Source organism: Streptomyces sp. NPDC001594, from assembly GCF_042893675.1.
Classification (GTDB): domain Bacteria; phylum Actinomycetota; class Actinomycetes; order Streptomycetales; family Streptomycetaceae; genus Streptomyces.
Window position 1 is genome coordinate 111,732 of sequence record NZ_JBIAVB010000001.1, and the last position, 54,834, is coordinate 166,565.

At 70.4% G+C, this 54,834-nt stretch carries 57 protein-coding genes and 5 pseudogenes (2 of these 62 running past the window's edge); 26 read left to right on the forward strand and 36 right to left on the reverse strand.

Going from position 1 to position 54,834, the window contains the following annotated elements:
- Nucleotides 1-1,249, forward strand: partial view of a molybdopterin-dependent oxidoreductase gene (locus ACFY0O_RS00580; RefSeq protein ID WP_388940903.1) — the 3' portion only. The gene continues 1,490 nt to the left of window position 1, outside the view; the window shows 1,249 of its 2,739 coding nt (coding positions 1,491-2,739); its start codon lies off the left edge, out of view; it ends in the stop codon at nt 1,247-1,249.
- Between the two features lie 71 nt (nt 1,250-1,320).
- Here ACFY0O_RS00580 and ACFY0O_RS00585 read toward each other — a convergent pair whose 3' ends face one another.
- The gene (locus tag ACFY0O_RS00585) at nt 1,321-2,598 is read right to left on the reverse strand and encodes a hypothetical protein (protein ID WP_388940906.1); all 1,278 of its coding nucleotides are present in this window, start codon (nt 2,596-2,598) and stop codon (nt 1,321-1,323) included.
- 212 nt (nt 2,599-2,810) lie between these two features.
- Here ACFY0O_RS00585 and ACFY0O_RS00590 point away from each other — a divergent pair, with 212 nt between their 5' ends.
- A complete protein-coding gene (locus ACFY0O_RS00590) occupies nt 2,811-3,104 on the forward strand; it encodes a hypothetical protein (protein ID WP_388940908.1) in 294 nt (97 codons plus the stop codon).
- A 419-nt stretch (nt 3,105-3,523) separates the two neighbouring features.
- Here the strand turns inward: ACFY0O_RS00590 and ACFY0O_RS00595 are convergent, their stop codons facing one another.
- Complete coding sequence (locus ACFY0O_RS00595) at nt 3,524-3,685, reverse strand: hydrophobic protein (RefSeq protein WP_388940911.1); 162 nt, start codon at nt 3,683-3,685, stop codon at nt 3,524-3,526.
- 165 nt (nt 3,686-3,850) lie between these two features.
- On the opposite strand from ACFY0O_RS00595, the gene ACFY0O_RS00600 reads away from it, so the two are divergent.
- A complete protein-coding gene (locus ACFY0O_RS00600) occupies nt 3,851-4,633 on the forward strand; it encodes a 2-phosphosulfolactate phosphatase (protein ID WP_388940914.1) in 783 nt (260 codons plus the stop codon).
- A gap of 390 nt (nt 4,634-5,023) precedes the next feature.
- Nucleotides 5,024-5,154, forward strand: a pseudogene (locus ACFY0O_RS00605) (IS5/IS1182 family transposase); the annotation flags it as partial.
- A gap of 92 nt (nt 5,155-5,246) precedes the next feature.
- On the opposite strand, the gene ACFY0O_RS00610 reads toward ACFY0O_RS00605, so the two are convergent.
- The 8 genes and pseudogenes from ACFY0O_RS00610 to ACFY0O_RS00645 all read right to left on the reverse strand — a co-directional run.
- On the reverse strand, nt 5,247-5,651 hold the full coding sequence (locus tag ACFY0O_RS00610) for a hypothetical protein (protein ID WP_388940916.1): 405 nt from the start codon (nt 5,649-5,651) through the stop codon (nt 5,247-5,249).
- Nucleotides 5,652-5,889: 238 nt separating this feature from the next.
- Nucleotides 5,890-6,654, reverse strand: coding sequence for an SDR family NAD(P)-dependent oxidoreductase (locus ACFY0O_RS00615; RefSeq protein WP_388940917.1), 765 nt, complete (start codon nt 6,652-6,654; stop codon nt 5,890-5,892).
- Nucleotides 6,655-6,682: 28 nt separating this feature from the next.
- Nucleotides 6,683-8,050, reverse strand: coding sequence for an MFS transporter (locus tag ACFY0O_RS00620; RefSeq protein ID WP_388940918.1), 1,368 nt, complete (start codon nt 8,048-8,050; stop codon nt 6,683-6,685).
- A gap of 81 nt (nt 8,051-8,131) precedes the next feature.
- Nucleotides 8,132-8,716, reverse strand: coding sequence for a TetR/AcrR family transcriptional regulator (locus ACFY0O_RS00625; protein WP_388940921.1), 585 nt, complete (start codon nt 8,714-8,716; stop codon nt 8,132-8,134).
- Nucleotides 8,717-8,830: 114 nt separating this feature from the next.
- Nucleotides 8,831-9,469 (reverse strand): hypothetical protein, encoded by a 639-nt coding sequence (locus ACFY0O_RS00630; protein ID WP_388940924.1) that lies wholly within the window; start codon nt 9,467-9,469, stop codon nt 8,831-8,833.
- Between the two features lie 138 nt (nt 9,470-9,607).
- Complete coding sequence (locus tag ACFY0O_RS00635) at nt 9,608-10,051, reverse strand: hypothetical protein (RefSeq protein ID WP_388940926.1); 444 nt, start codon at nt 10,049-10,051, stop codon at nt 9,608-9,610.
- Between the two features lie 403 nt (nt 10,052-10,454).
- Nucleotides 10,455-10,613, reverse strand: coding sequence for a hypothetical protein (locus ACFY0O_RS00640; protein ID WP_388942278.1), 159 nt, complete (start codon nt 10,611-10,613; stop codon nt 10,455-10,457).
- 232 nt (nt 10,614-10,845) lie between these two features.
- A pseudogene (locus ACFY0O_RS00645) lies at nt 10,846-11,547 on the reverse strand (integrase core domain-containing protein); the annotation flags it as partial.
- A gap of 326 nt (nt 11,548-11,873) precedes the next feature.
- Here ACFY0O_RS00645 and ACFY0O_RS00650 point away from each other — a divergent pair.
- Together ACFY0O_RS00650 and ACFY0O_RS00655 are read left to right on the forward strand one after the other, a co-directional pair.
- Nucleotides 11,874-12,269 (forward strand): annotated as a pseudogene (locus ACFY0O_RS00650) (recombinase family protein); the annotation flags it as partial.
- Nucleotides 12,270-12,310: 41 nt separating this feature from the next.
- Entirely contained in the window at nt 12,311-12,457 is a 147-nt protein-coding gene (locus tag ACFY0O_RS00655) for a helix-turn-helix domain-containing protein (RefSeq protein ID WP_388940929.1), read from the forward strand.
- Nucleotides 12,458-12,573: 116 nt separating this feature from the next.
- Here ACFY0O_RS00655 and ACFY0O_RS00660 read toward each other — a convergent pair whose 3' ends face one another.
- Entirely contained in the window at nt 12,574-13,539 is a 966-nt protein-coding gene (locus ACFY0O_RS00660) for a hypothetical protein (RefSeq protein WP_388940931.1), read from the reverse strand.
- Between the two features lie 112 nt (nt 13,540-13,651).
- Between ACFY0O_RS00660 and ACFY0O_RS00665 the strand changes: the two genes are divergently transcribed.
- Nucleotides 13,652-13,954 (forward strand): hypothetical protein, encoded by a 303-nt coding sequence (locus ACFY0O_RS00665; protein WP_388942203.1) that lies wholly within the window; start codon nt 13,652-13,654, stop codon nt 13,952-13,954.
- 39 nt (nt 13,955-13,993) lie between these two features.
- Nucleotides 13,994-14,389 carry a hypothetical protein gene (locus tag ACFY0O_RS00670; protein ID WP_388940934.1) on the forward strand — a complete coding sequence of 132 codons (396 nt, stop codon included), beginning with the start codon at nt 13,994-13,996 and terminating at the stop codon, nt 14,387-14,389.
- Between the two features lie 68 nt (nt 14,390-14,457).
- Here the strand turns inward: ACFY0O_RS00670 and ACFY0O_RS00675 are convergent, their stop codons facing one another.
- Nucleotides 14,458-15,039 (reverse strand): DUF6368 family protein, encoded by a 582-nt coding sequence (locus ACFY0O_RS00675; RefSeq protein WP_388940937.1) that lies wholly within the window; start codon nt 15,037-15,039, stop codon nt 14,458-14,460.
- 115 nt (nt 15,040-15,154) lie between these two features.
- Complete coding sequence (locus ACFY0O_RS00680) at nt 15,155-15,487, reverse strand: hypothetical protein (protein ID WP_388940939.1); 333 nt, start codon at nt 15,485-15,487, stop codon at nt 15,155-15,157.
- A 497-nt stretch (nt 15,488-15,984) separates the two neighbouring features.
- Between ACFY0O_RS00680 and ACFY0O_RS00685 the strand changes: the two genes are divergently transcribed.
- On the forward strand, nt 15,985-16,152 hold the full coding sequence (locus tag ACFY0O_RS00685; protein WP_388940942.1) for a hypothetical protein: 168 nt from the start codon (nt 15,985-15,987) through the stop codon (nt 16,150-16,152).
- 641 nt (nt 16,153-16,793) lie between these two features.
- On the opposite strand, the gene ACFY0O_RS00690 is transcribed toward ACFY0O_RS00685, so the two are convergent.
- On the reverse strand, nt 16,794-16,943 hold the full coding sequence (locus ACFY0O_RS00690) for a hypothetical protein (RefSeq protein ID WP_388940945.1): 150 nt from the start codon (nt 16,941-16,943) through the stop codon (nt 16,794-16,796).
- A 263-nt stretch (nt 16,944-17,206) separates the two neighbouring features.
- Here ACFY0O_RS00690 and ACFY0O_RS00695 point away from each other — a divergent pair.
- A pseudogene (locus ACFY0O_RS00695) lies at nt 17,207-17,618 on the forward strand (helix-turn-helix transcriptional regulator); the annotation flags it as partial.
- A gap of 101 nt (nt 17,619-17,719) precedes the next feature.
- Here the strand turns inward: ACFY0O_RS00695 and ACFY0O_RS00700 are convergent.
- Nucleotides 17,720-18,646: an alpha/beta hydrolase gene (locus ACFY0O_RS00700; RefSeq protein WP_388940948.1), complete on the reverse strand. Its 927-nt coding sequence runs from the start codon at nt 18,644-18,646 to the stop codon at nt 17,720-17,722.
- Between the two features lie 107 nt (nt 18,647-18,753).
- Here ACFY0O_RS00700 and ACFY0O_RS00705 point away from each other — a divergent pair, with 107 nt between their 5' ends.
- The 3 genes and pseudogenes from ACFY0O_RS00705 to ACFY0O_RS00715 all read left to right on the forward strand — a co-directional run bounded on the left by ACFY0O_RS00705 (nt 18,754) and on the right by ACFY0O_RS00715 (nt 19,763).
- Nucleotides 18,754-19,200, forward strand: coding sequence for a MarR family winged helix-turn-helix transcriptional regulator (locus ACFY0O_RS00705; protein ID WP_388940951.1), 447 nt, complete (start codon nt 18,754-18,756; stop codon nt 19,198-19,200).
- 42 nt (nt 19,201-19,242) lie between these two features.
- Nucleotides 19,243-19,528, forward strand: a pseudogene (locus ACFY0O_RS00710) (transposase); the annotation flags it as partial.
- Nucleotides 19,529-19,652: 124 nt separating this feature from the next.
- Complete coding sequence (locus ACFY0O_RS00715) at nt 19,653-19,763, forward strand: hypothetical protein (protein ID WP_388942205.1); 111 nt, start codon at nt 19,653-19,655, stop codon at nt 19,761-19,763.
- Between the two features lie 117 nt (nt 19,764-19,880).
- Here the strand turns inward: ACFY0O_RS00715 and ACFY0O_RS00720 are convergent, their stop codons facing one another.
- Complete coding sequence (locus tag ACFY0O_RS00720) at nt 19,881-20,381, reverse strand: GNAT family N-acetyltransferase (RefSeq protein ID WP_388940953.1); 501 nt, start codon at nt 20,379-20,381, stop codon at nt 19,881-19,883.
- Nucleotides 20,382-20,844: 463 nt separating this feature from the next.
- On the opposite strand from ACFY0O_RS00720, the gene ACFY0O_RS00725 reads away from it, so the two are divergent.
- Nucleotides 20,845-21,081, forward strand: coding sequence for a hypothetical protein (locus ACFY0O_RS00725; protein ID WP_388940956.1), 237 nt, complete (start codon nt 20,845-20,847; stop codon nt 21,079-21,081).
- A gap of 720 nt (nt 21,082-21,801) precedes the next feature.
- On the opposite strand, the gene ACFY0O_RS00730 is transcribed toward ACFY0O_RS00725, so the two are convergent.
- Entirely contained in the window at nt 21,802-23,361 is a 1,560-nt protein-coding gene (locus tag ACFY0O_RS00730; protein WP_388940959.1) for a reprolysin-like metallopeptidase, read from the reverse strand.
- Nucleotides 23,362-24,114: 753 nt separating this feature from the next.
- On the opposite strand from ACFY0O_RS00730, the gene ACFY0O_RS00735 reads away from it, so the two are divergent.
- From ACFY0O_RS00735 to ACFY0O_RS00750, 4 genes are all read left to right on the forward strand, one after another.
- Nucleotides 24,115-24,315, forward strand: coding sequence for a hypothetical protein (locus tag ACFY0O_RS00735; RefSeq protein WP_388940962.1), 201 nt, complete (start codon nt 24,115-24,117; stop codon nt 24,313-24,315).
- A gap of 808 nt (nt 24,316-25,123) precedes the next feature.
- Complete coding sequence (locus tag ACFY0O_RS00740; protein WP_388940964.1) at nt 25,124-26,074, forward strand: aldo/keto reductase family oxidoreductase; 951 nt, start codon at nt 25,124-25,126, stop codon at nt 26,072-26,074.
- A gap of 92 nt (nt 26,075-26,166) precedes the next feature.
- Nucleotides 26,167-26,343 carry a hypothetical protein gene (locus ACFY0O_RS00745; protein ID WP_388940966.1) on the forward strand — a complete coding sequence of 59 codons (177 nt, stop codon included), beginning with the start codon at nt 26,167-26,169 and terminating at the stop codon, nt 26,341-26,343.
- Between the two features lie 322 nt (nt 26,344-26,665).
- On the forward strand, nt 26,666-27,106 hold the full coding sequence (locus ACFY0O_RS00750) for a hypothetical protein (protein ID WP_388940967.1): 441 nt from the start codon (nt 26,666-26,668) through the stop codon (nt 27,104-27,106).
- Here the strand turns inward: ACFY0O_RS00750 and ACFY0O_RS00755 are convergent.
- The 8 genes from ACFY0O_RS00755 to ACFY0O_RS00790 form a co-directional block, all read right to left on the reverse strand.
- Nucleotides 27,081-27,671 carry a hypothetical protein gene (locus ACFY0O_RS00755; RefSeq protein ID WP_388940970.1) on the reverse strand — a complete coding sequence of 197 codons (591 nt, stop codon included), beginning with the start codon at nt 27,669-27,671 and terminating at the stop codon, nt 27,081-27,083. The two genes, ACFY0O_RS00750 and ACFY0O_RS00755, sit on opposite strands and share 26 nt — an antisense overlap.
- Complete coding sequence (locus ACFY0O_RS00760) at nt 27,668-28,927, reverse strand: hypothetical protein (RefSeq protein ID WP_388940972.1); 1,260 nt, start codon at nt 28,925-28,927, stop codon at nt 27,668-27,670. The genes ACFY0O_RS00755 and ACFY0O_RS00760 overlap by 4 nt, the downstream gene beginning before the upstream one ends.
- Before the next feature lie 3 nt (nt 28,928-28,930).
- Nucleotides 28,931-29,671: an ATP-binding cassette domain-containing protein gene (locus tag ACFY0O_RS00765; RefSeq protein WP_388940974.1), complete on the reverse strand. Its 741-nt coding sequence runs from the start codon at nt 29,669-29,671 to the stop codon at nt 28,931-28,933.
- Nucleotides 29,672-29,793: 122 nt separating this feature from the next.
- Complete coding sequence (locus ACFY0O_RS00770) at nt 29,794-30,201, reverse strand: hypothetical protein (protein ID WP_388940977.1); 408 nt, start codon at nt 30,199-30,201, stop codon at nt 29,794-29,796.
- A 74-nt stretch (nt 30,202-30,275) separates the two neighbouring features.
- Complete coding sequence (locus ACFY0O_RS00775; protein ID WP_388940980.1) at nt 30,276-30,656, reverse strand: hypothetical protein; 381 nt, start codon at nt 30,654-30,656, stop codon at nt 30,276-30,278.
- An 894-nt stretch (nt 30,657-31,550) separates the two neighbouring features.
- Nucleotides 31,551-32,603 (reverse strand): hypothetical protein, encoded by a 1,053-nt coding sequence (locus tag ACFY0O_RS00780; RefSeq protein ID WP_388940982.1) that lies wholly within the window; start codon nt 32,601-32,603, stop codon nt 31,551-31,553.
- Nucleotides 32,600-32,842, reverse strand: a complete 243-nt coding sequence (locus ACFY0O_RS00785; RefSeq protein ID WP_388940985.1) for a hypothetical protein — start codon at nt 32,840-32,842, stop codon at nt 32,600-32,602. Before ACFY0O_RS00785 ends, ACFY0O_RS00780 begins: the two co-directional genes overlap by 4 nt.
- Nucleotides 32,839-33,183 carry a hypothetical protein gene (locus ACFY0O_RS00790; RefSeq protein WP_388940987.1) on the reverse strand — a complete coding sequence of 115 codons (345 nt, stop codon included), beginning with the start codon at nt 33,181-33,183 and terminating at the stop codon, nt 32,839-32,841. The genes ACFY0O_RS00785 and ACFY0O_RS00790 overlap by 4 nt, the downstream gene beginning before the upstream one ends.
- Before the next feature lie 204 nt (nt 33,184-33,387).
- Between ACFY0O_RS00790 and ACFY0O_RS00795 the strand changes: the two genes are divergently transcribed.
- The 5 genes from ACFY0O_RS00795 to ACFY0O_RS00815 all read left to right on the forward strand — a co-directional run bounded on the left by ACFY0O_RS00795 (nt 33,388) and on the right by ACFY0O_RS00815 (nt 40,294).
- Nucleotides 33,388-34,074 carry a cobalamin-dependent protein gene (locus ACFY0O_RS00795; RefSeq protein ID WP_388940989.1) on the forward strand — a complete coding sequence of 229 codons (687 nt, stop codon included), beginning with the start codon at nt 33,388-33,390 and terminating at the stop codon, nt 34,072-34,074.
- Nucleotides 34,071-34,877, forward strand: a complete 807-nt coding sequence (locus ACFY0O_RS00800; protein ID WP_388942208.1) for a radical SAM protein — start codon at nt 34,071-34,073, stop codon at nt 34,875-34,877. Before ACFY0O_RS00795 ends, ACFY0O_RS00800 begins: the two co-directional genes overlap by 4 nt.
- A gap of 62 nt (nt 34,878-34,939) precedes the next feature.
- On the forward strand, nt 34,940-35,596 hold the full coding sequence (gene leuE, locus ACFY0O_RS00805) for a leucine efflux protein LeuE (RefSeq protein ID WP_388940992.1): 657 nt from the start codon (nt 34,940-34,942) through the stop codon (nt 35,594-35,596).
- Between the two features lie 1,230 nt (nt 35,597-36,826).
- Nucleotides 36,827-38,758: an ATP-binding cassette domain-containing protein gene (locus ACFY0O_RS00810; protein WP_388942211.1), complete on the forward strand. Its 1,932-nt coding sequence runs from the start codon at nt 36,827-36,829 to the stop codon at nt 38,756-38,758.
- A gap of 66 nt (nt 38,759-38,824) precedes the next feature.
- Entirely contained in the window at nt 38,825-40,294 is a 1,470-nt protein-coding gene (locus tag ACFY0O_RS00815) for an NUDIX domain-containing protein (protein WP_388940994.1), read from the forward strand.
- Between the two features lie 429 nt (nt 40,295-40,723).
- On the opposite strand, the gene ACFY0O_RS00820 is transcribed toward ACFY0O_RS00815, so the two are convergent.
- Nucleotides 40,724-41,326, reverse strand: a complete 603-nt coding sequence (locus ACFY0O_RS00820; RefSeq protein WP_388940996.1) for a TspO/MBR family protein — start codon at nt 41,324-41,326, stop codon at nt 40,724-40,726.
- Between the two features lie 499 nt (nt 41,327-41,825).
- On the opposite strand from ACFY0O_RS00820, the gene ACFY0O_RS00825 reads away from it, so the two are divergent.
- Nucleotides 41,826-42,371 (forward strand): hypothetical protein, encoded by a 546-nt coding sequence (locus ACFY0O_RS00825; protein ID WP_388940997.1) that lies wholly within the window; start codon nt 41,826-41,828, stop codon nt 42,369-42,371.
- Between the two features lie 17 nt (nt 42,372-42,388).
- Here the strand turns inward: ACFY0O_RS00825 and ACFY0O_RS00830 are convergent, their stop codons facing one another.
- The 3 genes from ACFY0O_RS00830 to ACFY0O_RS00840 all read right to left on the reverse strand — a co-directional run bounded on the left by ACFY0O_RS00830 (nt 42,389) and on the right by ACFY0O_RS00840 (nt 45,191).
- Entirely contained in the window at nt 42,389-42,970 is a 582-nt protein-coding gene (locus ACFY0O_RS00830) for a GNAT family N-acetyltransferase (protein ID WP_388941000.1), read from the reverse strand.
- A 214-nt stretch (nt 42,971-43,184) separates the two neighbouring features.
- Complete coding sequence (locus ACFY0O_RS00835) at nt 43,185-43,730, reverse strand: NUDIX domain-containing protein (RefSeq protein ID WP_388941002.1); 546 nt, start codon at nt 43,728-43,730, stop codon at nt 43,185-43,187.
- A 624-nt stretch (nt 43,731-44,354) separates the two neighbouring features.
- Nucleotides 44,355-45,191 (reverse strand): glycosyltransferase family 2 protein, encoded by an 837-nt coding sequence (locus ACFY0O_RS00840; protein WP_388941005.1) that lies wholly within the window; start codon nt 45,189-45,191, stop codon nt 44,355-44,357.
- A gap of 544 nt (nt 45,192-45,735) precedes the next feature.
- Here ACFY0O_RS00840 and ACFY0O_RS00845 point away from each other — a divergent pair.
- Nucleotides 45,736-46,218 carry a hypothetical protein gene (locus ACFY0O_RS00845; RefSeq protein WP_388941008.1) on the forward strand — a complete coding sequence of 161 codons (483 nt, stop codon included), beginning with the start codon at nt 45,736-45,738 and terminating at the stop codon, nt 46,216-46,218.
- Nucleotides 46,219-46,292: 74 nt separating this feature from the next.
- Here the strand turns inward: ACFY0O_RS00845 and ACFY0O_RS00850 are convergent, their stop codons facing one another.
- The gene (locus ACFY0O_RS00850; protein ID WP_388941011.1) at nt 46,293-47,258 is read right to left on the reverse strand and encodes an ArsR/SmtB family transcription factor; all 966 of its coding nucleotides are present in this window, start codon (nt 47,256-47,258) and stop codon (nt 46,293-46,295) included.
- 84 nt (nt 47,259-47,342) lie between these two features.
- On the opposite strand from ACFY0O_RS00850, the gene ACFY0O_RS00855 reads away from it, so the two are divergent.
- A complete protein-coding gene (locus ACFY0O_RS00855; RefSeq protein WP_388941014.1) occupies nt 47,343-48,410 on the forward strand; it encodes an acetylhydrolase in 1,068 nt (355 codons plus the stop codon).
- Between the two features lie 305 nt (nt 48,411-48,715).
- Here the strand turns inward: ACFY0O_RS00855 and ACFY0O_RS00860 are convergent, their stop codons facing one another.
- The 6 genes from ACFY0O_RS00860 to ACFY0O_RS00885 form a co-directional block, all read right to left on the reverse strand.
- The gene (locus ACFY0O_RS00860) at nt 48,716-49,912 is read right to left on the reverse strand and encodes a DUF4241 domain-containing protein (RefSeq protein ID WP_388941016.1); all 1,197 of its coding nucleotides are present in this window, start codon (nt 49,910-49,912) and stop codon (nt 48,716-48,718) included.
- Nucleotides 49,905-51,179 carry a DUF4241 domain-containing protein gene (locus ACFY0O_RS00865; RefSeq protein WP_388941019.1) on the reverse strand — a complete coding sequence of 425 codons (1,275 nt, stop codon included), beginning with the start codon at nt 51,177-51,179 and terminating at the stop codon, nt 49,905-49,907. The genes ACFY0O_RS00860 and ACFY0O_RS00865 overlap by 8 nt, the downstream gene beginning before the upstream one ends.
- Before the next feature lie 339 nt (nt 51,180-51,518).
- On the reverse strand, nt 51,519-51,677 hold the full coding sequence (locus ACFY0O_RS00870) for a hypothetical protein (RefSeq protein WP_388941022.1): 159 nt from the start codon (nt 51,675-51,677) through the stop codon (nt 51,519-51,521).
- A gap of 1,665 nt (nt 51,678-53,342) precedes the next feature.
- Complete coding sequence (locus ACFY0O_RS00875; protein WP_388941025.1) at nt 53,343-53,786, reverse strand: GNAT family N-acetyltransferase; 444 nt, start codon at nt 53,784-53,786, stop codon at nt 53,343-53,345.
- A 213-nt stretch (nt 53,787-53,999) separates the two neighbouring features.
- Nucleotides 54,000-54,188 carry a hypothetical protein gene (locus ACFY0O_RS00880; protein ID WP_388941028.1) on the reverse strand — a complete coding sequence of 63 codons (189 nt, stop codon included), beginning with the start codon at nt 54,186-54,188 and terminating at the stop codon, nt 54,000-54,002.
- 402 nt (nt 54,189-54,590) lie between these two features.
- Nucleotides 54,591-54,834, reverse strand: partial view of an NHLP bacteriocin export ABC transporter permease/ATPase subunit gene (locus ACFY0O_RS00885; RefSeq protein WP_388941031.1) — the 3' portion only. Its footprint extends 2,645 nt past the window's final position; the window shows 244 of its 2,889 coding nt (coding positions 2,646-2,889); its start codon lies off the right edge, out of view; its stop codon occupies nt 54,591-54,593.

The window sequence follows — 54,834 nt, forward strand, 5'->3', positions numbered from 1 at the left end:
GCCCGCGGGTGCGTTCCGTGGGTATGGCGGGGGTCAGCTCGCCTTCGCCGTCGAGTCCGCCCTCGACGACGTCGCCCGCCGCCTGTCGCTCGACCCGCTGACCCTGCGCGAGCGGGCCTACCTGCGTCCTGGTGAGAGGGCCCCGTTCCCCGGCGCGGGCGGACGGCACCCGGTCATGGACGGCGGTCTCGCCGCGTGCCTGGACCTCCTCGGCCGGGCCAGGGCACGACGTCCGCAATCCGATGCCCCGCGCGATGGACGATGGCTGGTCGGTGACGGCATGGCCGTGGCCACCCGGCACACCGTTCCGGCCGACGGGCACATCGCCCGAGCGGCCGTCACCCTCCGCCCCGACGGCCACTACGACCTGGCCACCGGCCTCCCGGACTTCGGCAGCGGAGCCGGGTCCGCCCTGCGCGGTATCGCCGCCCGGGCGCTCGGTGCGCCGGCCGGCCACGTCCACCTGACCGCCGCCGACACCGGCCTCCTCGACCACCACAGCGGGGCGTTCGGCTCCACCGGCGTCATCCTCACCGGCCGGGCCGTCGAGCGCGCCTGCCGCACCCTCGCCGAACGCCTCGGGGCGCTGGCCGCCGCCCTGCCGGGGGCGGACCGCGATGCCCTTCCCGCCTCGCGACAAAACGACGCCGAAGGCGCCCCCTACGCCGGGTCCCCGCTCGCGGTCCCGCTCACCACCCTGTACGCCCACGCCCTCACCACCGGGACACCGGTCCGCGCCGAGGCGACCGCCCTCGCGGACGACACCACGCCCGCGATGGCGTTCTGCGCGCAGTGGTTCCGCGTCGTGGTCGACCGCGTGACCGGCCTGGTCCGCATCCTCGACAGCGTGCACGTCGCCGACGCCGGCGCTGTGCTCGACCCCGGCCGGTGCCGGGCGCAGATCGAAGGCGCCGTCGTCCAGGGGGTCGGCACCACGCTCCGGGAGGACGTGCCGACGGACCCCGCCGGCCATCTCACCGCCACCGACCTGCGGACCTACCTCATCCCCCACTTCGGCGAAGTACCGACGACCGAGGTCCACCTCGCCGCGCCCCCCGAACCGGAGGGGGCCGTACCCAAGCCGATGAGCGAACTCCCCTTCAACCCGGTCGCCCCCGCCCTCGCCAACGCCGTACGCGACGCCACCGGAATCCGCTTCACCACCCTCCCCCTCCGCCCCGACACCCTCTGGGCGGCCCTGGAAGCCGCCGGCGGCGCGGAACCGGGGCATCCGGCGAGCGGGGCGTGAAGGGCGGCGGGGGAAGCGGGCAGCCTCTCTCGACCTGATCCTGGCGCGTTGCCGATCGAGACGGGGACTGGTCAGCCGCAGCCGCAGCCACCGCAGCCGCCCCCACAGCCGCCACCGCACCCTCCGCCACCGCAGCCTCCGCCGCCGCAGCCGCTGGAGCCACTGGAGCTGCCAGCCGCGGTCGTGCCGGCGGTGCCCGTGGCCGTGGCCTTCGTCCGCTTCCCGGGGCGGGTGGTTCGCCTGCGCGCCGCCGCCTCCCGATCCCGCTCCCGCCGGTGCGCCTCCTCGCGTTCGCGCCGGCCCCTGGTGCTCTCGCGGTAGGAGACGCCGGCCGGGCTCCAGGGGCCGAGCCGGTGCCGGCGGCGGGGCAGCAGCCGGACGGCCGCGACCTGGGAGGAGAGGGAGGTTCCGAAACTGTCGTACACGGCGTACTCCAGGACGACCTCGGCGCCCTCGCGCGGCACTCCGTACAGCACCGCTTCGAAGGGCTCGGCGCGGGCGTCGACGTCGTGCAGCCCGTCCTGGGGCAGGGCCGCCGGCCCCCTGACCAGCAGGCGTCCCCAGTCGAGGGTGTCCCCGTGGACCGGGCGGTAGCAGATCAGGGGCCGGGCCGTCGTCCCGTCGGCGTCCGGCAGCAGCCAGAAGTGCCCGGAGGGGGAGATCCGTACGCCGACGACCAGTGCGGGCTGGTCATCGGCGTACAGCCGCCGCACGCCCAGGTCGGCGCTCCATCCCCAGCCCAGGACGGTCGTCCCGAGCACGAGCAGGACCAGGGCGACGCCCTGCTGGCCGGCGGCGTCGTACGGGGCACCGTCGGGCGAGCCGAGGTCCGCGACGAGACCGTCCACGAGGATGCCGGCGGCGGCGAGGCAGGCCAGCGCGCCGCACACGATCCGGGCATTGCCGCGCCGGTCGTGTCCGCGTGGAAGCGTTTCCGGCAGCGGGTAGCGGGCCGCTCCGGCGGCTGCCAGGGCCAGCCGCTCCTGCCGGCGCCGGGCCACCAGGCGCAGCAGCGCCCCGGCCAGCGCCCACAGGGAGAGCACGCATACGGGCACGGCGGCCGGTCCGTCCCAGCCGACGGCGGATTCCCCCACGACTACGGCGGCGGCCACCGCGGCCGCGGCCGGCAGGAGCCGGTACCACAGGGGCAGCGCCGCCAGCAGGACCACCGCGGGGTAGTCCCGCCACGCCGTACCGACCGGCTGGGCCGGCCCCTCGTCGCGAAGACCGAGTACGAACGCGGCGATCACCAGGACACCGAGGAGCCAACTCCCGGCATCGGGAGCGAAGATGAGGGGTACGCGGGCCTTGCGCCAGCGCTCGACCCCCTCAACACCCCAAGAACGCACGTTACTTGCCGGGGCCGCCCCAGCGGGAAGGTGCTTGGCATAGGCAATCACAGCCCCAGTATGCGAGCCCGGCCCGCACCGGGGAACCGCCTTTCGCCGCCCGTCCGGCCCCCTCGGCCGTCCGGGCGAGGAGCATGCGGGCCGCTGACGGGTGAGGGTCTTGCGAACGGCGGCGCCGCCGACAGTGTCGAATAGCTCGCAGGAGACCGCCGATGACCACCACGATGTCGAACCGGTCGGCCCGCTTCCCGATCGACGAGTCGCGCGCCCGGTTCCGCGACCTGATCGCCATCGAGTGGATCAAGCTGTGGTCCCGTCCCTGCGCTCTACTGCCTGGGCCTTCGCCGCCATCGCGCTCGCCGTCATCGTCTTCAACGCGAACCACCAGCTTCGCCGGGATGAGCGTGGTCCTGGTGATCGGCGCCATCGGCACGCTGACCGTCACCGGCGGGTACAGCACCGGGAAGATCCGCACGACCTTCACCGCCGTGCCGGCCCGCCGCTAGGTCATGGCGGCCAAGGTGGCTGTCGTGTCGGTGGTCGCCGCCGGGTTCGGGGCGCTCGTTGCCGGGGCCTCGTTCCTCGTCACCCAGGCAATCCTGGCGGGGCGCGGTGCCGGCATGACGGCGCCACGCTCAACCACTACGCCTGCTTGTCCACGCGCTCACCGCGACCACCGTGCACCACCGCGACCAGTGAGGGGCGTCCAGCCCCACCGGCCCCTACTGCGGCAGAGGGCAGGGCCACCGGTTCAGGACCGCCGGTGTGCCTGCGGCAGACCGGCTCGGGTGTCGCGCACAGCGGCGACGGCGTTCCTTCGAATCCGCAGGTCGGATCGAAGTCCATCAACGAGCTCCAAGCCGCGGGCATGCCACTGACCCGCCCCCACGAGCGGGGGGCGGGCCAACGGCAGGCGTTCCGACGGTTACCAGCGGTACCAGCGGCCGCTACTGCCCCTCGGGCGGGCGACGAAGCCGACCAGCCAGAGCACCAGGACCGCGATCGCGACCCACCACAGGACCTTCACTGCGAACCCAGCCCCGAACAGGACCAGCGCCAGCAGCAGAACAAGAAGCAGGGGAACCATGGTTATCAACCTCCGAAACCGCTGGTGCCCTGCTCACTATCGATCATGCGCCCGACCTACCCGTGTTTCTTCTCCACCCAGAGCGGTCATACGACGCGCCCACTCCCCGCCGGCACCAACCAGCGCCGCCAAGTCACCCATTCACAGCTGGCATGATCGGCAACCATGGAGCAATGGTTTGTTCAAACAGGTCATGGCGTGCGGTTCGATTGGGGCCCTGCTGGTGCATCCGTCCTCGCCGAGGAGGTCGCATGCCTTGTCGTCGTGGACGTGTTGTCGTTCACCACATCGGTCACGGTCGCGGTCGAGGCCGGAGTGAGGGTTTTCCCCTATCGCTGGCGCGATGAGACCGCTGCGGTGTTTGCGGACCGGATGAACGCCAGTCTGGCGGTGGGACGGAGCGCGGCCACGGAGGCGTCACCCTGGTCGCTGTCGCCCGCCGCGTTGCGGCGTTCGCCCTTCACCCCGCGTCTGGTACTTCCCTCACCGAACGGATCCACCATCGCCGCGACTGCGGGAGACCGCGTCGTCGTCGCGGGATCTCTGCGGAACGCAACTGCCGTGGGGCAGTGGGTTGCGGGACAGGGCTTCGGGACGGTCGAGCGGCCCGTTGCCGTCATCGCCTCGGGCGAGCGCTGGCCTGACGGCAGTACGAGGCCAGCGCTTGAGGATCTTCTCGGTGCAGGTGCTGTGATCGCCGCACTGCGTGACAGCGGCATAGACCGGCTTTCACCGGAGGCTGCGATGGCGGCTGCCGCCTTCGAGGGCACCGAGGATGTCGGTCACGCTGTCACGGCCTGCGCATCCGGGCGGGAGCTTGTGGGCTTGGGTTACGCCGACGACGTCGCCATCGCGACGGAACTCAACGCTTGCAAGGTGATCCCCGTTCTCACTGACGGAGCGTTTGCGGCCGAAGGGGAATTCTGTCCGGTTGGGGGTGTTTGGTAACAGCCATCCATGTGGGTGCCAGGATCCGCTTGTGGAAGGCGATGTACGTGGTCGGGCGGTGCCGCAATGGCAAGTAGGTTTCCGGCGGATCGGGAGGAGCAGACAAACACCCAGACGGATGTGACAACCTGCCGTCATGCCAACAGAGCTGCGAGAATACGCAGGCCGCCACTACGCCATCCTGTTCCACTACGCCCTTCCCTGACGATGCCTGGACCGTGGAGCTGAGCGAGGCTGTTCCTGCGCCGACGGCGTGGAGCGAGATTCCGAACTCCGCGGCCCACCTGCCCGGAGCCGCTTTCCTGGTGGCCCTCATTCCCGATGAGGATCCGAGCGGCAGGTGGAACACTGCCGGGCCGCTATGGCCGAAGGAACTCCCGACTCAGGGGAATGATCAGGCGAGCAGCTGGTGTGATCACGGTGTCCGAGCCGTCCTGGGCAGCTCCGTTCACCGGGCTGAGTCCGCGGTCCTTCGGGAATCGCTGACTGTGCTGCGGCGCCGGCGTGCGGGCGGGGTCCGCCCACACCAGCGCAGACCCCAGAAGAAGCGGCTGTGGCTCCGTGAGCGGCCGCATTCCGCGGTTGTGGGCGCGCTGAAACCAACAGAGCGCCGTCAGGCTCCGACCCGTCGTCCGTCTCGTCTTGCGGAGACGATCACGGCGGAAACGACGGCGGTCACGACGAGGCTCCCCATCATGACCAATCCGACACCGACCATATAGAGGCCGCTGGAGTCATCCGACCAGTCGCAATAGGCAGCAACGGTGAGGCCGACAGTGGTGCCGAGCACAGCGCCTGCGACGTAGCGCCGCGACGCCGCCCAGTACACCGGTGCCAGCAGACTCAGCACCAGCCCGATCACCTGCCACGCCTCGTAAGGGCCGGTCACCGAACCATCAGGTTGCACGTCACGGTGCTGGTCCCAGCCCAGCCAGACAGCCCACACCGCTACCGCCACCACAGCCTGCACGGGGATCGCCAACACCTGGGGGCCGAGTTTCCGAAGTCGTAGTCGCATGGCTCAACCGTTCCGGCTCACCCTGTCACCGAACAGAGTTCACGTACTCACCTCTGCTTGAGTACCGTCGTGGACACCCTCGTACTCATCTCCACCGCCACCCCATGGAATTGATCACCTAAGGTGCTGCTTCTCCGCCCCCGCGAACGGACGGTGATCAGTGACGCCGTTCCTGCGCGGCTGGTGGCAGCGCTCTCACCACCAGCCGCGTGGGAGCGATGGAGGACCGGGACCGAGGTCAGGCAGAGGCTCCGCCGTCGATGACCAGGTCGCTGCCGACCACAGAACCGGCATCGGGCGAGGCCAGATACAGCACGGCTGCCGCGACCTCCTCGGTGGAGGAGACCCGCCCGAGCGGCAACGCGCCCTTCATCCGGACGGCGCGGTCGGCGTCGGTCTCGCCCGGCCACAGCGACATGGTGGTGGCGGCCGGACCGGGGCTGACAGCGTTGATGCGGATGCCGTCGGCGATGTGGTCCAGGGCGGCGGCCCGGGTCAGGGCGGAGACGGCCGCCTTGGTGGCGATGTAGCCGGCCACGCCCGGGATGCGGCTGTGCGCGCCGAGGTTGGAGGAGATGTTGACGATCGCGCCCCCGGCGGCCTGACGGCGCATCTGGGCGACTTGGGCCTGGAGGCCGAGGAGAACACCGGTGACGTTGGTGTCGAGCAGGGTGCGCCAGTCCTCCTCGGGGAGGTCGGCTATGGGCGCGCCGCCCCGGAAGACGCCCGCGTTGTTGACGGCGACATCAAGGCTGCCGAAGTGTTCGACGGTGCGGCGGACCAGGGCCCTGGCGTCGTCGGAGCGGCTCACGTCCGCGGTGACGGCGGCGGCCGTACCACCCTCCTTCTCGATCAGGGCTACCGTCTCCTCGAGCGAGTCGGCAGTACGTCCGGCCGCGACGACCGAGGCCCCTTCGGCTGCGAAGGCGAGCGCGATGGCCCGGCCGATGCCGGAACCTGCGCCGGTGACGAGGACGGTCTTACCAGTGAAGCGTGCGGTCATGGCGATGACTCCCTTGGTCGGTAATCGGTTATTCGGAGCGGGTGTTGAGGAAGGCGGCGGCGAAGAAGGCGAGTGCCGTCGCGGCGAGTGAGGTGGTGTCGGAGCCGGCGGTGAGCAGGGCGGCGAGGACGACGGTGGGGCCGAGTTCCATCGCGGTGTTCATGACGCCGCCCGCGAGGCCGGTCTGCTGCGGCTCCACCCCGTCCGTCGCGAGGACAGCCGCCCCCGCGAAGCCGGCGGCTGCGCCGGCGGGCAACAGGAGCAGGCCGGGGAGGAGCCCGTACGCGTACGGGTCGTTTGGTGCCAGGCCGGTGATCGCGAGCAGCGCGAGGCCCGTCGCGGCTACCGCGAGCCCGCAGGTGGTGACGGCCTGCGCCCCGTACCTGGTGATGAGGGGGCCTGCCGTGCGGCCGGAGATGAGCAGGGCCACCGCGAAGGGCACGAAGGCAGCGGAGGTCTGCAGTGCCGACCAGCCGCGGTCCTGCTGAAGATGGAGGGAGAGCAGGACGAACGTCGTGGCCGTTCCGGCGGCGGTGAGAGCGATGGCGGCGAGCGCGACGGCCCGGCGGCGGTCGCGGAGGAATTCGAGGGGGAGGAGCGGGTCGTGGGCGCGGCGCTCGGCGATGAGGAATCCCAGGAGGAGCGCGATCCCGGTGAGCAAGGGGGTCAGGACGGCTGCTGATCCCCAGGGGTGGGCGTCGGTGAGGACGAGCCCGTAGCCTGCCAGGGTGATCGCGGTGGTGGCGAGCAGCGCACCCGGCAGGTCCAGGGAGCGGCCGGCGCCGACAGGGGTGTCGGGCAGCAGCCGCGGGGCGAGGGTGAGGGCGACGGTGGCCACCGCCACCGGGACGCCCAAGGCCAGCCGCCAGGACACGAGCGCCGAGATGACCCCGGAGAGCAGGTTCCCGGCGGTCGCACCGAGTACCGAGAGGCCGCCCCAGGTGGCCATGGCCCGTCCGTATGCGGCAGGTTGGGGGAAGACCGTGCGCAGTACGGCCATGGCGGCGGGTGCGGTGAGCGCGGCGCCGGCCCCTTGCGCGAAGCGGGCGGCGAGCAGGGTCTGCGGCCCCGGGGCGAGCAGGGCGGCGACGGACGCCGTGGTGAACACGAGCAGCCCCGCGGTGAGGGCGCGACGCCCGCCGAACCGGTCGGCGACGCGGCCGCCGAAGAGCAGCAGGCCGGAGAAGGTCAGCCCGTAGGCGGCGCTGAGGAGAATCAAGTCGTCCCGCTCGAGCGAGAATTCGCGGCCGATCCGGGGCAGTGGCACGACGAGCGAGGTGAGCGTGAAGATCAGCGACATCTGTACGGTGCCGAGCAGCGCGAAGGCAGGGCCGGGCGCAGGCCCGGACGGATTTCCGGGCGAGGTGGTTAAGGTCGTGGTGTTCCAGCTATGCATGCCGGACATTTCTCCCCCCAAGTATTTGACTGAACGTTCCAGAATTTGGGCATGAAGGCACCTCCCCGCAGGAGGTTCTGGTCAGTCCAGCAGCCTCAATGCCTGCTCGGCGGCATCCCGCACCCGGCGCGGGTCGTCCGACACCTTGCCGACCACCCGCAGGCCTTGCATCAGCACCAACAGCATCCGTGCGAGCCCGTGCGGATCGCGGTCCGCGGGTAGCTCGCCCTGCGCCTGGGCCCGCACCAGCGCCGAGTGCAGCAGGGTCTCGATGTGGCCCCAGCTCGCCTCGACCCGGCGGGCCGCCGCCGGGTCGTGTGCCCCCAGCTCGGCGGCCGTGTTGGTGACGAAGCACCCCATCGAACGCCGCTCGCGGGAGTTCGCCTCGGCCGCGAAACGCCGCACCACCGTGCGCACGGCGGGCAGGGCGGGACCCGGCAGGGACAGTTCACCCAGCAGGCCCGAGTCGCGATTCTCGTTGTACCGGTCCAGCGCCTTCAGGTACAGCTCGTGCTTGCTGCCGAAGGTGGCGTAGATGCTGGCACGCCCGATGCCGAGGTGTTCGACGACGTCCGCCATCGACGTCGCCTCGTACCCTCGCCGCCAGAACAGCTCCAGAGCTGACTGCAGTGCGGCTTCCGGATCGAATTCCTTGGTTCTGGCCACGTTCGAACCCTAGACGATAATGAAACGATCGGTCAAATACTTTCTCGTTGTCGTGCGCAGGGTGGATGTCAGCGGGATGCGCAGGGTTATGACAGTGGGATCGCAGAGTCCGTGTCAAGGCGGCGACGGCTCGGAGAGCATCCGAAGGCTGTAGAGCACGTTGTCGTGGAACTGGTCGATGATGTCGCCGCGGGTGACCATCTCGGCGGCGGCGAGGTCTTCGAGGGCCTGGCGCTGGGCGGCGTCGTGCGGGTCGATTCCGCCGTCGACCCAGACGCGGAGGAGGACCTCGGCCTCGGCGGGCTGGATCGGGCCGCGTACTGACGCGTGGGGCCTCTTCCGCCCGGTGAGCGCGTCGACCTGGTAGGAGTCGAGGACGTCGAGGCGCGGGGTGGCGGTGTACGCCTCGGGTGGCACGTGCCGCAGGACGAGCACGCCGCCTGCGTCGGGGTGAGCTCGGGCGTGGTCAAGGGCGGCGTCGAGTCGGTGGCGGGTCCAGGACAGGGCGGCTGCGAGCGCGTCGGCGGTGAGGAGGCCGTCCGCGTACGCGAGCGCGGTGAGGACGGTGAGCGCGTCGTGGTCGGCGCCGGCCGGGCGGCGCTCGATGACCTGGCGGTGGCGGGGCAGCTCGAAGAGGTCGTCGGAGCCGGGCATGAGGTCGGCCGGGTGCATGTCGAGGCGGCGGGCGAGTTCGATGGACGCGGACGGGCAGGTCGGGGAGTTCTTCGAGGTCGATTTGGTGCTCGTGGACACCGAGGAGATCGGCGAGCTGCCAGCCGGTCATCCCGGCGGCCAGGAGGCGCCGCTTGATGACGTGCGATCTCTGCACCGAGTCGCGGCGCCTCTGGGGGCCTTCGCGGCGAAGGCGGCGGCCGGAGGAGATCGGCTCGGTCACAGGCGGCTGCGCAGGTTGTCGCTGAGGGCGATGAGGTCCAGGCCCCGGTAGTGCATCCATCCGGCGGCCGCGGCGTCGTGGGCGGTCTCGTCGCCGTGGCGGCAGTGGGAGCGGTGGAGCCAGGCCGGGTTGAAGTGGATGCGGTGGCAGGTGCGGATGACTGCTTCGCGCAGGTGGAGTTCCGGACTCTTGTTGCCCGGGGCCTTGTCGTGGATGAACAGGGGGTCGGTGTCGGTGGCGCCCTGGCTGCGCCGGTAGGCGAGATGGGCGGCCACGAGCGGGGCGGCGTGCGTCGGCAGGGGCACGGGGTCCTCCGATTCGAGGTGGAGGACCTGGAGGGCGTTGAGCTCGTGCGGGGTGTGGTGGTGGAACTTCCACCTCCAGGGGACGCGGAGGTAGCGGGTCTCCTCGGGCTCGTACGGGCTGCCGGTGACGGGCACATGGACGCTGCTGCCGTCGGGGGCGGTGTTGCCGCAGGTGATCAGGCCGAAGCCGGTGGGTCCGAAGGCGTCGGCCCCATCCTGCCAGGAGCCGGTTGGTGATGTGGAACCGGTTGCGGGACTTGGGGGCCTCGATACCGGTGAGCGCGGCCAGGAGGTGGTCGGCTACCAGGCGCATGGTCGGGCGGGCGGTGAAGGACAGCGCGCACACCGCGGGGCCGCCGCGGCGGGCCTGGTCCTCCAGGGCGGCCTCGACCGCGTACGTCTTGCCGGTGCCGGCCGGGCCGTGGATGACGCCTGTGGCGTTGTTGGCGACCAGGTCTTCCACGACGCGGTGGGCGAGCTGGAAGGTGCCGGTCGGCAGCGTCGCGGCGCCGGTCAGGTCGGCGAAGTGCCGGGGCATTCAGCTCTCCTCGTTGTTCTTGGTGATCGGGGTGATGCCCAGCAGGGAGGTGGAGGAGCGGGCGCGCAGGGCGGCGTCCAAGGCTTGGCGGGAGGAGCCGCGGCCGACCTTTTCCGGCACGAGCCGGGATTCGGCGGCCGGGGTGCCGTCGCCGGTCATCGGCGCCAGTTCGCGGCGGGCCCGGCGGGACGCCTTGCGGCGTTCGCGGCCGAGGCGGGCGGCCTCCTCGCGCTGCTGGAGGCGGAAGGCGTCGGTCTGCTCGGCGGTGAGCGTTCCGGTCGGCAGTGCGGTGCAGAGGTGTTTGCCGCCCAGGTAGACCTCGATGGACCGGTCGTCGGGGCATGTAGCGGATCTGGACGACCTGGCCGACCCGTCCGTGGATCTCGGACGCGACGTAGGCGTGTCCGTTGAGGTGGATGCCGTCCTTCTGGATGGTGCGCTCGTCGCCTGCCAGCAGCAGGTGGCGCAGCTTGTCCGCGTCGATCCGGTGCAGCGGTGCCTCGTCCTCCTGCCAGGCCGCCAGCGGGGTACGGCCGGCCAGCATCCGGTGCGGGCGCTCGGTGTTGTACCAGCGCACCCACGCGGCGAGCCGCGAGACGAAGTCGTCGAGGAGCATCGGCCCACCGCCCGCCTTCCTGGTGGCGCGCTTGGCGGCCGGGCTGTCGTCGACCGGCCCGTACACGCGGCCCGCGGCGTCGCGGGGGCCGCCGGTGAAGCCGGGCATCAGGGAGATGAGGGTCTGCTCGATGGTCAGGTTGACCCGCTCGACCTTGCCCTTGCGGTGCGGGGTGAATGCAGGGAGGCGGTGGACGGTGACGCACAGCGCGGCCATCACGTCCTTGATGGTGGCGGCGGCGAACTCAAGGCCGCGGTCGATCCGTACACGGGCCGGGACCGCGCCGAACGGCGAGACGTCGGGGTCGTGGACCAGGGCCATGCGCATCGCGGTCAGGACGGTGCCCGCGTGCGGGCTGACCGCGAGGGACCAGCCCAGCAGGGCCCGGGTGCCGTCGTCGACGACCGTGGTCATCCACGGGGGGAGCGGCTTGCCCTTGGGCGGGTGCACGAGGATCGGCAGCTGTTTGTGGTCCATCTCCCACACCCGGCCCCGGACCTCGTCCGGCGCCGCAGGTACACCGACTTCGCCCGGCGCCCGGACTCGCCGACCCTCCACGCGGCCCGCTCGGCCGGGGTCAGCTCACGGTTGAACGCGACCTGCATCGCGCGCAGCGCGATGGGGGCGGCGTCCGCCCAGCCGTCGCGCAGGAAGTCGGGGACCGGGGCGCCGGCGGTGGTCCCGTCACCGTCGACCACGGCCCCGCGATCCGCATCCCCGCCGCGCGCGGCCCCGGCCGCACCTGGCAGCCCGGCCCCGCACCCGACCTCGACCCCGAACTCCTCGCGAGGACCGGCGACCGCATCGGCTACGCCCGCGTCTCCAGCAAGGGCCAAGACCTCTCCGAACAGGTCCGCCTCCTGAAGAAGGCCGGCTGCGTGCGCATCTACGTCGAGAAGATCGGCACCCGGGAGAAGATCCGCCCCGAGTACAACGCTGCCCTCGCCGACCTCCGCCCGGCCGACACCCTCACCGTCACCATGCTCGACCGGCTCGGCCGCAACATGATCGAGCTAATCACCAGCGCGCAGGACCTCGCCGAGCGCGACCACCGCCTGGAGATCCTCTCCGGCCCGCTCGCCGGGATGTACGACCCGCAGGGCGCGGGCAAGGTCCTCTTCGTCGTGTTCGCCGCGATGGCGGAGGTGGAGCGGGAGTTCATCCACGAGCGGACCCTGATCGGCCTGGACACCGCCGCGGCCAATGGCAACCACGGCGGCCGCCGGCCGTCGACGGCGACATGCTCGCCGTCGCCCTGCATCGCCGCGACGCCGAAGAGTCCGTCACCTCGATCGCCCGGCACCTCGGCATCGGCCGCTCCACCCTCTACCGGACGCTGGCCGCGTACGACGAAGCCATCGCCACCGGCCGGGAACCGGCGCGGTGACCCACAACCTCGACTGCGGACTCCTCGACGCCACCCAGCGTGAGGTCGGATGCGGCTGGGCATGGCAGCACGTCCACCGCGTCACGTCCCGTCTCGTCAACGGCCTACGGGCTCCGTCACCCTGCCGAGTGCGGCGGTGCGGTCGGCAACGAATCACGGGACCAGCGGACGGGGCCGTCGGTGAGCCAGGAGCCGTCACCCATGGGCTCCAGGTCGTAAGGGTGGGCCGCCTCGACGGCCATCTCGCCACTGATCGTGCCCGTGCGCACGTCGATCAGGTGGTAGCGGAACCACTCCTCCCCGTCCTCGGTCTCACTGCCGAGGGTGACCACAGCCGTGTCCGGGGCCAGGTAGCCGCCGCTCCATTCCACGAAGGTCTCCTCCGGGTCGTACCCGAAGGCCTCTACAGGGAGAGTGAAGAGCACGTCCCCGCTGGGGTGGCGGTGGAAGGAGACGTCCGCCTGCCCGTGGTCGACGGTCATGAACTGCTCCCCGCCCGGCGCCAGGTCGATCAGGCAGCGATCCGACCACGGGTACGTCACGAACTCCACCTCGCCGTCGGCCCCGGCCGTACCTCGGAGAATGACCGAGCCGTCCTGGCCCTCACCGATGTCGAGGTAGATGCTGCCGTCCACGGGGTGCACGTGGTGGCCGGCACCGTGTCCGACCGTCTCCAGCTCCCGGCGGGAGAGGACGGCCCCGCTGTCGGCGTCGTACACGACCCACTGGTCCCCGCCCCCACGCCGCGCCATCACGTCCGGCCGGTAGACCCACACAGTCCGCCCGTCCAGGGACAGCGCACAGCCAGGCCGGTGGCCGTGGAGCACGTCGGAGTGCGGCTCGAAGTCCGACGCCCACACCAGGTCACCCGCGCGCGTGAGGCAGACGACCCGGTTCAACGTCGTGTAGACGACTCGCTCCAGATCAGGCCATACCACCGACGCCACGACCTCGTCGCCGGCCCGCGGCTCGAACACCGCGGCGGGGTCCAGCACCCCGAAAGCACCGGAGTCGATCACGTAGGCGTGGATCCACCCGTCGCGGTGGCGGGTAACAGCCTTCAGATGCTGCGGAGGAATCATGCGCCGAGGCTAACGCCCAGCTCCGACACCCGACGGGTGCCGTTCGTCGCCCAGCCATGAGAGGAGTAGCGCGACGCATCTGGCCTGGCATCCTGGTTTGGTGACCACTTGGATGCGTTGCTACTGGGACGAGGAAGACACCTGGTTCTACTTCGAGGTCGACGCCGAAGGCTGGGTGATCCGGCAGGTCGAACTCAAAGGACCTGAGCTGATCCCAATCGCAGCTGCCTCACTTCCCGAGTGGCAGGGGGCCCGCGACGCAGGCCGCCTCAACGAGTACGACAACAGGTTCGGGATCACCGCCGAGCTGCCCGTCTCGGAATGGGAAGGCCACGACCCCGACCCACTCACCTTCGAGGAGTTCGAGGAAGTCTGGGGGTCTGCCCGTCGCCGGATTGCACCCCGGCCTGGCTGACCGCTCGGTCCCGCAGAGGCTTCTTGGCATCATCGCGGCATGACCCCGACCCTTCCCCGCACCGTCCGAGCCGTCGACACCGCTCACCTCCTGGACCTGGCCCAGGCGGCCGCCATGCATGGCTTCAGCCAGCGGCTCCCGGTCGATTGGCTACGAGAGCACCTCGTCGCAGAGGCGACGCACTACCTGTTCCCGACGCTCGTGCAGCGGCTCACGCACCGTCCCGAGGTGCCGCTGCAGTGGAGGTGCCAGCAACTGCTGACCGTCAGCACCGGCGAACAGATCTGGGGCCTCCGCGACGTCCTTCCCGACACCTTCGACAAGATCCCGGAGACCTTGGACACGGAGTTCAAGGAGGACATCATCAACCGCATCGAGCAAGCAGTGACGGTGCGGGAGTGGATGGAACGGACGGCCGCCGATGCATGTTCATGAGGTCCGGCGCACCCGACTCTGAGGCCATGACACCCGAACTGAGCCAGTCGCCTGACGACGCCGCGCCGCTACTTGATCAAGTGGAAATCAGGATGCCGCAGCCAAGCCCTCAGAAACCCCACGTCCCCGACGTGTCGATGCCACCGCCCACCGCCCCCAGTGTCATAGGAGACCTCCGCGAGTGTTCCCGGCAGGGTTGACGCCAGTGCTCTCCCCCGGGCCAGGGCGGTCTCGATCCCCGTGTCCTCTCCTGTGCCAGGGCGGCTGCTCAAGAGGCCGTCGAAGTCGACCATGGCATCGAGGCGGCAGGCCAGAGCGAGCGTCAGGTGACCGAGCAGCACATGGTTCACCGAACCCGAGCAGCCGGCGCCGACTACCAGCCCCTGCGCCGGTGGCCGCGAAAAGGATGAGTAGTCCTCGTCCTCGGCAGGCATCTCCTCGTCCTCTGAGAGGAAGAACACGCCGACGCCGGCTGGATCGAAGGCCCGCAGGCCCAAGGCCGAACCGTCGCGCACCCAGAAGTCCACATCGCCGCTAGCCTTGGTCTCCACCGGGTCGCAGAAGGTCTCCAACCACGGGACCACGTCGGCCAGGATGTCCGCAAACCCGCGTTGTTCGAAGAGCCACAGTCCAACTGCCGGTCCCGCCATACCGCCCCCATTCGTGGACCAAGTGCCACCAGGACCCGGTTCTACCAGGTCCCGGCGGCGGACGTCTGATCACGGCGACGGCTCACCTGCGTTGCTGCGGTGACCCGACCCGCGGTCAGCCGACCTCAGGTACCGCGCCAGGCGGAGCAGGCTCCTCCGTGGTGACACGCCGGATGTGGCCTACCCACGAATCCGGCGTCAGGGAGGACCACTCAACGTCGATCTCAACGCCGTGGAATATGCGGGTGAGGTCCGCAAGCTGCGTGAAGATCGCCGTCTGTCCGTCCTCAAGGGCCGCGTCCGCGGGCATCGGGACCTTGCCGCATCCGCCACCCGAGTCGTCGGCGATGAACGTGTAGGGCCACACGCCTTGCCCAGTCAGCAGGATGATCTCCTTCGGTATGCCGAAGGGGGGCCGCTTCTTCTTCGTCTTGGGTCGTCTCGCCACGGTGCCATCCAACCTGACGGACCGCAGGGTCAGGCACCCGGCAGACACACCGCAGCCCCTTCCATGGGCTGAGAACCATCCCACTGACACAACTCTGCGCGCCACTGACATCTACTCTGCGCACGACACTCGTGGAACGCCTCCCTGGAAGAGGGGCGCTGACGGGGACGAACGACCGACTGCGCCGGGTGGGTGCGATGAGCGAGACCGAAGCCCCCGGCTGATCGCGGTCTCGGCGGCGTCGAACCGGTCGAAGGGCGACCAGTCCCCGGACCAGTGGGCTGTCACTCGGTTGCTCCACGCGAACGGCCTGGGCAAGGACCCACAGCGGGCCGCTGTGCGTGCGGCGCAGCTGACCGTGACGCAAGGAGGAGACACCGAAGGAGCTCTTCGCGTACGGCCAGCGCACTTCACTCGGCTGGTGGTCGGGGCATGCTGAACGGTGGGTGTTGTGAGTTGCTGGGAGCGGCAGCCATCGCCCCGAGGAGAAGGTACCCATGGCCGACAAGTGGCAGAACCCCCAAAATCCTGAAGGCCGGGACGATCCGACCCAACACTGGGGTATGGGGCCCTATACCGCCCCCGACAAATCGAAACCCGCAGAGTCCGACACGGCTAAGCAGGCACGCACGGACGACGAGGACGAGGACGAGGACGAGGACTGATTGCGATCTCTCTCCGCGCCCCGGCACGAGCCCGTGCCGGGGGCCGGCACATGTGCCTACGGGCGGGGGCGACCTCTACACCAGTCCCCCATCACGATGGTGCAGCTCGCTGGGGACAAGTCCTGCCCGTCGTCGTGGCCGTCGTCCGAGATGCCGGTGACGAAGAGGTGAGCTGAGCTGGTCGACTCGCCTGAACCTCCCTAGTCCTCGATGACCTTGATGTCGGTGATCAGGGGACCGCAGGCGTGGGGGGTGTCGGAGATGATTGCAGGCGGCTGAAGCGGTCGGTGCCGTAGAGGGTGGCGCGGCGCAGGTTCCAGGTGGCGTTGCGGCCGGGGGCCTCGACGGTGCCGAGGGGCAGGGGCTTGCCAGGATGCGTTCGACGCCCGACACGTCTGTCCAGGACTCCAGCCACTCCCGCGCGACGTTCCGGGCAAGCCGCTGGCCTAACACCAGGCTTCGTGGCTCCAGGCTCGGGCGCCCCGCCCGTCTGCCACAAGGGCACAGCCGCGTCAGACGGTTGGCCAGGGCGCGGGGGCCGGCCCGGTGACTGATCATCGGCATGCGGGCCAAATCGGCCCATCGGCGCGAGTAAGCGGCGGAGCCGCCGCTGCGGGGTCGCCAGGTCCGCGGGTCGTGCTTCAGCGTTCCTGCCCGTACTCGTCGTCCACGTCGCCAGCATCCCGCACCTGCTCGGCGTTTTGCTGTGCTCCTCGACATGCGATTCCCCCTGCCTTCACCTCCAGGTGCGCGTTGACCAGGCCGGCGACCGCCTCGTTCAGCAGCACCATCGAGAAGTGCCGTTCGGCACGTACGCCGGTTCGTGGCCGGAGACGCCGGGGATGTGCCGGGCGGCCTCGTACGGGCCCATGTTGGCACCCTTGACGGAGGTCGTGATGACGTAGCGGCCAAAGGGATCGTCCAGCTTCGGCTCGCTGCCACGAGTCCACCCAGTACGAGGTCCTCGCCACGATCCCCATGAGGGAACGCTCCGGCATCCGGGCCTGGATCTCCTGCTCCAGGCGCCTCGCCGAAGGCCGCTGCCCTTCCCAGCGAGGTAGCCACCCGTACCGTGCTGCGCGACATGGATGCCATGGCGGCGACCGGCGTCCCGGTCCACGAAGAACGCGGCCGGCACGGGGGCTTCGCCCTGCTGGTCGCCGGATCGCGACGCGCAGGCGTCCGGCCCCGGCACGGCCCTCGCCTCGGCGATGCGGAAGGGTGTCGACGCGCTCGGCGACAGCTCCCGGGCCACCGCGGCAGGGGCCGCCCAGCGCCTGCTCGTCGAACCGGAAACCGACTTCCTCGCGCGCCGCTCGCCCACCGAGGAGGTGCCCGACGCCGTCCTGACCGAGGTCCGGCGCGCGGTGTTCGCCGGACACAAGCTCGGCATCCACTACGCGGCTGCGGACCTCACCCCGGTCTGGCGTACGGTCGACCCGATCGGGCTGGTCACCGCACGTGGCGGAATGAGCGCCGACCGGCTCGAGCTGAACCGGCGATGTCGGCGCTGGCGCTGCCGCGGGCGGTACCGACACCGCATGAAGGTCCGACCGAGTCGGCAGAGTCAGCGGACCGGTTCGAGTCGGGCAGCGTCCGGGTGCCGGGCCAGGTGGGCGGTGAGGAAGCTGGCGGCGCGGTCGAGTGCGGCGTCGGCCTCGTCGAGTCGGCCGTAGTGGAACTGGAAGACGTGGGGAAGGCCGGGCCCGACTTCGAGGGTGACCTCGACGTCGTCGGCGCCCGCGCGACCAGCCAGCCGGACCGCGTCGTCGAGGAGCACCTCGTTGGCCCCGACCTGGACGAGCAGTGGGGGCAGGTCTGTGAGGTCGGCGAAGACCGGGCTGGCCAGGGGGTGCGCGCGGTCGGCCGCGCCGAGGTACAGATCGGCGTAGGCACGTATGTCGGGCTCGGTGAAAACGGGGTCGGCGTCCTCCTTGGAACGCATGCTCCCACCGGTGAGCGTCAGGTCGGCCCACGGGGAGAAGACGACCACGGCGGCCGGCTGCGGCAGTCCGGCCTCCCGGGCCGCGATCAGCGTGGCGATGCTCAGGCCGCCACCGGCGGAGTCGCCGGCCACGACGATGTCCCGCGGGTCGGTGCCGGATGCCAGCAGCTCCCGGTAGGCCGCGAGCCCGTCGTCGACGGCCGCCGGGAAGGGGTGCTCGGGTGCCAGACGGTAATCCACCGACACCGCCCGCACCCCGGTGCGGCGGGCCAGTTCACCGGCCAGCCCGGCGTGGGTGTCCGGCGAGCCGATGACGTAGCCGCCGCCGTGCAGGTAGAGCAGCCGGCCGGGACCGGCGGTCCCGGCCGGTATGAGTTCCAGGGCAGGCCGACCACCCAGGACAGCCCTACGCGTGGCCACGCCCTCCGGCACGGTCCTGGACACACCTGCGGCGAACCCGATGCGCTGCTCCTCAACGGTGGGCGGCGTCTCGGCGCGCGGGGCGGAACGGTACAGGGCGTCCAAGGCGTCGCGCTGCTGTCGGGACATGGGGACCTCCACGGATCGGGGTGTCGGGGTAGATTCCTGGGAATCCATCTGTCACGGTTAACCACATTCCAAGGAAGATGATTCCCAGGAATCTATTGGAGGTCTTCGTGAGCCACGTCACATCAGTCTTCACCGATCTCGTCCGTGTCGAGACCCGGCTCTACAACGCCGTGAACGCCCGACTGGTCTCCGAGCAGGGTCTGGGACTCGGCCAGTTCGAGTTCCTTGACCTCATCGACCGGGTGCCGGGATGCCGCGTGCTGGACATCGTCGGCGAGCTGGCGATCACTGTGGGAGCCGTGAGCAAGGCGGTCGACCGGCTAGTGACCGCCGGCTGGTGCGTGCGGGTCGCGCATCCCCAAGACCGCCGCTCGTCCGTCCTTCACCTCACACCCGAAGGTGAGAAGAAGCTGGCCGCTTCCCGCCCCCTCGTCGCCGGCGAACTCACCTCACTGACAGCGGCCGTCTCTCATGACGACCTGAGCCACATCGCCGCGACCCTGGCCAGCCTCCGCGCGTCCCTAGAGGCAGGAACCCACGGCCAGCCGGGCTGAGAGCCATGACCTGCGCACAGCGTCGAACAGCTCCGCGTTGCGATCCGGGTGCCCCGTGTCGGTCCCCGGCGGCCCCGCATCCGGCCCGGTCACGTCCTGGGCGACAGAGGCTACAGCTCGAAAGCCATCCGCACCTGACTGCGGCGCCGCGGCATCCCGCACACGATTCCCGAGCGGCCCGACCAGGTCCGTAGCCGGGCTCGGCGGGGTCGCCAGGGAGGCCGCGGGCCCGCAGGCCTTCGATCGCGAGACGCACAAGCGCCACAAGGTCATGGAGCGGTGCTTCAACCGCTTGAAGCAGTGGCGCGGAAGCGCCATCCGATACGACTGTGAGGATGTTCGGGTGCCGCTCCGGCGGTGCCTGACTCGCGATACGACTGGCCCTGGTGCCTTGAGCTCCACGCCTCATGCGGGCGTGATCCTCACGCCCGTCTCCTGTGGCCGCCGAGGAGATGATCACTCAACGCGTATCGAAACCTAGCCGCTTCGGCACATCGCCCATTGTGCAGAGCGCCGTGTCTGGCTCCTCCAAACGGCCCAAGGCGTCCGTGAGGGAGAGTTGATCGGTCCGCTCAAGATAGAGGGTGTGGAGAGCGGCGCCCGAAGTCGTAGGCGATGTAGAGTTGAGCGGTGAAATCGGCCCAGGGTCCGTTTTGACGACGGGGCCCGTACTTCGCGGGTCACCGTTTCAGGTCCGTGGCCAGTGGCTTTACGGCTTCGGTCGCCGGGTCGGTCGGAGCCGCCGACGAGGCCGGCGTGGTGATCACCATCAGCTTCTCCGGTTCGGACACAGCCGAGAAGCCAGCACGTGTGTAGACCTCGTGCGCGTCCAACGTGGAGAGCATCAGCCGCTTCAGCTGGTAGGGCGCGAGCGCCGCGACGACCGACTCCGCCAGCCAAGTGCCGATGCCCCGGCCACGTGCCTCCCGGGCGACGTAGACGTCGCAGAGCCAGCCGAAGGTGGCGTAATCCGTGACGACTCGAGCGAATGCGAGTTGCTCCGCGGTGTCCGAGGCGTAGACGCCGAAGACGAGCGAGTGCTCGATCGAACGCGCCACAGTCTCTCGGCTCCGGCCCAATGCCCAGAAGGCGTCAGTGGAAAGCCAGTGGTGCACGCGGTCGAGATCGATTCGTGCGGGGTCAGTATCGAGGGTTAGACCGTCGGCCCTGGTAGTGATCATGGCATGCGATCGTACGGGGCCCGACGACTGAGACCGCACCAGAGGGGTCACCGTCTGAGGTCCGTGACCAGCGGGTTGTGAAGAACGCGGCACGACCGACGCCCAGGACCAGGCGCTGGCGGAGCTCCCTCCGTCCTTGCCGCGCTTCGCCACCCACCTGAAGCTGCACCAGCGTCTGCTGCTCGCCCACTCCGGCGACACGGCGGGCGACATCGCCCACGCCACCCCTGCGCATTGCTCGTCAACGAGATCCACACCTCAGCCGGCCAGCAAATCGGCTGGGTAGAGGATGGCCCAACCGACCTTCAGGCTGGTGGTGGTGCGCTCGTGCTCCTGCTGTGGCGGTAAGGCTGAACGCAACACGGGAAGGCAGACAGCAGCGGCGGCACCGCCGCAGTGACAAGCCGACTCCACCCCAGAGCAGACCACACCCCCACCGCTTCCGGCCGTCGTTGGGCAGCACATGACCACGCACCTGTTCGCCCTCGACCACACCGGCACCTTCCTCCACGCACGCTGCGACCTGTGCCTGACCCCCGGCCCCTCTGCCGCCGTCGACCAGCCCCACACCCTCGACCAGGCCCACCCCGGCGCGCCGCTGACCGTGATCGAGGTGGAAACCGGCCGGCCCATGGGCGGCTGGGACGGCACAGAGACGGCCCACGAGTGGATGAACCAGCGCTTCCCCTCCATGTGGTGACCACCAGTCAGTGACGGCAGCCGCCGCTGCCCCCGCCCTAGGCGTGCGGGGGTCGGCCGAGTCAGCTGAGGGTGGCGGCCGCCCTCCGGCGCCAGGCCAGGGCAGTGCGGCGAATCCCGCCACGCCGGGGTGCCACTCCCTCACCGGGCCGGCCGCATCACCATGGTCGGAGCACCAGCCGAACGCGACCACACCGCCGCAGTCGTAACCGCGGCACACACACTGCTCTCCCGAGCCGGCGTACGGGACCGCGTGCCGGACCGCCCTGCCCGCCGATCCCTCCGCGGCAGTGTGGCGCAGGCTGGTCGGCCAGGACAGGATCACCCTCAGACCGCCCGACCCCGACCGGACCCGCTCCACTACCCGTACCCGGCCCGCCACCGCCACCGCCAACGGGAGCGTCTCCGGCACGGAGAGGCGGACGATCGTCTCCCCGGACTTCCCCCACGCACGGGGCGGCCAGCTTGCCGGCGTCCTCTTTGGTGGACCAGCCGGACAGCACGTCTTCGCCGTCGGCGTCGTCGGCGAGGACCAGGTGCGGGCCATCGAGCCGGAGCCCGACCGTACGCCGCCCTGCGCCCTCCGTCGTCAGCGAGGCCGCTGGCATCGCGACCGGTACCTCGATCCTGTCGCTGGTCGGCAGCCACGCCACCACCGCCGCCCGATCGAACTCCGGATGGGTATCCGTGCCTCCGGCCGGAGCGGTGCCACGTCGGACGGTCAGAGCGGCAGGAAGACCGCTTCCAGGGTGTGGGCGGCGTTCATGGTGACGTTGACCTGGGGGCTGGGGTTGTACTGGACGCCGTCGTAGATCCAGGCGGCGAGCCGGTAGCCCTGCTGCGGGCGGGCCGTGACGCCGACGACGGTGCCGGGTTTGTACGGCCCGAAGACCGCGGGGCGCACGCTGCCGCCCTCGCCGGCGAGCAGGGTGAGGGCGTAGCGGGTCCGGGGTGTGGTCAGGGTGCGGTAGCCGGCCACGATCGGGGTGGACAGGCGGGCGAGCGAGGCGTTGTCGTTGTTCCGGTCGCCCAGGGGCTGGCCGTTGACGGTGTTCTCGGTGTTCGAGTACTGGTTCACCGCCGTGCAGGCCTTGAAGCAGGACGTGGAGTACGCCATGAGGGTGTGGAACTCCTCGTTCGGGGTGATCCAGCCCGTGCCAGAGGGGGTGTTGAGCAGATTGCGCCAGCTGCCGTCGGGGATCTGCTGGTCCAGGGTGCGGCGGTCGTGGAACAGGCCGAGGTTGTGGCCGATCTCGTGGCCGAGGTTGTACCAGCCGGTCAGCGAGTTCAGGTCGACGACGGAGAAGGCGTCCTTGGAGTCGAAGCTGCCGAGCGTGGGCAGGCTGCCCTGGCCGGAGGACTGCCCGGGGTTGACGCTGTTGACGACCGTGACGAGGTCCACCCCGTAGCGGCGGCGCAGGTCGGCGGCGGTCGCGCCCAGTTCCGCGTTCCCCGGGTCGGAGAGCTTCGCGTGCATGACGGCCGAGGTGTTGTCGCCCGTGTAGCGGGTGTTGTAGGTGCCGATGATGTCGATGCTGGCGGCGACGTTGCTGTCGGCCAGGGCCTCGTTCATCTTGCGCTCGGCCCAGTTGATCGTGTTGATGACCTGCTGCTCGCCCCCGGCCGCGGCCACGGCCCTCGGTGTGTAGCCCGCGATGACGTCGATGACCACCGGGTTGGCGGGCGTGGCGGCCGCCCGTCCCTGGAGCTTCTTGCGGGTCGCCGACGGCGGCGCAGCGATCGTCCCGGGGAGCAGTTCGTCGGGTGCCCGGCGCGGGCGGTGGTCCGGGTCCTCCTCGGTGGCGCGGATCCGGGGCGTGTCGCCAGGGAGGGAGACCAGCCGGTAGACGCGCTCGCCGAGGTCGGCGAGGACCTCCACGACGAGGGTGCCCGGGGGCGTGCGGTCGGTGCTGCAGATGCCGCGCATGGACAGGACGACGCTGTTGTCGGGCTTGCCCTTGACGTGCCCGCTCCAGGTCAGTGTGCCCTCGTCCTCGTCGATGCCGTCCTCGACCGCCGTGACGTGGACGTTGTCGAAGAAGACGAAGGTGTGCTCGCGCGGCGCACCGAACGGTGCCGGGGTGCACAGGTCGCGGAACGCGTCCGCCCGGAGGGGGAAGGTGCGCTCGCGCAGCACCTCCTTGCCGTCGGCCGGCGCGGCGGGAGCGCGGTGGGGCAGCGGGGAGGCCGAGACGCCGGCGGCGGCGAGCGGCAGGGCGGTGAGGGCGGCGGCGCAGACGGCGATCAGGCTGGCGTGGCGGGGGCGGCGGGGAGTAGTCACGCGTACAGCAGACGGATGATCGGATCGCACAGATGCCCGACACGCCTCCATGCCCGAGCGGATCACCCGCCCGCCACGGCATGATCACCCCGACGTACGGGTGCCTTGCGTCATCGACTCAAACGCCGACGGGGCCGAATCCGTCTCGCCCGCCGAGCTGCCCGCCTGGCCTGCGGAGCAGGCCGCCCGCCTCTGACGCTCCTGCTGGTGCGTCGAGGTCGGAAGACCGGTCCTGCCGCCGCTCCACGAAGGAAGGCCGGCACGGCCGTGACCTTCCGGGTGGGGAATCGTTCCTTCTGATGTCGCACGGCATGCATACCGCTCCCCCGCGGTACAGCGACACCGGCCCGGGAAGCCGTCCCCCGACTTCCCGGGCCCCTCGACCCGTACACGCCGAGCGCACCACTCCCCGCTCACCGCCGTCCGCGGCCGCTGAGCCGGCCGGAGCCCGGCGGTCAGAACGGCGGGACCGGCTCGATCAGGACAAGCGGGTGATGCCGGTCAGTTCCGGCAGGCGCAGCACCTGGCCTCTCGGCGCGGCCGGGTAGAGGACCCGGCGGACCTCGGCGGCCGCCGTGCGGGCCTCAAGCAAGGGAGTTGAGGGTTGAGAGATGAGGGCGCCCACGGGGAAAGGAGTGGGGCCCCGGTCAGAGCTGATGCAGCGTCCTCACGACCGGGTCCACGGTGCTCCGCCAGCCGCCGCGCGTTTCCCGGAAGAAGTCCGACCTCGGCGACGCCCTCCTCCTAGCGGACATGGCCAACTCTGGTTCACCACACCCCCGTCCGCCCCGCACAGGCCGCCCCGCACGACCCGCAGGCCGCCCCGCACTCGCCGCAGGCCTCCCCGCCGCCCGCCGCACCCTCGAAGCCACGCACCGCCGCCTGGTCACCCTCGCCCTCGGCACACCCCTCCTCCTCGAACAGTTCTGCCTCACCGACCCCACCAGCCCCTGACACCCTCTACGAGCAATAGCCATCGGGATGAAAGCGGCACGAACGATGCACCGCGCACCGTCTTCCGTGCGACCGTCCCGCCATGAAGACCGCGATGCCGCTCTCACCGCTCGCCGTCGCCGCGGTGCTCCTCGCGGGCCGGATTCCTGCTCCTCCAGGGCGGTCTGCTGCGGCTCTACACGGACAGCGACGAGGTGCCGGGCGTGATCGCCGCCGACGTCAGGCCCGGAGGGGCCTTGACCGCTCTCCTGGCCGCACTGCCTTCCCTGCTCGGCGAGGAAGGTCAGACGGCGGCGAAGACGGAAGATCCGCACTGCCGCTACCTCGTGGACCTCACCCACTGGTGACCGGGCAGGGCCACCGCCGCAGGGCCGACCCCGCACGCCGGCATGGCAGACGGCGTCCAGAGCCAGGAGCACGAGGCCGGCCCCAGCCCGCGCCCTCCTCGGGGCCCACCAGTCCGCCTGCCGTACGCCGTCCCGCAGGGCGAGCAGTCGTCGCACCCAAGGCACCGGCGAGGAACTCCTCGCCGAGCTCGCCGTCCTCGTACCGACAGGAGGGGCGCCGAGCAGATCCGACCAGTCTTCGACCGGCCCGCCGCCGCCGGTGCGGTACTCGGCCTTCGTTCACCCTGAAGAGGGGCGGCGACACGTGGCGACGACGACACGCCGCCCCTGGGCGTGAGGGCGGACGTGCCGGAGGCGCGGTCCGTCCGCGGTGTCGATCCGTGCGCCGGGGGCCGGTCCGAAGCCGACGGGCCCCAGATGTGCGCACGGATCGCGACCGGGCTGTGGCTAGGGTGGGGGCCATGACGGCTTCCTCCGAAACTCACCGGTTGCTGTACGGCTGCATGGGGCTGGGCGGTGACTGGGATGACATGCCCTATGGCCCGGCCGACGTGGAGCGCGCCGAAGCGGCGATCGAGGCCGCGTTGGACAGCGGCATCAGGGTCTTCGACCACGCGGACATCTACCGCCACGGGAAGGGCGAAGCCGTCTTCGGAGAGGTGCTCAGCCGGGCGCAGGGCCTGCGGGAGAAGATCGTCATCCAGACCAAGTGCGGCATCCGTCTCGGTGACGGCGTCCGCCCCGGCATCTACGACCTGCGCGGAGAAACGATCCTCCGCAGGGTCGGGGAATCCCTGGAGCGTCTGCGTACGGACGTCATCGACGTGCTCCTGCTCCACCGGCCCGACCCGCTGGCCGACCCGCGCGAGGTGGCGGCCGCGCTCACCTCCCTGCACCGGCAAGGGCTGGTGCGTCACTTCGGCGTCTCCAACATGGGCGCGTCCGCCATCAGGGAACTGCAGGACCACCTCGAACTCCCGCTGGTGGCCAACCAACTGGAGATGAGCCTGGCACGCAGGGACTGGCTGGAAGCGGGCGTCCTGGTCAACACCGCGGCGGCCGCCGACAACGGATTCCCCCTGGGCACCCTGGAGTACTGCCGTAAGAACGACGTGCGCCTCCAGGCATGGGGCGCGCTGGCCCAGGGCCGCTACACCGGGCGGCCGCAGACGCCTGACGACGAACGCACCGCGCACCTGATCACCACCCTCGCCGAGGCCAAGGACACGACGCCGGAGACGATCCTGCTGTGGTGGCTGCAGCGGCACCCGGCGCACATCGCCCCGGTCATCGGCAGCACCGATCCGGCCCGCATCCGCGCCTGCGCGGACGCGACGCGACGTGAACCGGACCTCAGCCACGAGGAGTGGTACGACCTGTGGCTGACGGCACGCGGCGCCCCTCTGCCCTGACCTCCGCTCCACCACGGCGTCCGGGACTGGGCCGAACCCGCATGGGGCCGCGATGTGCGGGCACACGCATCCCACCTTCGGAAGGAGCAGTCATGCTTGGTATCGCGGCCGCGGTCTTGTTCTTCATCAGCTTCCTGATCAACGCGGCGGAGATCTCGACGAACCACGTGTTCTCGTCCGGCAATTTCATGATCCTCGGCCTCATGCTCCTCGCTCTCCACGTCGCGGGTGTCGGCAGCGCTTGGGCCACCCGTGGCCGACGCCGCTGAACTCACCAAAGCGGCGCGCAACCGGGTGACTTGGCATCCCTACGACACCCCGCGCACGCGGGGTGGCAGCACGAACTGCTGCGGGCCCTGGACCACGCCGCCCGCCTCGCCCCGCTATAGCCCTCTCCGCTCGCCGGCGGCGCGCATGCGCCGCTTGGCGGCAGCGGTGCAACAGGCCGAGCCTGCTCTCCGGCCGGCATAGAAGACCGGCCCGGACGGCGGCGTTGAGGAGGAGTTCGCGGGACGCTTTCAGCGGTGGCGGGCCGGCCACGGCTGGTCAAGCGGCACGGACGCGGGCGGGCGCACTCCGGGGTGCACGCCGATGCCGTACTCCACCCACCGCCATGGCGGCTCCGACAGCGGCCGCCGCCGGGCCTTCTCCTCCTCGGCGGCGCGGACCGTGTCGCTCCTCCCCTTGACGCGGGCCTGGAACCAGCTTCAGCCAGCGGCGTATGAGCAGGAGCTGACCGACTCCCGGCGTTCGTTGCGGAAGGCGCGCGCCGCTGCCGCCGAACAGATCGGTGATCCGCTCGGTGGCCGCCACCACTGCCGTCTCGCGCCCCCGGACTTCGGCCCTGATCACGTTCTCGTCGTCCATGTCCGGGAGAAGCTGGACCATCCGGCATCGGTATTTCCGTCCGGTGGGGACCACCCGATCAAGCGGTGCAGTCCAGCCTGGCGCATCCGGCGAGGGATGGAATTGGCGAACGCGGCGTCGATATGCGGAGGGCTCTCTTTCAGAAAGTGCCGCGCGGCTGCTTGAGGCTGCTGAACACAGTCCCGGCAAGGAGGACTGCGATACCGGCCGCGAGGGCGGGCACGCTGGTTGAGGGGTGCAGGACGACAGCCCACGCTTGGGCTTCGCGCCCCCCGCTCTTCCAGCCCCCAACAGCGAGGATCAGGGGTATGGCGGTGAGGGCTGGGGCTGCAATCCGAGCGCCCGTGAGGGGGGAGAGGATGAGCGCCAGGCCAAGGTAGAAGGCTGTGTTCCGGCCGATCGCCAAAGCAACGGCGTCGGCGCCCATGAAGTGTCCGAGAACGGCCATGCCCAGTGAGAGGACTGCACAAGCAGCGGCGAGGAGGGCGTCGAGGCGGTGGACAGCCCTCACTGCGACCGTTTCAGCTGCATCTCGGGCGCGGCCGGTGAAAGCAAGCCAGATCACGGCAGGAGTGACGGTGATCAGTGCGCCGAGAAGGAAGTGTCCGGCCCCACCGACCATTGCGGGTATTGGGATGCGGCTCTGCCCGAAGGCCAGGCCGGTACCGGCCGTCGCAGCGGTGACGACGGCGAGGGCGAGCACGTTGCGGGATGCGGCCCACCAGTTCACCGGCCTGCCCCTTCAGGATTCAGGGTCGGCGTCTGGTCACAACCGGTGAGAGTGGCCCGGTTCGTCTCGTACCAGGCGCGCTGACGGTCGGAAGGCAGCGTGAGGATCTTCTGGGCGAGTTTCGCGTCATCGGGTGAGATACGGCCCTGGACCGGCGCCGGGAGCATTTGGGTGGCGATGGCGGTCAGCCAAGCGCTAAGTGGTCCCCGGGCGGGATACGCAGGGTACTTGTGGCTGGTCCTAGCGCACTCGGGTATGGGCGGCAGGAGCGTGCTGGCGAGGTTGGCGGCGACGTCCTGCTCGCGCACTTGGCCCTTGCCTCCGAAGTGGGCTTGTCCGGGCTTGAGGTCACGGTTTTGGGTGAAGGAAGAGAGCATGGGGAACCCGGCGCTCCGCAGGCGTCCGCTGTAGGTGCGGGTTGTCGCCACGATCCTGGAGCGGTCTGGTGTCTCGGGCCACAGACATACCTCCGGGGCGCCCGCGGTGTCGCACACCAGTGCGTCGGGATTCCGGTCGATCACTGGGCTGTAGCTCACGTTCACCACAAGGTATACTGAGGCAGCGGAAGCGGCGACCAGTACAACCAGAGGCTTCCAGCGCCTGGCCTGGGCGATGACCAGGAGGCACGCGGCGATGATTCCGCCGGTGAACAGGAGCGGCCCCCATACCACCATGGGGTCGATGACCGACCCGACCGAGCAGCAGCTGTCATAGGCACCCGCGACCAGGTGGCGAGGCCACGGTGTGTCCCATGATCCAGGGAACGCGGTCACGCAGAACCCGACGACCATCGCCAACGGCGCGGCCGCAAGTTGCGGAAGAAGACCGCCTAAGAGGTACCCGGCGAGCGTGGCGGCCGCCATCAACATCGCAAACACCACGAACATGCCCAGATGGGAGAAAGGCGGCAGGGTTCCCGCCGCGGAGACCCCGATACCGACCGCGATCAGCATCCCGGCCACTCCCATCGCCCACACAGGGGCGAGTAACGGCAAGGCGATGGCGAGCCGGCTGCGGGAGGGAGTCTGTCCGAAGACGTTGCCCCGGCGCAGGCGGGCGCCTTCCCACGCTCCGCTCGCCGCACATGCGGCGGCGGCGAACGGGATCGTGTAGGAGGCGTTCCCGAAGACAGATGGCCCGTAACCGTGGACGGTGCCCGCCGTGATCGGCTCCGACAGGAGCAACAGGACGTAGCCGGCGAGAAAGACGAGCATGAACGCGGCGGAGGAGGACCGAAGGAGAGTGGCGAGGCGCATCGGTCAGATCTCCCGTCCGACGAGCATCGCGTAGGCGGCCTCGGCCTGCTCGCGTCCGCCTGCGGTGGCCGGTGCCAGGGCGTGGAATTCGGCAGGGCTGCCCTGGAACCGGATCCGGCCTTGGGAGAGGACGGCCACGTGCGTGTACAGATCGGCGAGGTCTTCGGTCTGGTGCGTGGAGACGATCACCTGGACGCTGCCGACGAGATCGCCGACGAGATCACGGAAGACCAGGCGCTGTGTCGGGTCGAGGCCGGCCGTCGGCTCGTCCATCAAGATCAGCTCACTGCGGTGGGTCAGTGCTCCCGCGATGCCCATGCGGCGGAGTTGCCCGCCGGACACCTGGTGGCTCTTGCGCCCCGCAAGGGGGGTGAGGTCGACGCGGCGCAGGGCTTCCCCGGATGCCTTCCACGCCTGGTCTTTCGGCATGCCCTTGAGCCATCCCGCGTAGGCGACCTGCTCGCGTACGGTCAGCCCGGGCATGGGGGTGATCTGTTGGGGGATCCACGCCACGCTCTTGCGGTAAGCCGCCAGACGGCGGCCTTTTGCGGTGCGTCCGTGGCAGGTGACCGACCCGGAGGTGGGAGACAGATGGGAGGCGGCGATAGCCATCAGTGTGGACTTCCCGGCTCCGTTCGGTCCGAGGAGGACGGTTGCCCGCGCGTCGATTCGGAGACTGAAGTCATTGAAGACGGGGGTCTTTAGCCCGTACCGGAACGAAACATGATTAAAGATAAGAGACATGGAGGAACGTACAATCCGCCATCCCACCGCGGTGGGATGGCTTTGGTTGTGGGACAGTGGAGAGGAGAGGGTCCCGGTGCTGAATCCACCGGGACCCTCGTACTACTGATTCAACGACCGTACTACCAGCCGACCTTGACGTAGTTGACCGAGAGGTACGTGCCGTGGGACACGTCCGTCAGCTCGAAGTAGTAGTTGCCCTTGCTGTCCGGGTCGCCGTAGTCCACCCACGAGCAGTAGTTCGTCCGGAACCCCATGCCACGGTCCGGAGCGTTAGGGATGTCCTTCCACAGCTGCAGCCCGGCGTAGTTGAACCCGCCGCCGCCGTCCGCGTCGCAGCCCGAGAAGTAGATACCCGTGTAGTCCGAGCTGGTGTTGTTGTCCGTCCAGCGGCGCGACTCGTTACCCGCCCGCCAGGAGTTGATGTACGTCTCGAAGACCCCCTCCGCGTGCGCTGGGATCACCGACGCCGCGCCCAGTAGCGCGGCACCGACCATCGCCCCGGCCCACGACTTCAAACCGATCTTCACTCGACCCCTCCCTGTTTCTGTTACCGCCCGTGCCGGGCGGGACCATCGCGGGTCGTGAATCCGACCCGTCTCGGCTACCAGCCGACCTTGACGTAGTCGATGTTGATGTAGTCGCCGTTGCCGACGTCCGAGAGCTGGAAGTAGTAGTTGCCCTTGCTGTCCGGGTCGCCGTAGTCCACCCACGAGCAGTAGTTGTCGCGGGTGCCGAACTTTCGGTCCGGGGCGTTGGGAATGTCCTTCCACAGAGTCAGCGTTGCGTAGTTGTAGCCGTACCGGTCGTCATCGGAGCGGCAGCCCGAGAAGTAGATGCCGGTGTAGTCCGAGCTGGTGTTGTTGTCCGTCCAGCGGCGCGACTCCGTCGGCGCCGTCCACCACGAGATGTGGGACTCGAACTCTCCTTCAGCGCTCGCCGGCGTGATGCCGCCGATCCCGAGGAGCGCAACATCCGCCAGCACGCCAGCCGCGTTCCTGCGCCGTGTACCCATCATTTTCCCCTTCCCTGCTCACTAGCCCCGTCCCAGGGCATGACGGAGGGAGGAGACGTTCCCCGCGGCGAACGGAACGCTAGCCACGGAATGCCTCATTCTGCGAAAAATTGCTCGGTATGGCTCAAATCGACAGCCGCTCGGAACCCGCTCACGACAGGTCAGAGCTGCAAACCACCGCCCATCCCGTCTCCCCTGCCCCACTGCGCTTTGGCCGAGACCTCTGTCCCCCAGCCCCCTGACCCCTCGCCGACGAGGTTCAGGCCCCCAGAAAGGAACATGGTTGCCTTCACATACGGAGCACACCGGGCCGAGGGCCACCACGCCCGTATCCTTCCCCCCGGGCTGGGCCGACGTCAGCAGGGGGTTCGCGGCCTTGGCGATCTTTCGGACCCCGCGCCTCTGATGCGGTGCGCGTCATTCCTTTCTGGGCGTCCCTGCCCGGCCTGGCGACCCTGACCCGGGCGGGACGGCTGCTGCGCTGGACGCCGCATCGAGGGTTGAGCTGCTGGTGGAGGGCTCGCCGTGATCTGACGCACCGTCCTGGCGGTCACCCCGCCGGGGCAACCCGGCCGCCAGCCGGCGCCCGCTCTCCCGGTCCCCGGGGTCCACACGGCGCAGCCGCGGACCGGCCCGGCACCCACGCGGAACAGGCCAAGCTCGCCGACTCCCACCGCCTCACCGGTCTGGGGGAGACGAGCGCACCACACTCGACCAAGGCGTGACCGTAGCCCGCGGCAAGGGCTACAGGGTGCGGATCACCGGCGGGCTCCGTCCGGAACACAGGCATGGCAGACGGCTTCCTGATCCAGGGCCGCGAGGCCCGCCCCCGCCGCCGGCTCGGATCTCTGCCCGCGCCCCTCCTCACACACCCGCGGGTTGCAGGACGGCAGGCCACAGCCGTTCCTCCAGCGGGGTCCTGCGGTGGCGGACCGCGGCGTCGCGGAGGCCGGCCGTCGCCACCTTGCGGTATGGGCTGGTCGCCAGGGCGCGGGCGGCGTCGGCCCGTACGTCCTCGTCACGGCGGCGGGCGGCGGCCGTGTCGAGGGCCTTCTGGAGCAGCACCTGGGGGCCGTCGGCCAGACCTCCGATCAGCCGCAGCCAGTCCCCGCGGCCGGCGGTCGAGGCCAGCCGGGTCAGCGGCTTCTGCCACTTCCAGCCCAGGGGGGTGACGTGGTGGGGGTCGGTCAGGCCGGAGCCGGCCGTCCGGCGGGCCACCTCCAGCGCCACCTCGACGGCGTGCGCGTGGTCGACGTCGCAGAGGCGTTCGGTCAGGAAGCCGGCCCCCGAGGAGTGGATCGCGGCCGTGTTGGTGGAGAGCCGGACTTGGCCGGCCACGGTGTCGATCGCCGCGGCGATCGCGTCCCGGCCGGCCAGGGGTGCGAAACGGCAGCGGAGGAACGAGCGGAGCAGGGCCAGTTCCCCCGCCGAGGTGTCCGGGACGACCGCCCAGGCCAGCGCGCCCTCCCATTCCTCCCAGCCGGGCTCGCCGCTGACGGCCGCGAGCGGGGAGACCTCGTGGCCGTTCCAATGCCGCAGGACCTGGCATGCCGTGGACCACTGCCGGTTGCGGACCTTCGCGGCCAGCCGGGCCTGCGCAGCGAGCGACGGCCGGTCGGCGGCGCCCAGGCGGACCACGTCGCCCCACAGGCGCAGCGCGGCCGGCTTGGCGTTCGGGTCGGGACACGGGCCGGTGTGCCACAGGTCGGCACACCAGTCGGCCAGTTCCGGCCCGAAGCGGTCGAAGAGCGCACGCGCCGCAGCGGCGGCCGGACCCGGCTGTTCCACCGTGCGCTTCGCGAGGGCGGCCAGCCAGGGGACGTCGGCCGTGGACACCCGTCGGCGCAATGCCTCCGAGACCAGCCGATGGGCCCCGGGGGCGTGATCGGCGAAGGCCGCCTGGATCACCCCGCTCATGTTGTCGCGGTCTCGGGAGCCGTGGTGTCGATGTCCCCTCGGCCCAGCCGAGCCATCGCCAGGTCCATACGGGCCAGGGACATCTCACCGAGTCTCTGCTGCTCCGGAGGCGCGGACTGGAACAGCTCCACCGCTGCGTCGGCACGAGCCTCGGCTTCGCTGAGGTGCTGCGTGCCCGCCAGCCACAAGTGCGTGCTGCTGGAGTAGAACAGCTGCTTCTCGACGGGGAAGGCCATCATCCGCCGAGCAGCTCGTCGCCTTCGCCGAGCTGTTCTCGTAGGCGGTCGGCGGCACTGAGGGCCGCCAAGGCATCGCTGGCCCGGTCGAGCTGGCCAAAGGCACGCACCTTGATGCTCTCCAGCCGAATCTGCGCCGTGCCGGATTCCGGAGTGAACGCGCTTCCCGAGTCGGCGAGGCGTACGGCGTCTACCGGGTGCCCGTCCCAGTATGCGATGGGCGCCTGGGTCCCGCTGAGCCCAGGCCATGCGCTGGCACGCTGGCGCAGTCGGCCGAACGCCCGTTTGAGATCCAGACGGAGGCGCTGGGCGTGGGCACAGCGTGGGGAGGGACGGCGCTTCATCCGGCACCCTGTCAGCGTCCGGTCGGGGGGCCGGTCTGTGCAGAGGCTCACGGTCAAAAGAGCCACGATGTCCGATTAGAGCGCCACGCTGGCTGATTGATGTCTAGTACACGCACATCACCCGCGCAAATCTTCATGATCCGTACGGATGCGCCTCCGTCGGCCGTCCGTGTCGATCCCCTTTCACCAGGTGGTGGAACGCCCATGAAGTTACTGCTCGCGAACGCCCCCAACCCCACGGAAAACCGCAACGCCTCCAACTACGCCTGCTACCCCCACATCGGCATCGTGCAGCTAGCCACGGCCACACGGGAGGCACTGGGCGACCGCGTCGACATACGAGTGGTCGACGGCGGCATCAGCAACACCGAGACCGTCCAGCAGACCGTCCGGGATTTCGCACCGGACATCGTCGGCATCAGCGCCTTGACGCCGACCTACTCCGAGGCCCTGAAGATCGCCGAAACGGCCAAGGCATGCGGTGCGCGGGTCGTCCTCGGCGACGATCACGCGATCTTCTTCCCCGAGATGATTCTCCGTAACCGGCCTCAGATCGACTACGTCATAGCCAACGATGGCGGCGAGATTCCGTTCGTGCAGCTGATGCGCGCCCTGCTCTCCGGCAAAGAGGACTTAACGGAGGTTTCCTCTCTCGCCTACCGGGAAGGTGACGGGATTCGCATAAATCCTGCCCCGAAGTACGCGCTCTCATTGCGCAACACGATTCCTGACCTTTCCTTCATCGACGACGTTCTCGATGTATACCCCGAGAACTACCGGGCCCAGTTCGGCCACCTCCACGGACATGAGGTGCGACCAGTGACCGTGAACAACGCACGCGGCTGCGAGAACGGCATAAGCGCTGCACCTACTGCTCCATCGCGGACCTGACGGTCAATACAGGAGACCCCCGAGGGTTCTGGAAGACGATCGACCAGTACAACCGCGACCACGGCATCAACCTCTTCTTCGAGGTCTACGACAGCTTCACCGCCAGCCCCCGCTACGTGGACGCCCTCATCGACTCCACCCCGTCCCACCTGAAGCGCCGCATCGACGACGGCGAGCTGCAGGTCATGGTGTACGCACGTGCCCTCGGGCTGACCAAGCGCAACAACGTCGACAAGCTGCGGCGGCTCGGCGTCACCCGTGCCAACATCGGGTTGGACGCCGCCGATCCCGAAATGCTCGAGGCGCAGCGGAAGAACAAGACGACCGGCGAGACCAACCTCGAAGCCATCCGCATGCTGAACAAGGCCGGCATCTCGGTCCATGCCTCGTACATCGCCGGCGCTCCGGGCGAACGGCCGGAGACGCTGGACCGGACCATCGCCGGCATCCGGCAGATGCTGGGCGAGGTCGAGCTCTCCTCGGTGGAGTTCTCCCGCTTTATTCCGTTGCCGAACAGTCCCGCATGGGATCTTCTGGTCGACTACGAGCAGCCGAACTTCTTCAAGAGCAGCGAGGAGGTCGACCGCTATCTGACTGCGCTGGGCATCACCTTGACGCGGGACGCCAGGGAGGAGATGTTCGCCAGGTTCGGCAATCAGGACTTGCTCGACATCGACGAGCTGAGCGCTTTCTGGGCAGACAACTTCACCCACATCAGCGAGAGCTATGCCCTTGAGCGGATCAACGAGGTCGACGAGATGGTGACCGCGCACAACGTGCGCACGGGGAACAACGTCGGATAGCCGCGCTCCTTCAGTGCGGTCGCCCCGTCACGCATCGGCGGGGAGAAAAGAAGGGTGCCGAAATGCTGGGAGTGCAGAATCTACCAACCTATGCGATAGGGGCGCTGCTGATCATTCTGCTACCGGGCCCGAGTTCTCTGTTCACGCTGTCGATCGCCGCACAGCTGGGGGTCAAGTCCGGCTACCGCGCCGCAGCCGGGATGTTCCTCGGAGAGACTCTGCTGATGGTGGCGACGGCCGCAGGCCTGGCATCGCTCCTGGAGGCCAACGAGCTGGTGTTCGCTGTGGTGAAGTACGCGGGTGCCGGCTACCTGACGTGGATCGCCGTAGGCATGATCCGGGCGGCCTGGGCCATGTGGCGACGCCGGCACGAGAAGGCTGTGGAGGATGCCCCGGCCACACCAGACCTGCCGAAGGGCGGAAGGCTGTTCCGGCGGTCACTGGTGATCACGGTCCTGAACCCGAAGGCGATCTTGTTCTTCCTCTCGTTCTTCGTCCAGTTCGTCGACCCTCAGTACGCGTATCCGGCGTTGTCCTTCGCCCTGCTGGCCGCCGTCTACCAAGTCATCAGCATCGCGTACGTCACCATACTGATCTTCAGCGGAACGTATCTCGCCGCCCAGTTCCGACGCCGCCGGAAGCTGTCTGCGAGCCTCACGACAGGGGCAGGAGCCGTATTCCTTGGCTTCGCAGCGAAGCTGGCTACGACAAGCAATTGAGGGCGTCGTCCGGCCCGGGGATGCCGGGCCGGACAACCCCACAACACTCCCGAATCCAGCCAACTGGCTTGCCGCCGCGATCCAGTGCTGCCTCGCGCGACGGGGTTGGTCCTGCCCTCCCTGCGCGGCCGTCCGGGCCATCCGCATGCGCGTCTAGAGGGCTCCCATAGAACGGGACCGGACCACCGCCGCGGGCGCGGGAAGCAGCTTGCTGACCTGCGACTCTATGCGACTGGAACCCTATTTTCGGCGACTTCTTAAGAATTGGACATATCGATCGATTAGGGTCAATCATCCCAACGTTGGGGGTCGCCCCGGCAGTCGCTCGCTCGCTGGCTGGTCAACGCCACCGTTGCCGACGCCCGTGCGTCGCTTCGTCGCCTGCCGAAGGGCACTGTGAACTCGTTGTGGGAGCGGGCCTTCGCCAGTCGCAGTAGCGTATGCCGCGTCGGTGATGGCGGCAGCGGCTACGGGACGGCCCTCGAGCGGTGCCTCGCCTTGAGGTGGTCGAGGGAGACCGCGTGGCCATGCCACAGGAGGGCATCCCACCACGCCGACGTCCCCTGCGCAGACTCAGCTCCCGCACAGCTGGGCGCGAGCGCGGAGGCCACGGCCCGCCATGCGGCCGACGCCTAGGGGGTGGAGGGCCCGGTCGCCGTCACACCCCACCGCGCCCCGGCCGCCCGCGGCACCGTCAGCGGCCAAGGCATCGGGCTCCTCGGCCTGGACGTCTCCTCCCGCCGCCCAAAGGAGCGCTGCGACGGCTCCACCTTCCCGGCTATGCCGCCCCTGATCGTCGCTGGAGACTTCAACTCCATCGAGCGCGACCAACCAGCCCCGCAGAAGGTGTTCGGTCGCTGGGAACGCCCAGGCCGCCGGCCTCGCCGAGGCCTACCGGCATCTCACTCCCCCCACGAGGTCGCACCGACCAGCGCCCGAACGTCGGCGTTTCGGCCAACCGTCGTCGAGCCGCGGGCCCTTGTGCGGCAAGGGTCGGTGCACCGCGCACCTTCGGGAAACCGCGGAATCACAGGGTGCGCAAGCCGTCCGAAAGGAACAGGTGCTCGAAATCGTGCGGCGTCGTTGAGCACGGCAACGACGCCACCACGTGCACCAGGGGGGAACACATTGACGCCAGTCGAAACAGGCAGCGATGAGATCGCGGTCGGTCCGAAGGCCGGAGACACGGACAACATCTCGGACGCCGAGCGGGAACTGTACGGGGGCCGGCTGCGCTACGACCAGTCCTTCGTCCGCCACGAAGGCCCGCTGACCAGGCTGAAGTTCGGGCACATGGCAGCCGCGCTGCCGCGGATGGTGGGCATGGTCCTGCGCACCGGCTGGGAGGCGGACCGGCACGCACTGACGGGGGTCGTTGCCGCCGAACTCGGGCAGGGCGTGGCGGCCGGGTGGGGTCTGGTGGCGGTGAACGGCGTGCTCGCGCAGTTGTTCGCCGACGGTCCGACCGTGGACAAGCTCCGCGAGGCACTGCCGTCGCTGACGGTGCTCGCGGTCGTAGCGGTGGCCACCGCCGTCCTGTCTGCCTGGTCGACCGCCATGTCCGGCCGGCTGGAGCCCCAGGTGGAGCGGGCGGTCTCCGCCCGGTACTACACGGCCGTCACCGGCGTGGAGGTGGAGGCGACCGAGCGGCCGGAGGTCCAGCGGATCCTGGAGGCGGGGAGGTTCGGCACGGACTCGGCCCGCAGCATGCTGCGGCTGTCGGTCGGCGTCGGCAATGTGGTGATCGGCATGGCGGCGGCCGCTGTCGTGCTCGCGGCGCTGCACTGGGCGCTGCTGCCGATGCTGCTGGCGATCGCCCTGCCCAAGGGGTGGGGCGCGGTCCGCTCGGCCCGCCGTGACTACCTCTCCCGGATGACCTGGGTCGACCACCGCAGGGCGATCGCGTCCCTGCTGGCCTACCTGACCCGCCCGCACGCCGCCGGTGAGCTCCGCGTGCACGCCGCCGGCACGAAGCTGCTGTCCAGCTACGAGGAGATGTCCAGGCAGACGGAGGCCGAGCAGCGGCGCCTGGCCCGGGCCCAGGCATCGACGGACCTGGTCGCGGGCGGGTTCGCCGGCCTGGCGTCGCTGGCCTGCTACGGGGTGCTGTGGTGGCTGCTGTCGACCGGCGGTCTCCCGCTCGCCGTCGGCGGAACCGCGGTGATCGCCATCCGTACGTCGACGGCGCGGCTCACGTCGCTGGTGCAGCAGGTCAACCGGCTGTACGAGGAGCTGCTGTTCCTCACCGACACCGAGGACGCCATCAAGATCGCCGGGGAGAACGCCATCCCCTCTTCCGGTGCGCCGCTGCCCGCCCCGTTGCGGGAGGTGTGGACGGAGGCGGTGTCGTTCACCTATCCGGGCGCTGACGGCCCCTCCCTGAAGGGTGTGAGCGTGCGCGTGCCGCGGGGGAAGGTGACGGCCCTGGTCGGCGCGAACGGGTCGGGGAAGACCACGCTCACCAAGCTGCTGGCCGGGCTGCTGCTGCCGGCCGAGGGAGACGTGTGGTGGGTGGGTGAGTCGGGCGAGCGGGTCGGGCTGCGCGAGGCGGACCGCGCCCGGATCTTCGCCGAAGTCGGCTTGCTGGCCCAGGACTTCCCGCGTTGGGAGATGACGGCGGCCGCCAACGTGGCCATCGGCGCCGGTGACCGCCCCCGGGACATGGACCGCGTCCGCAAGGCCGCCGGCGAGGCGGACGTGCTCGAGCTGGTCGAGGGCCTGCCACATGGCTGGGACTCGATCGTGATCAAGGGCTACGAGCGCGGTGTCCAGCTCTCGGGAGGCCAGTGGCAGAAGCTGGGGACAGCTCGCACGAGGTACCGGCAGGCGCCGTTCCTGCTGGTCGACGAGCCGACCAGTGCGCTGGATCCCCATGCGGAGATCGCCGCGTTCGAGGGGCTGTGGTCCCTGGCCGAGGAGGGGCACGCGGTCGTGCTCGTCACCCACCGGCTCGCCGCGACCATGCACGCCGACCACATCTACGTCCTCGACCAGGGGAGCGTCGTCGAGGACGGCACCCACGAGGAACTCATGGCCCGCGAGGGCGGTCTGTACCAGGGCATGTTCACCGCCCAGGCCGCCCAGTACGGAATCGCGCCGGCACCCGACGGCGTTCCCGGCCCCCGCGGCGCCCAGCCGTCCGGCCACGAAACGGCGAGCTGATCCACCGGAGCGACCTCCCCCCAGCCCCCCCACCACGCACACTCCGTCGAAGGCGAGACCACGCCCATGCCACCCAGCTCCACCGCGATCCGCACCACCGTCGAGGCGTACCTCGGCCGGCACCCCGGCGAGCGTGCCGCCCTGGCCGGACTCCTCGCCGCGCTGGACCGGCCCGTCGACGCGACCGCCCGGACGACGCTGCCCGGGCACGTCACGTGCAGCGCCGTCGTCATCGACCGGCAGGGCCGGGTGATGCACATCCGGAACCGGGCCACCGGCGGCCTCGTGCTCACGCCAGGCGGCCACATCGAACCGGGGGACCGCACGCTGCTCGCCGCGGCGCTGCGGGAGGTGTCGGAGGAGGCCGGGATCGCGCCGGGCGACCTGTGCCTGACCCGGCAGCTGCTCGGCTCTCCCATCGACATCGACGTCCACGACATCGAGGCGAACCCGGCGAAGGGGGAACCGGCCCACCGCCACTACGACTTCCGCTACGTCTTCTACCTCGCCGGCGAGGAGCCGCCCGCGATCGTGCCGCGGGACGAGGAGGTGTCCGGCGCCCAGTGGCTCCCCCAGCCGGAGGTGATCTCGCCGACACTGCGCGCGAAACTCCTGGCGACGCGGCTGGACGGCCGGCCGGAGCCGGTGAACGCTTCCGCGCTCATCCACGACGGGGCCGGCCGCTACCTGCTCCACCTGCGCGACCACAAGCCGGGCGTCATCTGGCAGTCGGGGGCGTTCGCTCTTCTCGGCGGGGGCCGCACGCACGGCGCCCAGAGCCTGGAGGACACGCTGCTGAGGGAGCTGTCCGAGGAGGTGCCCGACCTCCGCCTTGAGGACGTGAAACCCTACGCCGTGGAGGCCGCCACCAGCATCGACGGCCTCAGCGTCCCCGTACGCGTCTTCGCCGGCCGGTGGCGCGGCAACCCCGACCGTCTCGCGCTGCACGAGGGTGTGCTGCTGCGCTGGTTCACCCTCGCTGAGCTGGACCGGCTGCGCCTGAGCCCCGCCACCCGGGACCTGCTGCGCAGGCACGCGGCCGAGAACCCTCCGGATGTCGGGCCGGACGCGGCTCCCGCCGTATGGGGCGGGGGCAGCCGGACGGTGCTGAACGGTATCGGAGTCCACCTCCACCTCGAAGACGCCGAAGGCCGGGTGCTCCTCGGGCTGCGCCACCCCGACTCGAAGTACGCGGGCGACACCTGGCACTACCTCGCCGGCCGGTGCGAGCAGGAGTCCGCCCTCGCCTGCCTGGTCCGCGAGGCGAGGGAGGAGGCCGGTCTCGTCATCGACCCCGGGGACGTGGAGCTCGCGCACGTCGTCCACGTTGTCGACGCCGTGGGCGAGCTGCCGTTGATGCAGCTGGTCTTAAAGGCCCGCCGGTGGGAGGGGGTACCGAAGGTCCTTGAGCCGGACAAGTGCCTGACCTGGCAGTGGTGGCCGCGGCAGGAGCTGCCGGACAGGATCGTCCCCTACACCCGAACGGCCATCGCCGCGATCGCCGAAGGCCGCCCCTACTCCCAGCTGGGCTGGTGAGCAGGGTGAGTGCCGAGTCCGACGTCACGGTCGTGGCCGGGTTCTGGGGCTGCTGTACCGGATCACGCCGGCTGCGGTCGGCGAGGGCCCTGCGGGAACGGCGACCCTTAACTACGTGGCCGCGTCATCCTGATTCTTGCCGGTCAGCGGGGCTGGTGTGTCGCTTCGGTGGGGTTCTCGTGCTGGTCGGAGATCGGTAGCGCGCGGAATGCGGCTAATGCCGGACCGTGTCGGGGGCATAGGGGTGGAGGTCCTCACCCCGGAGTACCAGCGGATAACGGAGTCTGCGCAAGGCCAGGCTCGGAGTACAGGCCGACCTCGGCTTCACCGACCTGGTTTGACGATCCCGAGGACCCGGTGATCATTACCAGCCGCAGGGCCACCCGCAACCACCGCCTCACCGACGCGCAGAAGGAGGCAATCGCCTGCTCACCCGCGAACGCGCCGCCGTCGAACACAGCTTCGCGATGCCGGGCCCGCTGCGGGGGCGGGTCGGCGTGGCCGGTCGCGGCGGAGGAGGGAGGCGTTCAGGGCGGAGGCGAAGCCGCACCAGAGCGCGTACGGCACGAGAGCCGCAGCGGCCGCGGTGTCGGCGCGGGCGGTGCGGCGGATCAGCTCGGCGTTGCTCAGGTCCAGTGCCAGGGTGCCGGACAGGCCGGCGGCGGGGCTGCGGGCCTGGAAGAACAGCCAGTTCCACCCCGCGTTCAGTGCCAGGTTGGCCGCGAAGCTTCCGGCGAGAGCGGTCCGCCCGCCGGGTGGCGCCGCGTTCCAGGCGCGGCCGCCCGCCCAGGCGATGCCCGCGTACAACGGAGTCCACACCGCGCCGAACGCCCAGCCGGGCGGCTGCCAGGGAGGCTTGCGCAGCTTCCGGTACCAGGGGCTGTCGGGGTCGACGGCCACGGCTCCGAGCCCGGCGGCCGCCGCGACGACTGCGGCGGATACGGCGTAGGACCGCCAGGCACCGGCCCGGCGCGCCCTGCCCTCGCGCACGGTGGCGCCAGCACCCGGGCACGCGTCGCTGGAGAGTCGCATGCCGGGCGTGTGCCCGCGCCCGGCACCCTCACACCGGCCGGAGCAGCCGCACTCGAGGCGGCACCGGGCCGGGCGCGAGCCGGTTCGTCGTACGACACCGAGGGCCACTCCAGCGGCTACAGCCCCAGCGCGCGGCGAACGGCGTCCCGTCGCGCACCCCGCTGGTGGCGGGTGGTTCCGGCGCGGTGCTCGCGAGCGGGGCGGCCCTGCCCGTCCGCCGCGCCCCGGCCACCTGCCCCCGCTCCCCCGCCCCTGCTCGGCGCCGGGACGGAGCAGGGGCGGGGTGACCGGCGTTGGGCGGGGGTCCTCGAGACCGTAGGGTCTGATCATGACCATGTCGCCTTTGCCCAGCCCGCCCGACACGTCCGGGACCTCGCAGCAGTCGCACACCGCCCCGGGGGCAGACGGCCCTGCGGGAAGGCGGCGGGGCAGGAGGACGGTACTGATCGTCGCCGTATCGGTCGTGGGCCTCCTCGCCGCGGGATTCGGGGTGCGGTGGATGGCGAGCGCGCCGGAGGAGTACCGGCTCTCCCTGCCCGACACCTTGCTCGGCGGCTCCTACCAGCGGTCTGAAGACGCGCCGCCGAGTTCGGAGGACGATGCGCCCATGGGGCCTTCCAGCACCGCTGCCGGGAAGCTCACACGCGTCACCGCCCAGTACGAGAAGGGCTCGGCGGGTACCAGAGAGATCCTCATGGTGACGGGGGCGTACGGCCGTTTCACGACCCCGCACGACAGATCCCGCACGGCCCTGCTGTCGGGAGCCTCGGCGCCGTCCGAGGTGCAGGCTCCTGTCCCGCCCAAGGACATCACCCCGGCGGGCAGCGACATCACGGTGAGCTGCCAGGTTCTCACCCGGCCCGGCGATGGGGACGTCCGGGTCGACATGCCCATGTGCGCATGGTCGGACGGGAACACCATGGCCCTGGTGGCGCTGGTCAACCCGGACGGCCCGCAGCCGGCCCCGGAGAGCATCGATCTGGACCGGCTCGCCGCCATGACGCTGCAGGTGCGCTCAGAGGCCCGACAGCCGGCGGCCGGCTGATCGTGCGGCGTGAGCCGTCACCACAGCTTGTCGATCTCCCCGGGATACAGCTCGATGCGGGAGTGCTGGAACGTCGTCCGCGCCTCGCGGCCCGCTGCCGAGAAGAAGTCCGACATCGTGATCTTGTCGTAGCCGGGCTGGTCGCTGGGGAAGGGAGCCTGTCGTGTTCCTCCGACGAGGACGGCCCCCGGGAGCACGCTCCAGCCGGCGCTCTCGTAGAACGCCCGCAGCGGACGGTCGCAGGTGAACACACCGAGGTCCAGGTGCTGGGCGATCATCGTGTCGCGCGCCGCCGTCACCAGGTGCCGGCCGTACCCACGGCCGCGGGCGTGCTCGCTCGTCACCACCGTGCTCAGCCCCCCGGCCGAGAAGGCCCGGCCTGCATGGATGATCTCCTTGAACAGGATGTCCAGCGCGGCCAGCACTTTCCCCTCGTCCACGAGCAGCATCGACAGGGGGCACAGCGCGGGGTCGTGGGTCGTGGCCTGGGCAGGCGTGTCGGAGCCGGACCCGGACGGCCACGCCCGGTCCTGCATCTGTCTCACCTGCACGCGGAGGCCGGCGGGGGTGGCTGCCTCGGGGAACGAAAGGATCTGCACGCCCCGATTGTGCGCAGACCCCGCCGGGAGGCGAGCGGGCGGTGTCGTTTTTGGGAGGGGGTGTCGGCGGGGCCGGACGCACTGCACTGACTGTTCGTCGACGTCGCGGCCGAACAGGTCGTCCCAGCGGGCGGCGTTTTCGACGGTCACCGCAGTCTCCTTCCTCTTCGGGTCGGATGCTTGCGTGTGCACCCTGCGCGGGGCAGGTCGGCGGTCACACCCAGGTGCAGTTGTCGTCGGTGACGGCTTCGAGGGCGGCGTCGGTGACGGCGGTGCGGGGGTCGGGCAGGGCGGCAAGGGCCGGGCCGATGGGCGGGAAGATCGGCAGCTCGGCGGTTTTGCGGTAGTCGATCCACTCGATGACGCCGGTCTCGTGGCTGCCGTCGGGGAGTTCGTCCAGTTCGGTCTCGGCGAGGGTGGCGCGCAGTTCGGGGGTGATGTGGAAGCGGTAGATCAGGTGGAGCTTGCGCGGCGGCGGGGTGGGCCCGGGGCGGGTGACGCGCTGGTCGACGACCCACATCAGGTCACCGCCTTCGGCCTGGTCGACGTCGAGGCCCAGTTCCTCGGCGAGTTCCCGGGCGAGGGCGGCGTCGAGGTCTTCGCCGTGCTCGACGTTGCCGCCGGGCGGGGTGTAGTGCGTGGAGTCGGCGCGGTCGCGGCGGATGAGGGCGACGTCGCCGCCGCAGAACACCAGGGCCCCGGTCCGGATCTTGATCCGGGAGAACGGGGCCGCAGCGAAGGTTTCAGGTGTGCTGGTCATGGCGGCCAGTATCGTGGTCGCCCAGGCGGCCAGGCAGCCTCTCTCTCCCCTTTCACCCGCCCACCCGGCAGCGTCGTTCAGCCGGCGGGCAGGCCGGACAGCGCGAACGCGGCACGGCCGGCCGCCATGCTGATGTGCTCGATGAAGCCGTCCGGCAGGGTCAGCACGTGCCGACGCAGGCGTCACCCCGTGCCTCGCATGACCGGGAAGGGGTGGCAGGGGCCCAAGTCCTTAACGAGCAGGTCAGGGCGCTCTTGGCCCGGTTCTTCTTCCCGACAAGGCGATGGGCAGGCGCCCGGTCGGGTTGAGGGCAGCAAAGTTCGCCCGGTTCGCCGCCACAGCCTCCACGGCGCCCTCGACTCACTTGGCCAGGGCCTCTTCCAGCAGGAACCAGAAGTTAGGCCCTCAGCGCACACCGGCGGCTGGCCCGTGCGTCCGGTGAGCCGATGGAGCCATCCCTCGTCCCAGTGCACCTGGTCGAGGAGCCGCAGCACGCCCTCGGCCATGCGGTGGGGTCCAGGCCGCAGTGGCTGATACCGCCCGGTCCGTCGTCCCGAACGGTCACCCGCAGAGCCCCTCACGCCCCTGGCCCCTGACCGTCATCTGCGTCCACTGTCCTGACGCTCAGATCAGCGGGGGACGCCCCAGCCGCGTCATCCGCCACACAGTGCGCCACTTCATCGCCTTGCGGGGACCGCACGGATTGCGCAGCCCCTCCACGAAGCCGCCGCACCACGCCTTCAGCCCGCCGAGAGACCGGACCGGGATCAAGGGGAGAGGAAGCCGCCGCCGGGCAAGCCACACTCGATTCCGCGCCGTGAAGCGGTAGTAGACCGCGTGCCGGGCCGGGGAGGTCTTGGGGTGCTGAAGAACAAGGTCGGGCTCATAGAGGATCTTCCAACCGTCATCCAGAGCACGCCAGGCAAGGTCGGTCTCCTCGTGCCCGAAGAAGAACTCGCCGGCCCAGTCGCCAATCCGCTCCAGCATCGGGACAGAGAAGGCATGGCCCCCGCCGAGGAAGGCGGTCACCAGGCCACGGCGCATCGGATCATCGGCACGAAGCCGCGGCACCCAGCGCCGCTCCGTGTGTCCGTGCTCGTCCGCGACCCGGAAGCCCACGATCCCGAGCTTGGGGTCCGTCGCGAACAGCTGCTGGATCTTGCGGAACACGTCATCAGCGATGAGGAGCCCGTCGTCGTCCAGCTCAACGACGACGTCCACGTCGCCCGATTCACGCAGCAGCTTCAACCCGACGTTGCGGCCACCGGGGCAGCCCAGGTTCTCCTCGAGCGGGATCTTCGTGATGTCCGCCGTGATGTCCGTGAGAGGCGTCGCGTTCCCCACCAGCACCACCCGCGCCGCTGGAACATCCTGCTTCTCCACGGAGGCCAGGAGGGCCTCCAGTTCGTGCGGGCGAGTGCCCATCGTCACGATGACGACTCCGAGACGCGGCAACGGCATAGCGGCAAACTCCAGGTATCGGCGAATACGATGATGCTAGTGGCGGAGACGCCCTCTTTTGCATGTCGCGAACACACCCGACGACCTACAGGAGAGTCGGCAAGCCGCCTGCTCCCGCTCCCCGGCTCAAGAGGCCGCCGCGCAGGCGAGGCTCGTCGCGCAGCGCGGCGTCAAATGTCCGGGTGGTCGTGGTCGGCAACGACTGCCCCGGAGTCGTACTCTCACCGTTCGCCTGCCGGAGAGCGTCGGCGTTCCCGGCGGCCGAACCGCCGGCGCCGAGGCGCTGTAAGGCGGGAGATGCCGTCGTGTGGCTGTTCTTCCTCGACAACGACGCCGGCCCTAAGCGGCCTGGGTCTTGCCCTGGCCGACCGGCCGGGACGAAGCAGTCCCGTCTCCGGGGCCAGCAGGTCTCCGCTGTCGAGGGCCCGGCGCAGCACCGTGGCGCCCCCTGGTGGACGCGGCCATCTTTCGCGGGCTGCCCAGCGGGGTCTCCCGTACCGGGAGCGCACCGGGCCGTGATGCCGCTGGCCCGCAACGAGCGGCGGTGTCCTCTGGCCGCCGCCCGGCCCCACTCCCCCACCCCAGGCCCGGCGGGGCTCCGCTCCGCAACCAGGCTTCGGCGCTCGAATACACGGGCCGCGACAAGGAGGACCTCGCCCTCGACGCCCTCGGCCGCATCCTTGAAGAGCAGGGGGTGGAACTGACGGACCAGCGGGGCGCACCAAGCGTAGGTGCCGACGCCTACGACTCGAACGTGCGCTACTACGAGATCAAGGCACACGGACGTGCTGTCCCGAGTGAGCTGAACCTGACGCGTGCGGAGTTCATCAGGGCGTGGTCGGAGGGCGAGAACTACACCCTCGTGATCGCCTCGCGCCTCGAGGAGGGCGCCGGCGGGCCGACCCTGCGTCTGGTGGACGACCCGTTGCACCGCTTCGAGTTCGAGCCTCCGACGGACGTCCGTCTCAAGGGGGTGCGGGACGTTTCGGTGGAGTCGACCGTGTACGAGTGGCCGCGCACCGAGTGACTCCGCGTCCGCCATCCCTCTCGGAAACCGGTCAGGCGCCGGGACTGCTGGTCGAGGCTCCTGCCGCCCAGGCACTACGGTGACCGAGCGCCGGCCACCAGCGAGCCGAGGGCCGTGCGCCGGTGGGTGACCGAGCGGCCCGTGCGGGTCGTCGTCGCCATGCCCGCCGATCTCAGGGCGGCCGCGTGGGACGAAGCCGTCGCGTTGCTGACGTGGAGAGCACGGGCCAGGGACGTCGTGGTGTGAGGTTCGGCCAGGAGGTGCAGGGCGTCCAGCCGGGTGCGCCCCAGGACGGCGGCGAGGCCCTCGGCGAAGACGGCCGGGTCTCCCGCGCCGGGCGGGAGCCCGGGGCCGGCCGGGTAGGTCAGGACCGCGGGACGGCCGGGGGCGTCCTGGAGGAGTGGGCCGGCTGGGTGGTGGAAGGTGGGCAGCAGAACCAAGCCGCGCCCGTCGAGGCGGACGTCGCGGTCCGGCGCCGCGCCGGGCCATTCCCACACACCCTCATGGATCCGGCTGCCCGGGGCGAGGCCGGTCAGGGTTGCGGCCAGGCCGTGCTCGGCGATCGTCAGGGCGTAACGGGTGAATTCCTCGCGGTGGAGGTCCTCTACAACGGACCAGACGGGGGCGAGGACCGTCTCGTATGCGGCCCGCTGGGCGCGGCGCAGGGTGTGCCAGGCCGTCTCCCGCCCCGCGTGCAGGTCGCGGATCCAGCCCGGGGCGGGCATCGCCGCGTAGAGCCGATCCAGTTCGGAGCGGACGAGACCGGCGCTGGTGGCGCGGATTCGTCCGAAGCCTTCGGCGACGGTGTCGCCGAGGACGTCGAGGAACGAGGCCGGGTGGCCTGCCGGAGCCAGGTCGGCGAGCGGGCTGCTCGAGGCCGGGAGGGAGCGCAGGATGCGACCGCGCCACGGCGCGAACAGTGGGCCGCCGCTGCGTTCCATGGTTGTGGTAAGGGCGGCGTGCAGCTCCTGGAGGGGTGCTGGACGGACTGCGAACCGGGTACGGGCGAGGTCTTCCGGAGTGAAGTGGACTCGCAGCACTCTCACAGCTCCTCGTCCTGGGCCAGCCCTTCGGCCACGGCCTGAACCTTCGCGTCGTGACGGCCCCGCGCCAAGGATGTCCGTATGACTTCACGACGCACTCTGTTGAAAGGCACCCTATTCGCCGGTGCCGCCGCCATGCTGCCCACGGCTGCGTCCGCCTCCGATCACGGCCTGGTCCTGCGCCTGCCCGCGCCCACCGGCCCGTACCCGGTGGGCATGGAGGTGGCCCACCTGAGGGATCCGGCCCGTTCGGACCCGTGGGTGGGTGGTGCAAGGGAGTTGATGCTGACGATCCTGTACCCGGCTCGATCGGTGCACGGGTTGTCCCGGGCGCCACAGCTCACTCCGGCCGAGGCCAGGGAATTCGCCGACCTTGCGCCCCACGTTCATCCCGGCCTGCCCGGGCCGGGAGCCGTGGACTGGGGTGCGCTCCTCACCCACGGCCACGTGGGTGCGCCGCCTCTGCCCGGCCGTCGGCCGGTGCTGGTGTACTCACCGGGCGGCGGTGACTCCCGCACGCTCGGCACGACCCTCGCCGAGGACCTGGCGAGCCACGGCCGGGTGGTCGTGCTCGTCGACCACCCCGGTGACGCTTCTCAGGTGGAGCTGCCGACCGGGCTACGACGGACCGTCCTGCTCGGGCCGCCGGACCCGTTGACCTTCCGCACGATGGTGGACACCCGGATCGCTGACCTCCGTTTGGTTCTGGACCGGCTCGGTGAACTGCCCCTCGCCCGGGTGATGGACTCCAGCCGCATCGGGCTGTACGGGCATTCCGCAGGCGGCACCGCGGCGGTGTACGCGGCGCGTGAGGACCACCGGGTCAGCGCGGTCGCCAACCTGGAGGGCTACCTCGACCTGTACCCGGCGCCGGTCGCCTTCGCCCGGCCGCTGCTGCTCTTCCGCACCGCCGGATTCGACGGCGCCGCCCGTATCGAATCCTCCTGGGCGTCCCTTTCCGGCCGCCGCGCGCTGCTCCCGGCGGCGAACCACTGGGCGTTCACGGACTACGGCTCGCTCGTCGCACAACTCCATACAGGCGGCTTGGTGACAGCAACAGCACGGGCCGGGCTCATCGGTACCGGCGACCCGGTCGTGACACTCGCTGAGGTACGACGCCGGATGGGTGCCTTCTTCGCCTGCCTCTGAGACGGCGGCCAGGGGCTCGGCGAAGGCGTGGGGTCGAGCCGGCACACGCGACCTCGACTCGAGGCTCGTGCGAGCCCACCAGCACGTCATGGCGGGCTGTCGACGTCCTGCTCGGGTACCTTCACCCCGGAAGACGGCGGCTCCTGGTTCGAAATCCCCGTCGAGGGCGGCATCGATTCGCAACCGGCCCGCGCGTGGCTGGTGGACGGCCCGGCCGGCACCGCGTATGTCTCACCAACGGTGTGAGCCGGGGTGCTCCCGGTGGGGCTGTCCCTCCTCCTGGCACCGCACTTGACGCAACAGCCTCAGGGTTCGAGATCCAGCACGGCCGTCTGCACGGCCACCCGTACGACCTCCCCGGACGCCGACCGCCCCACCCACACCGGGTACACCCCGTCGCCGCCCGTGCAGAACACCGCCAGGTCCGCCCCGAGGCTTCCACCGTCCAGGTGCATGCCGACGACGGAGTTGGAGAGCCGGTCGTACTCCGGGGACCCCCGCCGCCTCGCCCGCGCCAGCAGGTCCCGCAACTCCTCCCATACCTCGGCGTCGCCGAACGCGCCTGCGGCTGCGTCCGTGCCGAAGCCGAAGGCCGTACCGGCCCGGAGCCGGAGCGTGTCGTCACCCGGCCCGAGCGCCATCTCCCAGGCCGCCACGGGGCCTTCACCGATCAGCAGCCGGACGGCCACCGCCTCCGTGTACGACCCCCAGTGCTCCTCCCCCACCTCAACCCAGGCCGCCTCCATCGGGTACGCGCCCGGCGGCACCTCCACCGTGATCCCGGACAGCCCCTCCCCGGTGTCCGGGCAGGCCACCGCCAGCATCCCGCTCGGCACGCGCACGCTGCCGCACGGCACCGGGTCGAGGACCTTCAGCCCGGGGATCTCCGCCCCGGCCCGGAACACCCGGTCGAAGTCGACGGGCCCGCGCAGCCGCGACGGCACCTGCCGCCAGCCGGGCGACTCCGCGTCAGGCAGCACGCCGACCCACTCCGGGAGCGTGTCCGCCACAGGCAGCGCCGGCCAGTCGTCGAAGCCCGGCCGGACCATCCACAGGTCCCCGTCCGCCACCTCCACCTCGGCCTCCAGGGAGTCGCCCCGCATGCCCGCGGGCTGTTGCGAGATCCGGGCCGTGCCGTCGGCGGACACCTCCACCGCCGTGCGGGGGCAGTCCACCGCGTCCTGCGCCGTCCCCGCGTCCGGGTACCGCCGCACGAGCAGCCGCCGCAGCAGCAGCCGCCGCTCGTCGTCCCGTACCCGCAGTTCCACCTCGGCGGTCCGGCGGCCCTGCTCGTCGTACGCCCAGGCGTCGACGGTGCCGGCCCGCCACGCCACCATCCGCACCCCGAGCGGCACTTCGCGACCCGGAGCGCGGTACACCACCGCGTACGGCAGCCCCTCCGCGTCCCGCGCCCGCGCCTCGTCGGGGGACAGCGCCCGACCGCCGGTACGGGACCCCGTGTGCCAGGACTCCTCGTATGTCACGTACGCCGTGTCAGACATGGGTGGCGGCCCCGTCCCGCTCGGGCAGGATCTCGGGCATCCCCTCGATCAGCACCACGACGCTGACCAGCTCGCCGGCCTCGCAGCGCCCCAGCCACACGGGGTAGGTACCGTCCCCGGTCGTCGCGAAGGCCATCAGTTCGCCGCCGGTGGACCTGTCCCAGGTGTGGTGGATGAATGTCGACCCGTCGGCCAGGTCCTCGTACCCGTCGAGGTCCGGCTCCCCGTCGATCAGCCCCCGTTCGAAGAGCGAGAGGAGCGACTCGAAGGACCCGGCATCGGCGAAGCAGCCGGTGGCGCCGTCCGTGTCGAATCCGGCTATCTGCTTCTCGATGAAGATGCGGCGGTCGTCGTCCGCCCCGAGTGCCATCTCCCAGGACGCCGCAGGGGTCTCGCTGAGGAGCAGGCGGACGGCCGTGGGTTCCGTGGTCTCGACCTCGGCGTTGCGCCACTCGCAGTGGTAGCTGAACGCCACCCGTGCCTCGTCGAGCACGTACTCCCCGGGCGGGACGGGGACCGTGATGTGCGGCCCGTTCTCGTGGCTGATGAACAGGCCCGAGACGGCCAGCAGCCCGCTGGGGACGTGCACGGTACCGACCCGGTGCGGCTCCACGACCGTCTGCTCGGGGTGGTACCCGTCGGTGACCCGCACCCCGGGCCGGAACAGCTCCCCGATCCGACCCGGTTGCGCGGGACGCGGCGGCCGCCAGCAGGAGGCGGGCGCCTCCCCGACATCGCCCTCGAGGACCTCGGCCGCCTCGAAGACCGGCGGCTCCGTGAACCCGTGCAGCTGCGCCGAGAGCAGGGGCCACTCCCCGAAGGCGGGTCGGTCCATCCAGCGGTCGTCCTCCCGGAGACCGGCCGAGGTGGCGTAGCCCCGGGGCTCCTCCACCCTCCTCCCCCTCCCGGCCGGGAACAGGTCCAGGATGACGCGCGGGCACTTCGGATCGAACTCCGCCGTCTCCGGGGCCGGGTAGTTCCAGGCGACGGAGTACCGGTGAAACAGCCGCTCCGGGTCGTCCAGCAGCCTCAGGTCCAGGTCGTGTGTACGGCGGCCCTGGTCGTCGTACACCCACAGCCCGACGTGATGGTCCCGCCAGGAGACGAGCCGGACCTCCAGCGGCACGTCCCGGCCCGCAGTCCGGTACACCACCACGTACGGCAGCCCGGCCGCGTCCCGCTCCCGGGCCTCTCCGGTGGACAGAGGCCGCCAGGCCGCCCGGGCCTGCGGGTCCCACGCCTGCGCGTACCCCACCTCGACGACCATGACCACTCCCTGCTCCTGCGCCCCTACCTGTTCCTGAGCAAGGTAGCCGCCGTCTGTGACAGCGGTCCCCCGTCTGGCTCCTCGGGGCCGCCGCCACCGCCCTCCCTCCCCCCCCGTCCTGCACTGGCGCGCCCTCTCCCCCGAAGGCGGGCCCGCCTTCGGCAGCGTCCACGCCGATGCCGGGCAGTACCCCGACGCCGAAGACGCGACCCGCCTCCTTGGAGACACCCTCACCCGCATCCCCACCGGCTGACAGCCGGCCGGGCGCGGGGCCGCGCCCGCCGATGGAGGCTGCCGGCCCCGGCAGGTCATCCGTTGCCACGGGCCGGAGCGGCCGCATCAGCGGCGGCGGGCGATCGTGATGCCGTCACGAACGGGGAGCGTCACCGCGTCCACCCGGTCGGCTTCGGCGATCCGGTCGTTCAGGCCGACTGTTCCTGGAGGGCCAGGGCTCGGATCGTCCAGGGCGATCGTGCCCTCCTCCACCAGGATCAGCAACGGGGCGGCGGTGGTGGTCGAGGCGAGCCGGAAGTGGAGTCCCTCGCCATCGGAACGCCGCCCCCGGCGTCCTGCACGCCGACAGCCACCACCTCGACCTGGTCACCCCGGGCCACAAAGACCGACCGCTCCCGGCAGCGCACCGGCACCGACGTGGGCCTCGAGCAAGTCATGCAGAGTCATCATCAGGCCGCCTTCCAGAAGATTGGTGTCGAAAGACAGACTCGCGCCCAAGCCGGAAATCATCGGCGCCGACAGGTCCGTGCATGATGGGTGCGGATCGCCTCGCTGCCCGTTTGCAATCGGATCGCTACCGGCTGGGCTGGGTCAGGGACGTGGGGTAGCTTCGTCGGCGCCGAAGGACTGGGGAGATGACATGCAGGCTGCTGGTGCCGAGGTCTTCTCGTGCGCCGCGTGCAGCGCCCTGCTGTCCGCGCCGGTCCGCGAAGTCCACCCGCCGGCAGAGGGCGAGGCATGGACACCGCTCGACTCTCCTGTTGAGCCCTGCCCGCCCAGGATGGCGGCAGGCACTTTCGCCCGTGACCCGCAGCCTGGACGCATCACCTGGGGCGCGCTGCCCAAGGGCTTCGGAACGTCCCAGGCGGGGCACGGGCCAGGGGTGGACCTGCTGTTGAGCCCATACGACCTGCTCGGTACCACGAAGATCCCCAGCCGCTGGGGCGGGTGCTGCGGGCCGGGCGGGCACGATGGTCCGAATCTGGCGTGCGCGGGGTGTGGGGCGGAGGTCGGGCTGTGGATAGGTGATTGCTACACCTGGCTGGAGGTCGTCCTCAACGGGCGTCTCGTCAGGCGTTCCCCGTCGGCTTGAGCACCTCTCCATGAGGCCGCCACGACAAAAAACGTGGTGTGGGGTGCGGTTCTGCTGTTGTGTAGGCCGGCCCCGAGAGCTCGAGGCGGCCGTTCAGAGCACGGCTGAGAACCGCTCTGACTCCGCAGGGCCGGTCCTGCTGGGCTGCCGACACCCGTGCCGAAACGGCGAGGGCGACCAGGCGGCGGACGGCAGAGTGCCGACTCTCGTACTGTGTCCATCAACGAGGTTGAGCGCTCATGGCTACGTCCGACCAAGCTCACAAGATGACTGGCCGTCGCCGCGGAGCGCGTCGGCCAGAGCCTGGGCCTGATTCAGGGTGATGCCAAGGGCGATCGGACCTGGTCATCCGTCGCGCGCCGAAGCCCAGCTGGGCAGCCAGCCGGACGCCGGCCCGCCCGGCCAGCGCGAGCCCCACTCGCTCCAGGGCTTGGTTGAGCCGCCTGGTGAGCCGTGCGTGCGGGACGGCCAGCCGGGAGAACGGCTCGGCGAACGGCCGCCGCGGACAGTGCGCCGACCCGCAGATGAAGCGCTGGACCGTCAGCCGGATCACAAGGCCCTGCTCAGCGAGCGGAAGGCGCCTCAGCCTGCGCTGGTAACGGTCGTGGACTCGGTCCGAGTGAATCGGTCATCCTCGCCCCAGGCCAGCTCGGGGTCCAGCTCAAACGGCTTGCGTGCACAGCTGATCCCTGGTCCGCTGACGTTCACATCTGGGGCACGACTCCTCAGCTATGGGTGAGCAGTGATCATCTCAGCGGCCGATGTCACTGAACAGTGTGTGACCGCTTCACGGAAAGCGAGCCAGAACCCGAGTTTGGAGAGCACCCAGGTGCTTGTTACAGGGCCATGGTTGTGCTCTGCACGACGAGAAGCTGGTGTCCCGCCGGGTGTAGCCCGTTGACTTCTCTGCGGGCGGTCCGGTACAGCACGCACTGGCGAAGCGGCCCTTCGGGCACGCTCGGATCCTCGAAGTCGTCGGCCGAACGCGTCAACCGCCACCCGATATCCACCCCTGCGAACGGCATGTCCTCGTCCACCTCGTCCAGGTCGGCGCGACCGATGAACTCGCCGGTCTCCCGTGCTTCGAGCGCCCACCACCCAAAGCCTCGCTCGTCGAACTCGGTCTGCATGAGTGCCACCGCGGCATCGCTTTGCTCCCGCGTCAGCAATTCCCCCAGGTGTTCTCGGACTTCGGGATCGGCGTTCATCGCCGCCCATGGTTCAAGGTCGGACTCGCGCCACCGGCGGAGCAGGAGACGATCGGTACGCAGACATGGCATGCCGGCCAGCTAACGCCATCACACACCGGTGCCAACCCCGCACAGAGAACTTCACGGTCTACCCCACTCAGCGGGACGTCATCCCGACCGGACTCACCGCTCTCAGCTGCTGCTACTTCTCATCGACATTGCTGGGCCTCTCGACGGCGAGTTGGCGTACACGGCGAAGGCTGTGCGTCCGCCGCCAGAAGGCACACGGATCGTCGGCCACGGCTACTCGGCAGCGCTGAGGCGATCCAGCATTGCCTCGTAGGCCGACTGCGCGGCACCGTCCTCTTCCGCGTCCGCCGAGAGGTCCCCCATCGTCACCAGCAGGTGGGCGAGCCAGCGCCCCAGCGCGGTGATCGGCCCGGGCTGGGGACCGGTCGCGGACGCCGCCGCTTTCGTGATCACCGCGTCCACGCTGGCCGTACTGCCCGTGGGCCGCACCGCGAAAGTCCGGGAACCCTTCAGCGCCGAACTGGCGTGAGGTACGGCGGAACCACTGGTACTGGACGAACCCCATCGGGCGCGCCCTGTGGAAGCTGGGCCGCTGCGTCTTCTTCACGGTCGGCGCCCTCGTGGTCGTCCGATCGCTCGGCGGGGAGTTCGCCGGGGGCCTGATCGCCCAGGCCGGCGCGGTGGGGGCGCCGGCTCGCCGTCCGCAGCGGCCGGGCACCGGATCCGGCCGCCGCGCCGTCCGGGGCCGAGCCCTTCGTTTGGCGACGCCGGCCTCCTCGACCGCTCCCGGGCCGTCCTCGACTCCGCCCGTCGTGCGCGGTGGTTCTCCGGGCCGGCCGGCTCCTACAGGGGTCGCCCGCCCGGTCAGTTCATCTGGCGGCGGACCAGTTCACGGAAGGGGCCCGCCGGGTCCGCGAGGAGTTCGGCCGGTGGGCCCTGCTGGGCGATGCGGCCGGAGGACATGACGATCACCCGGTCCGCGTCCATGACCGTGGAGAGCCGGTGGGCGATGACCACGCGGGTGCAGCGCAGCGCGCGAGTGGAGTCGGTCACCACGCGTTGGGCCTCGTTGTCCAGCGCGCTGGTGGCTTCGTCCAGGAAGATGACG

Coding starts and splice junctions, on each gene's coding strand:
- ACFY0O_RS00620 (WP_388940918.1), bottom strand. CDS start 8,050: ATGCATAGCTGGAACACCACGACCTTAACCACCTCGCCCGGAAATCCG.
- ACFY0O_RS00670 (WP_388940934.1), top strand. CDS start 13,994: ATGACCCCGACCCTTCCCCGCACCGTCCGAGCCGTCGACACCGCTCAC.
- ACFY0O_RS00760 (WP_388940972.1), bottom strand. CDS start 28,927: ATGCGCCTCGCCACTCTCCTTCGGTCCTCCTCCGCCGCGTTCATGCTC.
- ACFY0O_RS00665 (WP_388942203.1), top strand. CDS start 13,652: ATGCGTTGCTACTGGGACGAGGAAGACACCTGGTTCTACTTCGAGGTC.
- ACFY0O_RS00790 (WP_388940987.1), bottom strand. CDS start 33,183: ATGAAGCGCCGTCCCTCCCCACGCTGTGCCCACGCCCAGCGCCTCCGT.
- ACFY0O_RS00860 (WP_388941016.1), bottom strand. CDS start 49,912: ATGTCTGACACGGCGTACGTGACATACGAGGAGTCCTGGCACACGGGG.
- ACFY0O_RS00685 (WP_388940942.1), top strand. CDS start 15,985: ATGGCCGACAAGTGGCAGAACCCCCAAAATCCTGAAGGCCGGGACGAT.
- leuE (WP_388940992.1), top strand. CDS start 34,940: ATGCTGGGAGTGCAGAATCTACCAACCTATGCGATAGGGGCGCTGCTG.
- ACFY0O_RS00725 (WP_388940956.1), top strand. CDS start 20,845: ATGACCACGCACCTGTTCGCCCTCGACCACACCGGCACCTTCCTCCAC.
- ACFY0O_RS00855 (WP_388941014.1), top strand. CDS start 47,343: ATGACTTCACGACGCACTCTGTTGAAAGGCACCCTATTCGCCGGTGCC.
- ACFY0O_RS00735 (WP_388940962.1), top strand. CDS start 24,115: ATGGCCAACTCTGGTTCACCACACCCCCGTCCGCCCCGCACAGGCCGC.
- ACFY0O_RS00795 (WP_388940989.1), top strand. CDS start 33,388: ATGAAGTTACTGCTCGCGAACGCCCCCAACCCCACGGAAAACCGCAAC.
- ACFY0O_RS00720 (WP_388940953.1), bottom strand. CDS start 20,381: ATGATCACTACCAGGGCCGACGGTCTAACCCTCGATACTGACCCCGCA.
- ACFY0O_RS00780 (WP_388940982.1), bottom strand. CDS start 32,603: ATGAGCGGGGTGATCCAGGCGGCCTTCGCCGATCACGCCCCCGGGGCC.
- ACFY0O_RS00840 (WP_388941005.1), bottom strand. CDS start 45,191: ATGCCGTTGCCGCGTCTCGGAGTCGTCATCGTGACGATGGGCACTCGC.
- ACFY0O_RS00595 (WP_388940911.1), bottom strand. CDS start 3,685: ATGGTTCCCCTGCTTCTTGTTCTGCTGCTGGCGCTGGTCCTGTTCGGG.
- ACFY0O_RS00740 (WP_388940964.1), top strand. CDS start 25,124: ATGACGGCTTCCTCCGAAACTCACCGGTTGCTGTACGGCTGCATGGGG.
- ACFY0O_RS00590 (WP_388940908.1), top strand. CDS start 2,811: ATGACCACCACGATGTCGAACCGGTCGGCCCGCTTCCCGATCGACGAG.
- ACFY0O_RS00715 (WP_388942205.1), top strand. CDS start 19,653: ATGATCACTCAACGCGTATCGAAACCTAGCCGCTTCGGCACATCGCCC.
- ACFY0O_RS00765 (WP_388940974.1), bottom strand. CDS start 29,671: ATGTCTCTTATCTTTAATCATGTTTCGTTCCGGTACGGGCTAAAGACC.
- ACFY0O_RS00815 (WP_388940994.1), top strand. CDS start 38,825: ATGCCACCCAGCTCCACCGCGATCCGCACCACCGTCGAGGCGTACCTC.
- ACFY0O_RS00825 (WP_388940997.1), top strand. CDS start 41,826: ATGGCGAGCGCGCCGGAGGAGTACCGGCTCTCCCTGCCCGACACCTTG.
- ACFY0O_RS00700 (WP_388940948.1), bottom strand. CDS start 18,646: ATGTCCCGACAGCAGCGCGACGCCTTGGACGCCCTGTACCGTTCCGCC.
- ACFY0O_RS00865 (WP_388941019.1), bottom strand. CDS start 51,179: ATGGTCGTCGAGGTGGGGTACGCGCAGGCGTGGGACCCGCAGGCCCGG.
- ACFY0O_RS00745 (WP_388940966.1), top strand. CDS start 26,167: ATGCTTGGTATCGCGGCCGCGGTCTTGTTCTTCATCAGCTTCCTGATC.
- ACFY0O_RS00820 (WP_388940996.1), bottom strand. CDS start 41,326: ATGCGACTCTCCAGCGACGCGTGCCCGGGTGCTGGCGCCACCGTGCGC.
- ACFY0O_RS00835 (WP_388941002.1), bottom strand. CDS start 43,730: ATGACCAGCACACCTGAAACCTTCGCTGCGGCCCCGTTCTCCCGGATC.
- ACFY0O_RS00690 (WP_388940945.1), bottom strand. CDS start 16,943: ATGGTGCTGCTGAACGAGGCGGTCGCCGGCCTGGTCAACGCGCACCTG.
- ACFY0O_RS00875 (WP_388941025.1), bottom strand. CDS start 53,786: ATGCCATGTCTGCGTACCGATCGTCTCCTGCTCCGCCGGTGGCGCGAG.
- ACFY0O_RS00615 (WP_388940917.1), bottom strand. CDS start 6,654: ATGACCGCACGCTTCACTGGTAAGACCGTCCTCGTCACCGGCGCAGGT.
- ACFY0O_RS00655 (WP_388940929.1), top strand. CDS start 12,311: ATGCTCGCCGTCGCCCTGCATCGCCGCGACGCCGAAGAGTCCGTCACC.
- ACFY0O_RS00750 (WP_388940967.1), top strand. CDS start 26,666: ATGCCGTACTCCACCCACCGCCATGGCGGCTCCGACAGCGGCCGCCGC.
- ACFY0O_RS00675 (WP_388940937.1), bottom strand. CDS start 15,039: ATGGCGGGACCGGCAGTTGGACTGTGGCTCTTCGAACAACGCGGGTTT.
- ACFY0O_RS00660 (WP_388940931.1), bottom strand. CDS start 13,539: ATGATTCCTCCGCAGCATCTGAAGGCTGTTACCCGCCACCGCGACGGG.
- ACFY0O_RS00610 (WP_388940916.1), bottom strand. CDS start 5,651: ATGCGACTACGACTTCGGAAACTCGGCCCCCAGGTGTTGGCGATCCCC.
- ACFY0O_RS00600 (WP_388940914.1), top strand. CDS start 3,851: ATGGAGCAATGGTTTGTTCAAACAGGTCATGGCGTGCGGTTCGATTGG.
- ACFY0O_RS00640 (WP_388942278.1), bottom strand. CDS start 10,613: ATGACCGGCGACGGCACCCCGGCCGCCGAATCCCGGCTCGTGCCGGAA.
- ACFY0O_RS00785 (WP_388940985.1), bottom strand. CDS start 32,842: ATGATGGCCTTCCCCGTCGAGAAGCAGCTGTTCTACTCCAGCAGCACG.